Origin of the sequence: Nostoc sp. DedQUE08 (assembly GCF_034530895.1) — a bacterium.
GTDB lineage: Bacteria > Cyanobacteriota > Cyanobacteriia > Cyanobacteriales > Nostocaceae > Nostoc.
On record NZ_JAVRCD010000005.1, the window covers coordinates 57,672 to 115,342 of the forward strand.

A 57,671-nucleotide genomic window follows, 5' to 3' on the forward strand; every position below is an offset into this window, starting at 1 on the left:
GTCCTTATTATCGGGCCCCTGGACAATGTACATACTATGGGTGTTGTGTAATCGCGGGCCTACTCGTTTTGGTGCATTGAAGCGCCAAGTAGAAGGCATATCAACCAAAATGCTGACAGAAAGACTGAGGATGCTTGAGGCAGCAGAAATTATTTATCGCCAGTATGAACCAACTATCCCACCTCAAGTCACTTACGGTCTTACAGAACGCGGACAGGAACTCATTGAAATCCTTCATCAACTCAATAGGCTTGCTGAACGTTGGTATGGCAGCGAACAACGAGAACATAGCAATAGTAATGTTTAAGCTGAAATTACACAAGTTTTATCTCAAACCTAAGTATTTTTAGGGCTATTGTCTAAGATATTTTAATTGTGGGCTTCAAGACAGTTCCATCCATACTGAAAGCTCTTCCATATCAAATAGAGGAAGTTTTTGAATACCAGCTTTTTCGAGGCTGTTGTCTTCCGTTCTTCCGCGCCAGATTACGCAGAGTACAAAGTCCACGATCGCTCCCTGATTACGCAGCGCTTCGGTACTTTTTACAACTTGACCACCTGTTGTAATCACGTCTTCAATGATACACAATTTTTTCCCTTGGATATCAATTCCTTCTGCTATTTTCTCAGTACCATATTCTTTTTTTGTCTTCCGAACAAAGACAACTGGTAATTCAACTTCTAATGAAATTGCTGTTGCTAAAGGAACTCCTCCTAATTCCAGTCCGGCTAAAATTTCCGTGTTTGGTGGAATCTTTTTTACCATTTCTTTAGCTAACTGCTTCAGTAACAAAGGATTAGATTCAAACTGATATTTATCAAAGTAATGAGAAGATATCTGACCAGAACGTAACCGAAACTCGCCTTTCAAATAGGAAACACGAACAATTTCTTTGGCTAATTCGCTATGAATCATTTTTACAAAAAGCTGGGAAAAAGGTAAAAAAGCCGATGGAAAATGCATCGGCTTCGCTAACAATATTTAACAAATAAATAGTTTACTGTTCTTGGATGGCTGCTGCTTTAGGAAGAAACTGAATTCTGGGATCTGGCATGAAATTGTATCTCAAGTACAATCCTCCTGAGACAAACAGGATAATTAACAACCCACCGATACCAAGGGGACTAGGAAGCCAGAAAACAGCTTCTATGTGGTTTAGCTCACCAGGCTGGAGTTTCCACACTAATTGATTGCCATTTTTTTCTGGCTCAATTGCAGTTTCAGTTAGTTGAATATTTTTGGCTCCCCAAGGAGTCTTCAAGCTAAATTCCAAATCGAGAATTGAACCAGCATTAGCTAGGACGTTACCTTTGCTAGCGATTAGAGAGAGCGATCGCAAATCCAAATCATAAATCAACCGATTTCGGACTAAAAGTAAAAAATTATTCTCCTCCAAGAGGACGTTTGATTCAATTTTCGGCAGTCCTGAGTCAGATTCGCTCTGTACAGACTCAGAGGGTTGATTCGCACGGGAGTTAAAGAATTCGTTGAACTTCTCTTGCAATTCCCTACCACTGCTAAAAGGAATTGTGACGATGATTTCTTCTGGGGAAACTCGCTGTGCTTTACCCTCAAGTTCACGGGCGCGGCGTTCTATGCTCTTTAACCACTCGTACACCGAATCGCCGCTAAAACTGGTTAGCCGTTCTCCCAACTTAATATGCTGTACTAGTTCGCCACTATTTGAGTTGTCAAAGTTAAGTCCCACATCGTACTTCACACAGCCAGTCAGTAGGAGAGATGTTAACAGCACTAGCCAAAGAATAGGATTTCGGATGGGAAAGACGCGGTTTATTCGATTTCGGCCATTCACTCGTGAGGGCAATTTCATATTTGCCAACACAAAATTAAACGATCTGACTAACCACAAGAAAATCTTTCCGAAAATTGAAGAATTCATAACTATAAATCTCCCCCAAAGTCAACAGATTTTGGATTTTAAATTTTGGATTTTGGATTGACCCCACCGATAAGCGGATAAAGCTCAAAAATTTTAAATTTTGGATTTTGCTTCATGCCTCAACCCTTCTGGGTGAAGCATAAACCACAAGAATCTAAAATCCAAAATCCAAAATTATTATCAGCCAGGAGTTCCTGAAAAATTCAACCAAACCAAGTACGAGATGGTTAAACCAATGGCAATTAGTGCCACCCAGATAAAGCGATTATCTCTGGTATTGACCTGACTGAGGTCAACGAATTCTGGCTCGGCAGGTTTTGGCTTTTGCTCCCCAGAAGATTTTGAAGACTTAGCAGGTACAGAAATTTTGAGTTCATTATCGGCTAGTGTGCCCAAATCGGGGATTTCGGTCATCCATTCGCTGGGTCTTTTCAGCTTTGGTGCTTTTAAGATATAAAGCATCCGCCGCGCTTGTTTGCTGATTTCAAAATGGGCATGGCGTTTGAGTCTTTCGCAAAGAGCGATCGCATCATCCGTGCGTCCAGCCGCTTCATAAGCTGTCACTAGATGAATTTCTACTTCGCCCCCAAGACGAGAATTACGAGCTAATAAAGCGCTGGCCTTTTCTAAATTTTCTACAGCTTCACGGTATTGCCCATTCTCAAAGGCAACTTTCCCAGCCTGGTAGCGGGTTTTAGCAATTTCTAAACTTTCTGTACTCACGTCTTATACAAAAATTAGCACTATTTTCATTTTGCCAATGCCAGCAATCTTTTTGGAATCTTTTCAAAAGCTGGCAATCTGAAGCAGATAAACTTCTAAAATTTAACTAAGTAGCTGCAACTATTTTCTGATTAAAAATTCTGGTATCAAATGCAGGTGAGCAAAATTATGTTGAAAATCAAGCATTCGCAACTGAATTGGCTCTTAGCAGGTATGACTTTAGCAGTGATGGGTGTAAGCATTGCTCCAGCTTCCGCCCAGCGCGCGTTCGTGATTGATAGTGGTTATGGAGTCAGGCGATCGCATTCCGCCGAGCGTGTGTTCGTAAATGATGGTGGTTATGATTATGGAGTCAGGCGATCGCCTTCTGTGGGTTCCTTTATTTATGGTAGTCCGATTCCCACACCTATGCTTGTAGACCCAACAACAGGACTGATACCACAACGCAATAATTACCGCGATTATTCCTATCCCCAGTTTAGGCAAAACGTGAGAAATTTCACGCCGATCAATCCAACAATTCGAGATTCAACCCTAGTTAATCCAGTAATTATCAATAATTCATGGCCTCGTACACCATTTAGCGGTGGGCGATCGCGGGTTATTATTACCTATCCCCGGTAGAGTAGGGAGATGAGGGGATAATAAGAACTCTTTACTCCTCACTCCTCACTTCTCACTCAGCACTCGGCACTCTAATAGGTAAACTGCGAACCCAAAATCATTGTCCCAATCCCAACGTCAGTAAAGATTTCTAGTAACAGCGCGTGGGGAATGCGACCATCGATGATGTGTGCGGCACGGACTCCTTGAGCAAGCGATCGCACACAACAATTCACTTTGGGAATCATCCCACCGCTAACTATACCATCAGCAATCAACTCGCGGGCTTCACGAATATCTACTTTCGGAATCAAAGTAGATTGGTCTTTGTAATCTTTTAAAATTCCACTGGTGTCAGTCAGTAAAATTAACTTTTCTGCACCTAATGCAGCGGCGATTTCCCCGGCTACGGTATCAGCGTTAATATTATAAGCTTGTCCCGTTTCGTCTGCGGCGACGCTAGAGACTACCGGAATATAGCCATTGCTAGCGAGGGTTTCCAAAATCTTGATATTCACATTGCTGACTTCCCCCACAAAGCCGATGCCTTCTTGACCTTGGGAACGGGCTGTAAATAGATTACCGTCTTTACCGCAAAGTCCTACAGCCAATCCACCAGCTTGGTTAATCAGGGAGACAATTTCTTTATTAACTCGACCAACTAAAACCATTTCCACCACATCCATTGTGGCGGCATCAGTAACTCGCAAACCATTCTTAAATTGTGGTTCGATGCCCAGCTTATCTAACCAACTGTTAATTTCTGGGCCACCGCCGTGGACTACAATCGGACGCAAGCCCACGCAGGATAAGAATACAATATCGCGGATAACTTTGTCTTTGAGTGTGCTATCTTTCATTGCCGCGCCACCATATTTGACAACAACAGTGCGACCGGCGAATTGTTGAATATAAGGTAGTGCTTCGCTGAGTACACGTACACGAGTGGCTTCAGCTTGCCTGATGTATTCAGAATCGTTGACCGTCATGAGGAGCCTAACAGAGAGAGTTAAAACCTATGCAGTCAGTGTAGAAGACTTTGTACCTTGTAACAATATCTCATAGCTGCCAAGAGCAAAATAGGCTTTGACTCCAGTGCAGGTTTTACACTACCCAATGGAGCAATGCGTTCTCCTGATGCTTCTTGGATTGAACTGGAGCGCTGGAAAGCCTTAACAGATGCACAAAAAGCTTCATTTGCACCAATTTGCCCCAGTTTTGTGATTGAGTTACGCTCATCTAGCGTAGGCGTAGCCCGTCGTAGACATCGCCCGATCAAATTACAAGAGAAAATGCAGGAGTACATCGATAACGGTGCATCACTAGGCTGGTTAATCGATCGGCAAAATCGAAAAGTCTACATTTATCGTCCGAATCGAGAAGTTGAAATTTTGGATAATCCCGAAGCAGTTAATGGTAATCCAGAATTACCAGGATTTATCCTACGGATGGGCAAAATTTGGTAATTTGAGTCTTCTTAATGAGAAACTTGTGTTTTGAGAACGCTAGGAATTGCCTCAAGTATTCGCTTGGCAACGTCTTCAGGTGTATCTCCCTCTCGCTCGGTGATGTGCAAATCAGCTTGAGAATAAAGTGGTGTTCGTTGTTCGAGGAGCGATCGCAACTTAGCTTTAGGATCGATATCTTGCAGCAGTGGTCTTGTGGTATCCTCAGCTAAACGACTGTAAATTATCTCCACTGGCGTATCTAGCCACACTATCAAACCGTGGTGCAAGTAACCCCAATTTTCTCGCCGCAATACAATGCCCCCACCGGTTGCGATAGTCAACTTTGTAAAAGCACAAATTTGTGAAAGTACGTCACTTTCTAACTGGCGAAACCTGGCTTCACCAACTTCTGCAAATAATTGATTGATAGATTTACCTGTTGCTTGGACAATGACACCATCGGTATCTACAAACCTATAACCCAGTTCTTTTGCTAGTAAGCGCCCTACTGTCGTCTTACCAACGCCCATAATACCAATTAAGTACAGGTTGACTCCTTGTAATAAGCTGCTCACCAGTTGCTTCGCTCCAATTATAAGTTTTGAGTGCTGAGTCACAGCTTTAAATTATAAACTCAACGATTCAATCTAGGACTTAAAAATACGGAGTTTGATACATAATCGCGCAAACTCTAATAGTTTACTACTACAACTTGATGCCGATATTAGTAATTTCCGCAGGCATACAAAAACAAAATAAACCTCAATAAATTTATTTTCAACAGATATCAAAGTTTTTCACTTTGTTTCTCTCAAATTTACTTATAACTTTTCTAACTTCCAATTATTTTTAAAATCTGCAAATTCATCTTCTATTTTAAGAGGAACGAAATGACATAATTACCGTTATTAATCTATTTAAAGTAACTTAGGCAATAAATTAACGATTCTTCTGTGAAATTACCATCAGTAATAACTAATCAATTTCTTAGGAATGTAGTAATTTACCTGAAGTAACTAGGTAATTGCTGTATAGTAATGCCTATGCTTAACCAAAAAATTAACCTAGCTTGTTTGAAACTTTATTTAAACAATATCTGTCTATCTGAATAATCAGGGTTTTTACTCTGATGGTTAATTTTAAGTATACATAATACTGTGTTTCTAACAGCACAGGGTCGTTATTCTAAAAGTTCAGTTATAACAAGACCCGCTCAATTAAATGTTTCTAATAAAGGTGTAAATAATGACTGATTTACCGCGATCGCCCAAAAAAAACTTGCAAAAAAATTGAAATTTCGACACAAAGACTACTGCATATTCCACCCCGATAAGCCTGAATGAATAAATATTGTATGAATGAGGTGTCAACCATGACTCGAATTCGTGACGTTGTAGAAAGAGCTTTAGCAACTGGTTATTTGACAGTTGAAGCTGAAGATCAACTACGACAACTGTTGACTACCCGATATGACTTGGAAGATTTTAATGCTTTCATGATTTTGCAAGAAGCTGCCATGACTGGTAGGGTCAAGCAGGAATCTAGAGAACGGTGTGGCATTAAATAGAGATGTAGCCTGCTACATCTCACCGACGGGGGCGTTTACCATCATCTTCAAAATCATCATCATCCTCAAAAAATTCCCAATCATCATCATCGGCTTGATTGGTAGTTGGCGGCTGGTAAGGGGGGATAATTACTCGGTAATCAGCATCGTAAATTGATTCAGTTTTTCCCGCAGCCGTATTTTTTGGCTCGCGGTAGCTGTAGGAGTAAACTGAACCAGACCGAGAAGTGCTTTTGGCTTCTGATTGACGTTCGTAAGTTGTTGAGTCTTTAGGTTGTTGAGCTTGAGAATTAGGAATAGGCACTTCTTCTGACTTTTCATCAAAGTTCCAATCATCATCTCTACTGCTATTTGTCTCCCAATCATCAAATCCCTCACTGCTAGACTCTTCTCTTTTACTAGCTGGTGGTGGAGGACTGGCAGGGCGAGATGTCGGTTCTTCTCTTTGGGTTGCCTTCGCACGACTTGAAGGGGTGGTTCTTCTGTTAGGAGTTTGGCGTTGTCCTGCTACAAAATAATTGGATAAATTAAATAAGGTAGCAATCAATATCGATGTGAAAGCACCAGTGGCAGTACTGAACAAAATCCATATCGCTAGTGGTAATGGTTGAGTTCGCACGCCCAAAAATACTAGCGATAGGGCAGGTGAGAAATTTTGGACTAATAACAGCGTTAGTCCTCCCAGTACTGCCACCAATAGAATTAAGCGAATTACAGCCATAGCAATTTTGTCAGTTGTCAATTATCAGCGGTCAGTTGTCAATAGTCAGCGAACAGTCTGGTTATTCTTCACTAATTAACGTTGTCCCCCAACCCCTCTTGGACACCCAGAGGGGAGCCAAAACCCTAATGTTATCGTTGCTCCTCTTTTTCCCCGTGGGAGAGGGAGGTTGTCCGGGAGAGGTTCATCGAACTTACGTTAATTACTATTCGCTGACTACTGATACTATGGTTGAGTCGATGAGGGATATTATTCCCTGCACCTCTCAGTTAGATCCGTGCGTACCCGTTTCCGTGTACACGGCTCCCGATGTTCTTAGCTTGCGCTTTTGCTCATGTGTTTGTAATCGTGGCAACTCTCATGAATTGCTTCCAGATTATTTTTCTTCCAGTTGGCGTGATTTCCGTCGATGTGATGCAGGTGAACCCGTTCTTCATCGATGAATTTTAAACCGCAGGAAGCACATTTATGGTTTTGCTTCTTAAGAGCTTTAGAGGTTTCGCCGTTGTAGAGCTTACTATTACGTTCGCTCCAATAGGCTGTATCTCCGTCGTAAGGTGATTTAGTTCCTTTGACAGAAACGTGTTTGTTTTCGGAGTAAGAAACCTTTGGGAATGCTTTGTCTAGTAATTCTTTGCTAGAATAGCGGTTCTGCTTGGTTTCCTTATTGAATACCGTGTAAGCTCTTTTTTGGATGTGGTATAACGAGTCTCTAGACCCGTCCATCTTGCAGAACTTATGGTAATTTCTCCAACCTCTTACTACCGGAGCTAATTTCTCAGCCTTTGAGGTAGCACCATAATTCGAGTTGTTGACGATGTGTTTTACTTTCTTACGGAATGCTTTGAAGTTGTCCACTGAGGGAGTGCTTCTGAACTTTCCGTTTTTCTGGACTTTAAAGTGCCAGCCGAGGAAATCAAACCCATCTGTCGCGGCGGTAACTTTGGTTTTCTTTTGGCTTACTTGCATTCCGCGTTTGCGGAGAAACTCGCTGATTCTTTCAAGTATCTCTGTTGCATCATCTTCAGGTCGGAGTATAATAACCATGTCGTCCGCGTATCGGATTGATGGCTCGGCAATTTTATCTGCCGATGTTTTAGGTGTAATCCTTCTACCCTCTCTATATTGAGAGTGATATCTGTGTATACTCTCAATCCCGTTGAGTGCAATATTTGCTAGTAATGGGCTGACCACTCCCCCTTGTGGGGTTCCTTGTTCAGGGAATTCTGGGTTAACTCCACTCTGAGGCATCGGAATATTCCGAGTTTTAAGCCTTTGGGGGCAATGAGTTCATCCATTATTGCTGAGTGGTTAATCCTGTCGAAGCACTTTTCAATATCGAGTTCAATTACTCGTTTTTCTATTCCATTGCAAAATGATCTAAGGTTTTCAAAGATGTATTTCTGTGCATCGTGGGCAGAGCGCCCCGTTCTAAACCCGTAACTTCTGGCGTGGAAAGTGGCTTCGTGTGCTGGTTCGAGTGCATATTTTGCAAGGCATTGCCAAGCTCTATCTGCAATGGTTGGTATCTTAAGCATTCTAGTTGTCCCATCCTTTTTAGGTATAGGGATTTCCCGTAATCCTTGATGCTTCCAATTTCCACTATTCATTTTCAGTAGTTCTTCAAGGTTGAAGCGTTCTTCAGATGAGAGGAATTTCTTACCATCAATACCCGCCGTCTTTTTGCCAGCGTTTAGCTGAGATACTTGTCTTATTGCAAGAAATCGAGCCGAGGTGGATTTTAGAATAAGCTTTTGGAGTGACCTAGCTTTCCGCTTGTCACCAACTTGAACAGCTTTGAATACGCGCTTTTGAAGGCGGAAAAGATTTCGGCGGAACTTCTTCCACGGTAAGGCTTTCCAAGATTCACTAGTTTTGTAACTGTGTCTAATCATTTTCTCTTCTAGAGTTTGTATTTTCTGAACACCTCAGACCAATTACGGTCTGTCCTACCCGAATTGTGGGGATTCCTCCGCTCGTCTGGGCTACTTGGGGAACGAAAAGCCCCTAGACCCACAACTCGTTTTTATTCGTTCCCTCGGAGAGATTGATTGTTCCGTTAGATGTAGCCAATTCGACTACTGGATTCCCTGGACTCTTGCCGATCTTTGGCAGATAGTTCGGCGGGAATGATCTCCAGTGCGGTCAGGGGTTTTTGCGTTGCGCCCTGCCGTAGAGTAAGTCGTTTTTCTAGGCTCTGTTTCATCATAGGAACTCCCTATTAGCGCCAGTGTCAACCCGCAACGGTCGTCTGATTGCGCCCTGTTCCCAGCTTCACTCTACAAGAACCGAGCTTGTTCGGTGTGGGCAGGTAAGGAGTCAATTCTGAGTCTGAATGACAGGACTTGCACCTGCATCAATCCGAGAGTTCAGCCTTTTGAGGACAGTAATCTGCTGTCGGGCTGGATTAGTTATTTACGGACTGAGTACCGTGATTCACTAATCAACGAATCGCACCAGCCATCTCTATCATTACCTTTTTAGGACTATTGTGAAATTTACAATAAATCCACTTAGGGCGTTAGCGACGACCTTGCCACCGCTGAATTGGAATACAGTCAATATCTAGTTGATCTAAAGCACGGGCAACTACAAAATCAACTAAATCCTCGATGGTTTGGGGATTGTGATACCAGGCGGGAATAGCGGGGACAACTCTAACTCCAACTTCTGCTAAAGAAGTTAAGTTACGCAGGTGGATGAGGCTAAAAGGCGTTTCACGCGGGACAATAACCAGCTTTCGCCCTTCTTTGAGTTGGACATCCGCTGCCCGTTCTAGTAAATCGGAACTCAAGCCAACCGCTAGCTTTGCTACTGTACTCATGCTGCATGGAATAATCATCATCCCCAGAGTGGCAAAGGAACCGCTGGCAATTCCGGCTCCGACATCGCTCCAAGGATGACACCGGAGTTTACCGGCAAGTGCAACACCAGCTTGCTCTCGCCAGAATTGTTCTTGCCCGGTTGGTTCTGGTGGCATCCGAATTTCCTGTTCTGACTGCCAAACCATGTAAGTTGATTTAGAGGCAACCAATTCAATGCTATACTCCGCTTCTAGCAAAAATTTGATCGCGCGAACAGCGTAAATCAGACCAGATGCGCCCGATACGCCTAAAATTAAAGGTTTGGTGTTATTTGACACGTAAGTTGTAGTTTATTTTACTCGTCCTCAGAGTAAGGATCTAGGTCATCAGGCTCCATATCATTTGGTAAGTAGAGGTCTGAAAGGTCATCACGAGAATCATTGCCAGTTAAACCTTTGGCGACACCATCGCTGCCTACTGTCACCAAATCAATCTGCTGACGGTAATAATCGACACTCTTAACTTGGACGGCGACGCGATCGCCTAGTCGATAAGAAGCGCGATTTTTGCGCCCAAATAGTGCCTGTTGTCTGGCGCGATATTCATACCAATCATCTTTGAGAGAACTGACGTGTACCAATCCCTCTACCCGCAAAGGCACACCATGATTAGTGCTGGACTCCACCTCAGCTGCGGGTACTTCAATTTCCACAAAGAAACCGTAGGATTGAACCCCGGTAATCACGCCTTGAAATACCTGACCGATGCGTTGCTTCATCAGTTGGGCTTTTTGCAGTCCGGCTAAATCGGCTTCGGCTTCTTGGACTTCTTTTTCTCGGTCGTTGATTTGAACAATTACCCTGGTCAAATCGCTTTGCAGTTCTTGTTGCAATTCTGGGGGTAAAACGTTCCAGTTAATTTCCTCGTGGCTGGAGGAGTGGCGTAGGTTAACGCGCTCTCTGACACGGGTATTGCGGCGATCGCGTCCGTTTTCCAGTAGCGTGTAATACACTCTCTGCATGAGCAAATCTGGGAACCGCCGCAAGGGAGCGCTAAAGTGGACATATTGCGGTAGTGCCAGACCAAAGTGAGATCCTTTGGTGGTACTGTATGCAGACGGCTTCAGTGTATCTTGTAATAAGTAAGTAAGAACTTGCTCGGAGGGAGATTCAGCAAAAGCTGTGGTCAAATGTTGGTAATCTAAGGGTTGGATATCAACTTCTGGATCTAATGTGAGGTCAACGCCTAAATTGACTGCCAATTTCAGCATTTCCTGGACATCTTCAACATCAGGAGTACCTTGAACTCGCCAGATAGCCGGAACACCAAGGGCGTTTAAGTGAGTTGCAAACAGTTGATTAACTAATAACACCAACTCCGTGAGTAGCGATCGCACTGGTAAATCATTCACCACCACAGCGCCGAGAATCCCTTCATCATAATAGGCGTTTTGGCTAGGCGGCAGATTCAACTGGAGGCTACCACGAGTCAAGCGTACCTGTTTCACGGCAGTTTGCAAGGCTTGGAGGTCTTGCAGGATTTGGAAAACCTGTGATGATTTATCTTCAACTTCACCTGTGAGAATTGCTTGGGCTTGTTCTGTAGTCAGTGCAGTCTCGACGTTAATTACACTGGGTTGAATTTCCCATTCCAGCACTTCTCCCGATTGGGGATCGATTGTAATTAAAAAAGAGATGGTTAAGCGATCGCTCCCAGGTACTAAAGAACAGCGTTCTGCTACTGCTGGGGGCAATATTGGTAACACCAATTCTCCTAGATATACTGATTTGCCGCGTTTGAGTGCTTCTCTATCTAAGGCTTCATCAGGTTGGACATAGTGAGAAACATCGGTGATATGAACGCCCAAAAGCCAATTTCCAGCTAAGTTTTTTTCTAAACTAAAAGCGTTTTCTATAACTTTGGTATCGCTATTTACTCCTTCAATCGTGAGAGTAAACAAATTACGTAAATCTAGCCGATTTTTCAGGTCTGCTTTCAGGAGCTTTTTGGGCAACCTCGCAGCTGCTTCTAGAACATTATCTGGAAAAGTCCGGGAAAGGTCGTGTTTGCACGTAACTAAATCTATATCAGCAGCGGCTTCGGCATCGCTACCGAGGATTTGCACCACTCGACCAAGGGGAGGATATTGTGCCAACGGGTAACGCAAAACTTCCACATGAACCAGATGATCGATCGCTTCTTCTAACTTCGCCCCGTTAGGTTGAATCTTGAGTTCAAACAGTAAGCGATCGTCTAAAGGCACAGCCCGAAAACCAGTTTCTACCTGCTTGATTCGTGCCAGTAAAGTGTGGTTAGAGCGTTCGAGAATCAGCTTCACCTCACCTTCGGGAGAGCGACGGCGACTGCCTTCTTTGAGAACTCTTACCAAAACGCGATCGCCATTCCAAGCATTACTCAGATGACTTTCGCGGATGTAAATATCCTCGGCTCCTTCCACATCTTGAATAGCAAAGCAAAAACCTTTACTAGAACAACGGAGTTTTGCCTCGATTATTCCCTCTTCTGAGACACGGCGGTACTTGCCCCGTTCCTTCACTAAAATACCGATTTTTTCCAGAACATCTAAGGCAATGTGAAGTTTTTGTAAACTTTTTTCATCTTCACAGCCAAGTTTCTTTTCTAAAACCTTCCGAGCTACCAATTTATCATCGGTGAAATTGGCAAGGAGTGTAGCGATTGAAAATTCCATGCAGTGAACCGACCTTTGGTCAAAACATCATTTGTTGTTTAATCTGGTTCATTTCTGTATACCCTCACGGCTTACAGAAACAAGCTGGAAACTAATTGCTCTGAAGCAAGCTTCCTAAGTTCTAAGGAAAGGAAGCCCGACCCAGTAAGAGGGGGAAACTACTCCCGCAGTTCCTTTGCAAAGAAGCCGACCCACGGACAACTCTGGGCGTTTACAAACTTCTCACTGCACGATGCTCTCAGAATTCGCCTGCGTTCAAGTCCCTTCACCTAACCAAACTTAAGATTGCACACCTGATTAAAATTTAGCCCCGCTAGTTAATTACGCGACGGGTTTTTAAGAAGCTGGGTTTAGAGAATCCATACTGCCCAAAAGCGCTATGCAAGGGAGCCACTGCGGTCTTTTCCAAGGGGAGACGCTAAAAGCCTTAGCGAGTCTGCGAGCGTCTGGGGTCTCCCCAAGACCGCACTGCCGTCAAGTGGCGTGGAAACTACAGGTGTTTGATTGTCTAGAGAGAAGGTAATTTTACGCCATTAAACTCTGATTTTTAACTAGGAGGAACTGCTGGTGAACCCAATTTTCCCACATGTAGAATCGGTAACAATTAGGTAAGCAGCTTAATAAGCAGCGAGGGCGAACCTTATCTCCATTATTGTAGATTTAGAGCGCACTTCCAGAAAATAGTTCTAGATATAGACTTGGGTAATCAGTATAGCATTGCAAGCAAGACTACCCAGATAAGTTAGCACTGACCAAAAATTTCGTCAAAAAAGAGCTACTGCTACAATTGGGACACCAGGCAAAGCAAGAATATCACCTTGACGGCTCAGAGGAGAGAATTATACCTACTCATCGCCTGCCAAGAAACTGATGACAGATAGTAAACAATTAAAAATAAATAAATGCAATATTGACAGGCATCCTGGGTATCGAGTGGATGTAAATTAAAGTAAGGGCAGCTGATAGAGCTTAAACATACAAGCAGTATCAACCCCCTTATTAAAAATATTTAGATTGGTAGCAGTATTATGTTGGCTCAATTCCAGAGCTTGTATCCCAAAGGCAGTTTGATTTCTGAATTAGTGCAAATTTTTCAAGGAAAATATATTGTTCGGGCAAGCGTGCAAATTGAAGGCGTAACCCGTGCTACGGGTATGGCAGCAGCAGAAACAGTCGAAGCAGCAGAAGACCAAGCTAGAACCAGGGCACTGATAGTTTTGGGTATTACAAACGCGCCACTAGAATCAGTGGCGTTGACCTCAAGTCCAGTTTCCCCAGCACAGCTAAATCCTGACTTGAATACTAAAGGTGGATTGAGTGAGCCTGCTGCTTATTCCTCGGCCAAAGATAAGGATTTTGTTAGTAGTCAGTGGCCAGCAGTCAGCGACAAAGAAATCTCTATACCGCCTTCCAAAGAACGGAACATCAAACCAGAAGTAGTAACAAATAGTAAGGAACAATACGGGTACAGCAATGCTGCGCCTCTAAACGATACCTATACCCAGAATTTAGGTCAAAACTTTCCGATGACTGCCAAGCAGGAGCTAGAATTCGATCCGCCAGTTGAGAACTTGGAAATAAATTTTGATAACCAGCCAGAAAATCAAACCTTTCCGGCAATTTCTGCCAACAATGTCACACCATTTACACCCCGGAGTTACAGTCCTCAAGAAAATGTCGCTACCCCGTCAGTGACAGGAAAGAGAAAGAAAAAAGCTGAACCAGTGGATTTATCAGATGTAATTGCTAAAACAGATGTCGAACTTCAGCGTTTAGGCTGGACACCAGAACAGGGACGGGAGCATCTGATTGAAACCTACGGTAAGCGCGGGCGGACTTTGCTGACTGAAGAAGAATTACACGGATTCCTCAAATACTTACAATCTCAGCCAGACCCAATAGCGGGATTTTGATTAGTCATTTGTCATTTGTCATTTGTCATTGGTCATTAGTCATTTGTAAGGGCTAATGACTAATAACATAGGCTCTTGAAACAGTAAGGAAGCTATGACCTGTGAATTTTTCTGAAGTAATTGCTCAAACAGACGTTGAAATGCAGCGACTAGGGTGGACAATAGACCAGGGACGGGAACATCTCATAAAAAATTATGGGAAGCGATCGCGTACTTTACTGACACAATTAGAATTACTAGACTTCCTTCAATACCTTGAATCTCAACCATTAAATCGAGTTGTGAGTGCCAAAATTAATGTTGACATCGAACAGTTATGTTGGATGGAACAGCAGGGACAAATTAATTCTGAAATCGAACGGTTATGTTGGATGAAAGAGGAGGAACAGGAGTATGTTACAACAACTTCTAGCAAGCAAAGTCAGAATTCGCCTACTCAAGAAAAACTATTAGAATTACTCAAATATTTTGAAGCTCAACCTATAGTAGAATACCCCAGCAATCTTGATGCAGAATATGAAGAGTTCCAAAATTTCTCTACATACTCAGAAGAATCAGACAATGTAATTACTAGAATATCTTCTGAGGATTTATCTCAGATATTAGCTAAGACCGATGTCCAAATGCAGCGTTTAGGCTGGACAACAGAACGGGGACGGGAGCATCTGATTAAAACTTATGGTAAGCGATCGCGTACTTTGCTGACAGAAGCAGAATTACTAGACTTCCGGCAATACCTTGCATCCCTTGCATCTCAACCAACACCAGCAGATTTGTCGGATGTAATTGCTAAAACAGATGTCGAAATCCAGCGCTTAGGCTGGACACCAGAACAAGGACGGGAACATCTGATTGAAACCTATGGTAAGCGCGGGCGGACTTTGCTGACTGAAGAAGAATTACATGGATTTCTCAAATACTTACAATCTCAGCCAGACCCAATAGCAGGATTTTGATTAGTCATTTGTGATTTTTCATTTGTAATTAGGAGTTACGCACACTCTACGAATTCTCGGCGCTCTTCTTTTCGATACGCTGCGCCTTGGCGTCAGCCTCTCACAGAGAAGGTGGTTCGATAAATTAAGCTTTTTAGCAATTTTTGCATAACTCCTAGTAATAACTAATACGAATTTGCCAAAGATAGTATTATTTGAGCGGAAATAAAACTGTGATTAACTATGCCTCGTGTGCGAATTGAAATTGTACCGCACCTGGGCTATCCAGAATTGATTCGTCTAGAACTTATGCATTGACAAAGTAGACAATTAGTGGGTTAGGGTTAACGAGGGAAAAATACCCTCTTGAGTTGAGGAAGATCAAAAGCGCGATCGCGCTTTTGATCGGCGAGTTTACAGAACTGACTACACCCGTGCATCTACACTGACTTGATACTGAACTTTGTTTGAGCTAAACTGTCTGCTTCGGATAATGACGAAGTAATTTCCTGCGGCTAGATTCTGGCGTGTAATTTGGTGGGAAAATGAGTCGCGACTTTGACCAATCACTTCGCCTTGATTGCGATCGATTTGACCATTGTTGTTTGAATCCCTAACTAATAACAAATCTGTCCGTCCTCCGTTCGGGGCAACGCCTTCCAGTCTTAAACGTAAATTAGAGCGCCCCGTGAGTAGCACTTTTCTAAAGTCTTCTAAGTCATCGGTGGTGGTGACATCGCCTTTAATCTGAAGAAATCCTTGACCACTATTCAAATTCCCTTCAAAATCGGCTGCAAAAATACTATTGTCGTTATCGGGTGTCGCAAAAGCTGGGGAAACCAATCCACAAGTTAATAAAGTTAGCAACGTTAGCTTAAGACTTGATTTGAAGCAATTCATGATGTTTCTTCCTAAAGATAAATGTATTGATTTTTGATATTACACACTGTACAAAATGACTTAGTGTCTTTGTAATCTAAATCTAAATTAAGCTTTTAATAAAAAAAATACAGTCTGAAAAAGACCTTAATAGTATGAAGTTGAAAATAAAATTCAAATTGCTTGGTATTATTTAGTCACAAAAAGTTTGTTTTGATAACAAGGAGAGAGGCTTTGATTTTCTCCCCAACGCTAGTAGGGAAGGGGCTGGGGTTAGGTCTCATAATTGTGGTCTAAATACATAAAAACTGCTGTAAGTCAAATAACCCCTCTTCAGTTATGAAAAGGGGTTATTTTTAGGGTTTAAGGAAATTAAAAGTGGTAAATCATCATTTACCAATCGTGACTATTAATTAAGAACAGCAACTGCTGGGCGGCTACCAGCGGCGTGACGGTCAATCACTTGGTCAATCAAACCGTAGTCCCTGGCTTCCTCTGGCGACATGAAAAAGTCACGTTCAGTATCTTCAGCAATCCGCTCAATTGGTTGACCTGTATGTTCAGCTAAATAGTCGTTTAGCCGCCGCTTATGGTACAGAATTTCCCGCGCCTGAATTTCAATATCAGTCGCCTGTCCTTGAGCGCCGCCTAAAGGTTGATGAATCATAATCCGAGAATGGGGTAGACTCATCCGCTTACCTTTAGTACCCGCGCTGAGGAGAAAAGCGCCCATACTCGCTGCTAATCCGGTACAAATTGTACAGACATCAGGGCGAATATGCTTCATAGTGTCAAAAATGCCCATACCAGCCGTCACCGAACCACCGGGAGAATTGATGTACATATAAATGTCTTTCTCCGGGTCTTCAGCATCCAAATACAGCAGTTGGGCAACAATCAAGTTGGCAATATTGTTATCAACTTGTTGTCCCAAAAAGATGATGCGCTCACGTAACAGCCGTGAGTAGATGTCAAAGGCGCGTTCACCTCGACCCGATTGTTCAATAACGATAGGAATCATGGAAGCGTGTTTGTGGCTACTTTAAATACATTTTATCGGTGACAGCACGAAACTGGGGCTGATCTCTACTATTGCTAAGTAGATATAAGTAAATCTTGGCTATTCTGTCTGATTCACCAAAGGAGCAAAATCTGCTTTTGCAATAGATTCAACCTCCAAGGGCACTTTTTAGCGACAAAAGCTGTCTAAGAAAATATTCCGGTTTAGGGAAGAATAAATCAAAAAACTTCAATTGTCGCCAATCTTATATCTCGGACTTTGCTGTACAACCTTGGCGATGTATTGATTAAACCGATAACCGAAATCCGATTTGCTTAGGAAATTATGTTAACTACCAGTAACATTTTAAACATTTTTTTAGGATTTCCTTCGGCATTTATCAAGTTATTTTTGTTAGATTCGGTAAATCGGGAGTACGAGGTGTATTTAGAATAACCAGTCACAGTTGAAATGCTATCCATTTACAAGAGACGTGCCATGCTGGAAAAACTTATGCAAGCCGCCATCATCACCTTCTTGCTCCATCTGATAGCAGGACTTAGCCCAAATACTTTAATACAAACAAAGACAGCATCACCTGTGCGAGAAACACCACCAAATATTGTTAGCTTGCTATTGCGATCTTTTCAATAAAAATGTTTCATAAGTTGTAGTGGTGTAAGTAAGTAGGCGTAGATAAACCCAATTATTAGGGACTGAGAAAAAATAAATTATCCAAAATTATTTGTAGATTTGTAGGGGCACAAAGCCTTGCACCCCTACGTTTGCTGAAAGTCCCTTATATAAGGATAATTAATTGCCTTGTAGTTAGTGCTGACTACAAAACTGCATTTTTTTACACCAACTTACTTAGGCGAGATTAAAAAGAAAGGGATAATTCGCTCGTTGAATTTCTTACTTAATGTATATAGCTGTCTAGGCTCACACTCCTAAGAACAGGATAGACTGAGCAAAGAAGGCAACTAATTGCATTTAATCATGACTAATCGCCTTGCTGAAGCTAAGAGCCTCTATCTCCGCAAACACGCCGAAAACCCAATTGATTGGTGGCCTTGGTGTGATGAAGCGCTTGCAACTGCAAGGGCGCAAAATAAACCGATTTTTCTTTCCATTGGCTATTCTAGTTGCCACTGGTGTACTGTCATGGAAGGCGAGGCTTTTTCTGATATTGCGATCGCTGACTACATGAATACCAATTATCTTCCCATCAAAGTAGACCGGGAAGAAAGACCTGACCTCGATAGCATCTATATGCAAGCTTTGCAGATGATGAGCGGTCAAGGGGGTTGGCCTTTAAATATTTTTCTTTCCCCAGAAGATTTAGTGCCCTTTTACGCTGGTACTTATTTTCCTGTAGACCCGCGCTATGGTCGTCCGGGATTTTTGCAGGTGTTGCAAGCCCTTCGCCGTTATTACGACACCGAAAAAGCAGAATTACAGCAACGCAAAGCCTTAATTATTGAGTCTCTGCTCACGTCTGCGGTATTGCAAGACGGTACAACAGATGAGCTTGAAGACCGGGAATTACTCCGCCAAGGTTGGGAAACCAGCACAGGTGTAATTACTCCTAATCAATCTGGCAATAGCTTTCCGATGATTCCCTACACAGAATTAGCGCTGCGGGGAACTCGATTTAATTTTGAATCTCGCTATGATGGCAAGCAAGTTTCTACCCAGCGAGGACTAGACTTAGCGCTAGGGGGCATTTATGACCATGTAGCCGGTGGTTTTCATCGCTATACTGTTGACCCGACTTGGACAGTACCCCACTTTGAAAAGATGCTTTACGACAATGGACAAATTGTCGAGTATCTGGCTTCTTTATGGAGTGCAGGAGTACAAGAGCCAGCCTTTGAGAGGGCGGTTGCTGGAACTGTACAATGGCTGAAGCGGGAAATGACTGCGCCTGAAGGTTACTTCTATGCTGCTCAAGATGCCGACAGCTTCACTGTTCCCACGGCAGTAGAACCAGAAGAAGGAGCCTTTTATGTTTGGAGTTACAGCGAATTACAACAACTGTTAACGCTTGAAGAATTAACAGAATTACAACAACAGTTTACGGTGACGCCTAACGGTAACTTTGAAGGACGTAATGTTTTGCAAAGACGGCATTCAGGTCAACTGAGTGCAACCCTGGAAACAGCACTGAGTAAGCTCTTTAACGCTCGCTATGGCGTTAGTTCTGAGTCTTTAGAAACTTTTCCCCCGGCTCGTAACAACCAAGAAGCAAAAACTACTAACTGGCCAGGTCGCATTCCCTCGGTGACAGATACAAAGATGATTGTCGCCTGGAATAGCTTGATGATTTCTGGGCTGGCTAAGGCTGCTGGGGTTTTTCAAGAACCGTTATATCTGGAATTAGCAGCACGAGCGGCGAATTTTATTTTGGAAAATCAGTTTGTCAATGAACGTTTCCAGAGACTCAACTATCAAGGAGAAGCAACCGTTTTAGCGCAGTCTGAAGATTATGCTTTGTTTGTTAAAGCTCTCTTGGATTTACAAGCTTGCAACCCTGAGCATAAGCAATGGTTAGAAAATGCGATCGCTATCCAAGATGAATTCAACGAATTTCTCTGGAGTGTAGAATTAGGTGGTTACTATAACACATCAAGCGATTCTAGTCAAGATTTAATTGTCAGAGAGCGGAGTTATGCAGATAATGCTACACCATCAGCTAATGGAATTGCGATCGCTAACCTTGTCCGTCTTGCCCTACTCACCGATAATCTAGATTATTTGGATTTAGCGGAACTTGGTTTGAAAGCTTTTAGGAGTATAATGCATCGCGCTCCCCAAGCTTGTCCCAGCTTGTTTACAGCTTTGGATTGGTATCGTAATTCTACCTTGATTCGCAGCACAACTGAGCAAATCAACGCTTTGATTCCCAAGTATTTACCCGCAGCTGTGTTTGCGATAACATCTGATTTACCAGAGAGAAGCGTTGGGTTAGTTTGCCAAGGTTTGAAGTGTCTGGCACCAGCAGAAAGCGTAGAGCATTTATTGCAGCAAGTGGAGAAAAGTCAAAATAGGGCATAGGGCATAGGGCATTGGGCATTGGGCATTGGGCATTGAATATGTATTATTCTCCTCTCTAGTGCCTAATCCTCAGTTACTAGTACCCAGACCCCAATTCGATCTATAACTATGACGACCAGAAGCGAATTAACAGCGATTGTGTTAGCTGGGGGTAAGAGTTCTCGGATGGGTCAAGATAAAGCCTTGATTCCCATTGAAGGAGTGCCGTTGTTGCAGCGAGTTTGTGGGATTGCTCAAAGCTGTGCTGATACAGTTTATGTAGTAACTCCCTGGCCAGAACGCTATCAAGATTTGCTTTTGACTGGTTGTGAGTTTATTTGGGAAGTACCTTTGTCTGGAGAATCTTTAGCCCACGGGCCTTTAGTTGGATTTGCTCAAGGGCTAGCCGAAGTCAAGACAGAATGGGTGCTGCTGCTAGCTTGCGATTTACCGAGGTTGCGGGTTGAGGTGTTGCAAGATTGGATAACTCAACTCGATCGCGTGGGGGATAATGCGATCGCAGCTTTAGCTTATCATCCCAAAGGTTGGGAGCCTCTGTGTGGTTTCTATCGCCGTCGCTGTCTGCCACAACTCCTAGAGTTTATCAACCAAGGCGGGCGATCGTTTCAGCAGTGGCTTCGGCAATATCCGGTAGAAGTTTTGCCCTTAGCAGAACCCGAAATGCTATTTAACTGTAATACACCAGAGGACTTGGCTTTAAATTGAGTTGAAAAGTAGGGACTTAATCGCGAACTGAACCTGCCGAAACTTTGGTAATAAAGTCATTTTTCGGACAATCGAACAGAATTCAAGAGTCCTAAATTCATTCTGAATTCTGTAGAACTGGCGGATAGCGCAGCGTAAAGCCTTCTCTTTTCCCAAAAGGAAATGCACTCGCGTTCGAGAGGCTTCTCTTTCAGAGACGCTACGCACAGCGTCTTGATTCTGAATTCTAAATTCTGACTCCTGAATTCTTGCCTATTCAACGTTTTAGCCCTAACGTGGAACTGCTAACTATATGTATTAAGGATGCTAGGAGGAATCATGGGGCAGACACAGGAGTTAGGACAGATTATCATCCTGAATGGTGTCCCGCGATCGGGGAAGTCGAGCATTGTCGCAGTGATTCAGGAGACATTTGATGGTCTGTGGATGAATTTGGGTGTTGATAGATTTATGCAAATGACTCCCGCACGATACCTGCCTGGGATCGGTTTGCGGCCAGGGGGAGAACGCCAGGACATCGAACCCTTTGTTCCCATTCTTTACAGTGCTATGTATGAGTCTATCGCTGCCCACAGCCGTTTGGGTCTGAATGTCGTGGTTGATGTCGGACACCATGACGCCTACGCAATAAAGCGGGGTATTCTGGCTGATAGTGCCCGACGTTTGAAGGGATTGCCGGTTTTGTTTGTAGGCGTTCACTGCCCCATCGAGATCGTTATGGAACGACGACAAAACACCGGGTGGAATGTGGGAAGTACAGCTGACTCCCCAATACCACATCCGGTTCAGTTATGGCAACGTGAAGTCCACATCCCTGGCATCTATGATCTTGAAGTTGATACCTCTTTGTTAAGCCCAGGTGCGTGTGCTGAGATAATACGCCAGTACCTCGCAGATAGTCCAGCACCCTCGGCATTCCAACGACTCGCTACACACTATACTTAAGCTGTAGTTATGATGTTAACTATATTTAGTATGAATTTGTAAAGTGTGTGATTCTATCAGTTAAAAGTTAAAAGGGAAATTCAATCCCTTTTTACTAATTCTGCAAAAAGTCTACTTAACTCGACAGAATTTGCGATCGCTATCACTCTGAGGATATTGCCAAGAATAGGCAAAGTGGCTAACTCCCTTCAGTTGGGGGGCAAATTGCCGGAGTGCCTGCATTTGCACCTCTAGGGATGGACGATTACTAACAGATTTTCCCCACTGACCGGCTAAAGCTGGGATTATCTGTGTACCCGGTTTTGCCATACTCAAAACCCTTTGCACTTGCGACACGATACAACTGGCATTACCGCAATTCCCATAAGCCATAGGATGCCATTCTAATGTATTGGGGAAACGATCCCAAGGTTGTAAACGGGAATCATACCCTTGTCCAACAGTTTGGTTGCCATCAGGAAAAAACACCACTCCTGTAGAAACACCTTGCTGCTTTGCAGGGTAACTAGCGATGGTGACAAAATCTAGAATTCCTTGCATAGCGTGGGCAACGGCAAGCTGCCACAACTCCCATTGTAAAACTGGTTGTCTATCGGTTGCAGGCAGGATTGACTTTTGCGCTAGTGGGATGCGTCCTTGCCAAAGGGGTTCTCCTTCCTGGGGATAAAGCTTATCAACTTCAGCTACATCTCCACGAGTGACGAATCCCTTACTCAAAAAGCGGCGAATCAAGTCCAGCCCTTTGTAATTCTGTGCCCGTTTAAATAAAGCTTCTTGGGTTGCGGGACTAAATAGCCATAAATCTGAAACTTTAGTGGCGATAGAATCACTTCCAGCTTGGCGAGGATAACGCACGTAATCCAATAGCAAGCCATCTGGACGACGGCGCAAAACTTCTTGTACCAATTTGTAGTAGTCTCGTTTTGCTTGCAGGTTGTAGGGGTCGATAAATAGTTGAGAGCCATTATCTACCACATATAAACTCGTTTGACCTTTGCCATTACGAGCGATCGCACTTTCTCTATCTGGGCGCTGGGCGTAAGTATAGCCGAAATTTGTGGTAAACATCCAGGCATAGACCTTCAAACCACGTTGCCGACCTTTTTTAATTGCCGTAGCGAGTATATCAATATTTTCTGCCCCTGGAGTGCGAATCACAGCAGGCCAAACTGTCGGGTTAGCTCTTGCTGGTAATAGTACCTGTCCATCGTAAAATACTTCTATATAAACTTGGTTATAGCCACCATTAACAATCCGATCCATAACCTGATCGATTATTCCTGGCTGAATATCGCACGGATACAAGCGTAACCAAAGGGCTTGAGTTTGCGGCCAAGTTCGAGAGCGACATTGCTTTAATTTCTGCGCCTGTTCTTGTATTATGCTTTGGTAGCGCGTTTGAGCATCTTGTTTGCCTTTAAGCGCTGACAAACGTAAGCTTTCTTTTTCTTGCGCCGCAGCTGATGATAACTGACAATACTCAGTTACTTGCGCCCTTGCTGGTTCGCTTCCCAAGTTGGGGAGCAAAAAACTACTAGTAAAAACAACAGCAAATAAGCGCCGCCAAAATAATATCGATCTTGCAAAGTTCAAGGGACGGTTAGACATATCTAGCAGTAGATGAACACAATAATCATCGGCCCCAACTTAGATAATTGTGGGCAATGTGTATCAAAATTTATAGTTCAGTAACAAAGATTTTGAAACCTACTTTTTCAAGACTCCTAAACACGTATTTCTGTTGCCATATTTTTTATAAGCTGTTCCACATTGAAATTACATTAAGGAACTGACAAAAAATAAATTATCCAAAATTATTTTTACATTTGTATAAGTTGTAAACATTGTACCCCTACGTTCGCAAAGCGTCCCGCAGGGATGGGATGTTTTTTAAACTGGAAGTCGCTAACTGAGCTGGCTTTCCAGCCCACTACAAAAGTTTGAGAAAATTTAGATATGTAAAATAATAAACTCTCTGACTCAGTAACTAACTTGGATGCACCTTCAGCTTCAGCTATAACTTTAATCGACTAGCCATTGACTAGGCAGAACAGTTGGCTCTGTGGCGATTGGTATAGCACCAATGCATTCACTACTAAGCTCACTGTTGATTAACCCTACCACAAACAGCGGTCTGTTATCGGGATGAATGGCTCTAGGAGCGTGGGTTTCGCCACTTGGGGAACTCCAAATTGTGCAATCAACGCTACTTCTTCCTTCCTTGTCTTTCGGAGGCTTACGCAAAATAGCTCTCAAACTCTATATTCCCCTAGCTCCACCAAAGTACTGAGTGAAGGAAGCTGCCACTCAGACTTCTCTGTACCTTGGAGCAGTTATTTCTCAAAAATAAGATGCAGCCGAAAGTTAACCATTCAATCTCCACTCACATCAATCAATACAGTTCAGAATGAGCAAGAAAACCCAGATGTAGAGACGCAATAAATCGCGTCTTGAAAGACCAATTATCTACACCAATAACCTTTAAGCCAAGCATATTGTACTATCAATACTGCTTAGGCTAAAGCATTTTTAACTTGGAATTGAGTTTAGGTTAAAACTTTTTTATTTTTCCTTTCACTTTTTCTCAAAACCTACACAGTATTGACCCGCTATGTTTAGAAGTCTTAAGTATTTTGTTAAATAGAATAAACTCTGGACACAATAAATACATAATTATTTTTTTCTGATTTAATGAAATATGACATAGTGTCATACTTAATATCAATGTATATTCCCCATTTAAAAACTCTGATAAATTAGTAGTTTTTTGTTGTGAGAGGAATATTAGCATTTTGCCTAAGTAGCAGCTGGAATAAAATACTTATTTTTTCTAGCTGAATCAACCAAAAAATATTTAAAATGCGGAATATCTTAGATTATATCCGTATATTGCTGTGCTACTCAAACTCTCAATAAAATTATGAAGAAATTATTGATCGCTTTGATTTTAGCAATATTTACTACTGTCAGCATCCTGCTAGGGCCAAGTAAAGCCTATGCCCAATCTTTCCAGCCAAATGTCCAAGGTGTGCAAATGAAGCAGATAAAATATACTCGCAGTAGTGTTTTCTCTGAAAAAGGTAAAAAGGATTTAAACTCATTGGCAAATGCCTTGGCACAAATGCGAGCTTTGGCTTGTCAAGATTCTAAAAGTTGGTATTACCAAGGTGCAATCCATTGGACTCCAGGTTTGAGTAATTTTCCCCAGAGTAACTCACTCTGTAACAAATATACTGAAGCTGCATTCAACGATCCACAGCAGCAACAAGAGGTACAAAAACTGTTAGAGGCTTGGCAACATTGCACTCATGGAAGACGCGATCAAAATTTAAACTTACCCATCGCTCAAATTGCTGGCAAGAACTTTTTACCTTGGCATCGACTTTACCTAGTTTACTTTGAAAAAATTGTTCGTAAACTCTCTAAAGATCCTCAATTTGCAATTCCATACTGGGACTACACTAGGGCAGACAAAAGAACCATGCCACCGGAATTTATCACATCTAGCTCTCTATATACAGATTTGAGAAATAGTGTCCTCAATTTTGTCGGTGGAGCGGTTGAACAAATCGAACAACAACAGATTAAGAAGGATAAAAACAAAGCATACAAAACTAATATTTTTAATCAATCGCCTCTCAATTTTAGTAATCAAATTGAGAACTCACCTCATGGTGAAATGCATGGTTACATAGGTGGTGATGTTGGTGATGCAGCCAATCCTATCTGGAATAATCAGCCTGCTCCCGCTCAAATCGGGCTAATGGGAGATGTTGGTACTGCTGGATTCGATACTATCTTTTGGATACATCATTCTAGCATCGATCGCTATTGGGAGTCTTGGCAAAAAGCACCAACAAACCCAGAACAAAAAGAAGCTAGACAAGCGAAACCGGAGGATTTGCCCCTACCATCGAATTTAGCCCCAATCTATACCTTTGCTGATGAAGATGGTAATCTAGTGAGTCACAACACTCCTCAATCAGTCATTGATGCAGTTTATAGTGTGGACTATAAATACGATCGCCTAGATCCAGATGCAAAAGTAGCACTTGTTAAAAGCGTTGTCATAAAACCAACAGAATTGAGGGCTAGACTAGCCTCACCCGTTTCTGTTCTGGCTGATGGGCAACAACTTCATCAGAGCTTAAATAAATTGACAGATGTGACTGTGCCATTATCTACTCCTCTGCAAAAAATTCCAGTATTCTTAGACGCTCGGACTGCAAACAAATCTGTGGGACAGGAATTATATTTGTTGGAAGTTAAATTGTCTTTCACAGAAAAACCAATCGGCAACTATAACGTCTATGTCAATTTGCCCCGTACCAAGTCGATCTCTAGCATAATCAGCGATATAGATCGCTACTATGTTGGTTCTGTTAACTTCTTTGATGTGCATGGCGAAGATGCAAACAGTAAAACCTTTGTTTTTGATATCACTAAAGAAGTGAATGCACAGTTATCTGAATTGAAAGAGCCTCAAACAGAAAATATAGAGGTAAAGTTTGTCTCAGATAGTACTGCTCGTTCGCAGGAAATTTACATTGAGAATATTACGCTACGCAAATTAGCGTAACTAAAATCTGACTTATATAAGCAGTTTGAAAGACTTTAAGTGAATTCAAGGCGATCGCGTTTATCTCGCTTCAATTATATGAGGTACGCGATCGCTTTCATCTATTTGTCACTAAGCTACTGAATTTGCCAACAACACCATTCTGTTATCTTTGCAGTAAAATTTAATAAACAGTAAGTAACTATTGACAAAGAACTTACATTATGAATAGTTAAATTATGACCAAGCTGATTTTTACTCTGTTTTTAATCATATTTACTATTTTGAATATACTTAATTTAAATAATACATACGTACAGGTATCTCAAAATAATATTCGCCAAATTAATTGGAAAGATGAGGTTTTAGTGAATACCCAATCATCCTTTAATCTTGCAACTCAAGAGCAGCAGCAAGCAAAGTTTATTTCCTCTCAACAGGTTAAAACAAAGTTGACAGATAATCCATTGGCACCAACGCAAGTAACTTTTCCCTTATCTACCCCTCTGGAAATTGGTACGGCTAGGTCTGAGGAAGTTTATCTGTTGGAAATTCAAGTCGCTTATCAGGGTGAGCCAATAGGAAACTACAGCGTTTATCTTAATTTACCAAGCCTCAAAGCGATCGCTGATATCGATACTTACTATATCGGTTCAGCTAATTTCTTTGATGTACCAAGTCCAAACCAAGGTATAAAAAAGTTTAATTTTGATATTACACCTGAGTTAATTAAGCAGGTGCAAAAGCGCGTAAAACCGTCAAAAATTCCAAATTTAACATTGACTTTCATTCGCGACCAAGGTCATTCAAGCACAGAGCTTGTTATCGATCGGGTTGCACTATCAAAATTATGAGTCGCTTGAGCCTGTGTGCAGCTGTGGCTACATAAACAAAATTGAAAATTTTCAACTTTGACTCAGATCAACTTAACAAAGTGGTAAAACTAATTCGTAATTCATATTTATAATCAGTGTTAGCTCTGTAGCCATTTTAATTACGAATTACGAATTACGAACTAGTAATTAAATAGTTAACCGCCACGCTTTAGCGCTGTCTCTACCTGCTGCAACTCTTTTTCTAGACGATTTTTGAGTTTTTCGGGTACAGGACGATTTGGGTAAGAACTGTAATGTCCAGCTAGGGAATTGAGGGCTGTTCGTATGGTTGTAAACGAGCCAAGACCAGAAACAGAGTTAACCCGCTGGTAGCGAGCTGAAAAGTCATTAATTTTTTGACGCGCTTCTGCTTGAATTGCTGCTTTGTCTGGTGAATCTTGTGAAAGATCCAGAGCTTGTCTCATAATATTGACCACAGCTAAGGTGTCTTGACGATAATCCCCAGTCAAACTATCTGGACTGCCAGAACAACCCATTAAGCCGATAGCTACAACCAAAACCAGCGCAAGCAAACGCGACCAATAGCGCTTCATATGCATTAAGTAAAAGAATACGTAAATCAACGTCCATCCTATCTTGGATTGGTAACTTGGGGATCAATTGAGTGAAGAGTGTGGAGTGCAGGGGAGGGGAGGCAGAGGGGCAGGGGAGGCAGGGGAGGCAGGGGAGCAGGGGAGCAGGGGAGCAGAGGAGAAGTTGTAGTAAATCTTTCCCCTCTGCCTCTTTCCCATGCCCAATGCCCAATTCCCAATTTCTAACGACTAATAACTTTTTGATAAAGAGTATCTCGTTGTTGGTAAGGTCTTCCTAAAGAAGCGATCGCATTTTCCAAGGTTTCCACTTCCATACACGTACCGCCTAAAGCACCTGCCATTGTGGTAATATGTTCCTCCATCAATGTGCCGCCGATATCGTTGCAACCCCAAGCTAAGGCTTCTGTCGCGCCTGCAAGCCCTAGTTTTACCCAACTCTGCTGATGGTTAGGAATCCAATTACCTAAGTAAATTCGCGCTACAGCCCCTAATAGCAGAGCATCACTTAAAACTGGTTGATCGCGTCCGACACGGCGACGTAAGGATTTAGGCGCTTCTTGACCAACGAAGGGTAATAAAATAAACTCTGTAATCTTGGCTGGATATCCCCGATTGATGGCGGTTTTTTGGAGCGATCGCAATTTTTCTAAATGTCCGATTTGCTGTTCGTGGGTTTCAATATGCCCAGATAACATGGTGCTAGTGGTATGCAAGCCTAATTTGTGAGCAGTGCTAACAATTTCTAGCCAAGTGGCTGTGTCAATCTTCTCTGGACACAATATCCGCCTTACTTCATCGTCCAACACTTCCGCTGCTGTTCCTGGCATTGAGCCAACACCAGCATCGCGCAAAGCAGTAATCACCTCAGCATATTCCAGTCCATCAAGTCTGGCGATAAATTGCACTTCTTGGGGAGAGAAAGCATGTAAATGTATGTGGGGAAATTCCTGTTTAATGGTTTCTACGACTTTGAGGTAGTAGGGCAAAGATTTACCATTTATCAGTGCTTGTGGATTTAATCCCCCCTGCATACAGATTTCTGTTGCACCCCGTTTTACTGCATCTGTCGCCTTTTCCAAAATTTGCGCCGAATCTAACCAGTATGCATCGGCATCACCATCATCTCGACGGAATGCACAAAAACTACAGTGCTGCTCACAAATATTAGTAAAGTTAATATTACGGTTAATTATGTAGGTGACAGTATCGCCTGCTTGTGTGTGGCGGAGTGTATCGGATGTAGTACGTATTGCTGCGATCGCCTCTGGCTCTGTTTGTTGTAACAATACCACTCCCTCTTCGGGAGATAAGCCGTATCCCATCAAAGCACGTTCCAGAATTGTTTCAAACGCAATTTTTGTCAGCATTACTTTCTTAATTTCTCGGTAAATCTTGATTTTATGAGCTTGTAAATAATAAAATTTTACTTAATAAATATACCAATTTATCGAAAATCCAAGCTTGAACATAGGTTTTACTTTGAAAGCTATTTTAATAGCTTATCTTGGCTATTACACTACCTTTTTATACTTTATACAACCCATTAACAAAAAAATAGTTGTGGTTCAACACAACTATTTTAATTGATTCATCTACATCTTTGTATTAGCAGGAATCTTTAATACAACTCTGATATTACTAATTTGTCCTTGTTTGTGGTTTTCGTCGATGTTGTATTAACAATCCAATCGCCATACCAATGCCGACAAAGGTTGTAAAGTAAAATAAACCAATTAATCGGATGTAAATTGGTGGTGCGATCGCTTCAACTTCAACTTCCTGCGCTACCTTCACTGGTGTAAATTGACGGCTAGATCCTGGTAAAGGAGTTGCTTCTACCTCGATTTTGTGGGGTGAACCATCAAAAAATTGTTCAAGCCATGTTAATTTACCTTGTTCGTCGGGAATACCTTTGTAGTCAAAGACTGTCAAATTGTGTTCTGTGGCGATCGCTTTTATTTGCAAAGCTACATCTGTTACAGGCTGTCCGGTTGCGGTATCTTTCACTTGTAACGCTAAATTCGCAAGTTTTCCGACAGTTGCGTTTTTATCTCCCTCTAGATTGATTTCTAATCCCTGAGATTTTTGAGATGATGGTGGAATAGCTTCGGTACTAGTTGAGTGATGTTCGCTGCCATGAGCTTCTGCAACTTCTGCACTAATATTGATAACTAATAGGGTTACTATAGCCACTACAGTTAATGCACTTAATAAAAGGCGAACTGACTGTGGTGCAATTTCTCCTTGTTGTAGTTCTTCTTGACCGCCAATAATCCAACCACCCAACAATCCAAGTGACAGTAAAATAGCTGCAATTACAGCAAAATATTTATATTTGATGGGATTTTCGTGGACATTAATATTTAAACTTTGTTCATAAGCAGCAAAAGTGTTTGCTACTAAAGGTGACACTTTAACTAACAGTTGGTAATTACCACGGATGGGTAACATCTGCTGAATTTCTAACTTTCCATCAGGTGCATTAGCATTCATTTCCAACAATTTTGTCCCCTCAACAATGGGAAAATCTGTTGTTAACCAAGGATTACGCGGCGGTGTCAGAATTTGTAAATTAATTTTGGCATTTGTTAAAGATTTACCCGCAGCATCAACAGCTTGTAAAGTCAAATTAACAGGAGATTGTGGTTTTTCTGCTTCTGCTTCAAAGGGGAGAATACGTTCTAAAGGTGGGTTGGTAGAAAGTAGGACTCTGGACGTAGGAACTTGGGAGTTTCCCACAAAGGAATAAAGAACTGACAAAACAATGCAAACAGCGCTGATAACTCCAAAAAGTCGATATTTTTTCATACAAACTTACGGTAAATGTGAAACTTATGTAATTTCTGCAAGTTAAGCATTGATAGGAGTGGATGAAAGTTACTCCAGATTATTACTAGGTAAAAAAATTCCAGTCAAAGAATTAGTCAAAAATCAGACATCATCTTAAATCAGTTAAGGTGATGTAGAGATGATAAAGCATCTCTACAAAACCTAAAAGTTATTTCCCAACAAAAGACTGGCGCGAAATTTGCACTATTTTAGCGTCGTAACTTTGTTATGTGATGTAGCAAAGCTTGATGCACCTAAAAATCTTGTGATTATGATAATTTAGTGACATGCAACGCCTAATGTGTGGTGACGCGCTGAGTGTGCTGTGTTATGAACCGCAGGATAGGTGGAGAATAAAACAGTCCAGATAACTAAAGAAGATAAGAGCATATAAAGCGTTACCTGAACAGGTTTGGATAAGGTAATACCTGCGGTCTTCTGCAATAGTGAAATATGAGAAAAACTAGTCATTTTTGACCTCCTAATAATAAATTTGGGTAATTCATCAATCAAAGGGCATAACGCCGCTTGATTGCAAAAAGATATACCATCAACTTTGTATTTGACAAGTGTGTATCAAATGTATTGTGTAATTCGACTTTAGTGAATACTATACTATCCTTTGACATCGAGCGATCGCGATGCAGAAATCTACACATAAAGTCCATACAAATAACAAAAGAATGACACATGATTTTGAGTGACGGCATTTTCAGCGTTGCTAACACGAAGGTAACAGATAAAAATTAAAAATTAAAAGTTCTTACATTGCCAAGCATTCAAAAATCCTTGAATAAAGGTAACTTATGTTATCTCTAAACCAATTCAATACACTAAAGACTAGCAATAGTTTCTTGCTTGTGTCTATATTCAAGCTGCTATTATACTCATTGTTTATACTGTAAGTATTGCTGAAGCAATAAGCATATCAGGAATATGTATGAAATAGCTAGGTTTGTGTAAATGTCATTTATACATAACTAAGCGTATAAATACAGTTAAAACCACAAAAATATTGCGATAGTTTTTAGAGTTTGATCTAGATTTAACAACTTAACTGGCAATTTAGAAGCACTGAAAAATTATTGACAATAATTATTAATTCCTCTAATATCTAAAAGCAATTGCAAATCTTTTGCAATTCTTTTTTGGCGCTAACCGTAACGAAATGTCATGCCCAACAACTTCGCTCTAAGTAACGGAAAACCTTGGAGCCGCCGTCAATTATTGCAGCTGGGCCTAGCAGGTGCTGGAATAACTGGTGCAGCTGGACTTTGGCAAATGCTAAATCTACCAAGTAAGTCAATCGTTAAAGTGCCACCATTCGATAGGTCAGCACCAGACGACGTTACTAACCCAATGAAGATGTTGAGAGATTTTGATTATGGGACAGTGAAGCAAGAAAATGGGCGGACTATCCGAGAATTTCAGTTAACTGCTGGTTCTTCCATCATAAAACTCAATAGTGCTGTCTCTTACAACATCTGGGATTTAAACGGTCGCATACCAGGGCCAACGCTACGGGCAAAACAGGGCGATCGCATCCGGGTACTATTTCTCAACAACGCTGGACATTCTCACTCTTTACATTTTCATGGCGTTCATCCAGCAGAAATGGATGGTGTTCGCCCAATCAGCAATGGTAATGCCACAATCTACGAATTTGATGCTGAACCTTATGGCGTTCATTTATACCACTGCCATATTGAACCAGTGACCCGTCACATTGCCAAGGGACTATACGGAATGTTTATCATAGATCCACCAACTCCCCGTCCCCCAGCTGATGAAATCGTACTAGTGATGGGTGGATATGACGTGAATGATGATAGCCATAACGATTATTACGCCTTCAACGGTCTGCCCCACTATTACATGCATAACCCGATTCACATTTACAAAGATCAGTTGATTCGGCTGTATGTGCTCAACATCATTGAATACGATCCAGCAGTGACGTTTCATCTCCACGCCAACTTTTTTGATGTCTATCGCTACGGCATGACTATGACTGCTAGTGAGAAAGCAGATGTGATTACGATGGGTATCGCAGAAAGGCACATCTTAGAATTTGCTTTTCGTTATCCAGGTAAGTATATGTTCCATCCTCATCAGGATGCGATCGCAGAAAACGGTTGCATGGGTCAATTTGAAGTACTTGCTGATAGTAACTCTCAAAATAATGTTAAACATTCTTGACAATATTCTTAGTAATTTGTAATTAATTTATTAAAATTTTAGCAAACTAGTTGATAAAAAATCTCATTATATGCAACAGTAAAATCTATGACAATCTGTCAAACAAACTACTTTCTAGTAATAGTTTGAAATGTTTCAATTAATACCTCTTTTAGTTGTGCGAGGAGCAAAGATGATAAAACTTCGTTATATATGTTTAGCAGCAGCAACAGCGGTAATAGTTACCTTGAGTTCCTGTAGTAGTACGCCAACCGCAGAAAATCCATCAGCGCCAGTTGCTAGCACTCCCGCTACAGAGGCAGTAAGTAATAACAGTCATAGCGGTCACGGTAGCAAAGAAAAAATTAACATTAACAGCGCTATATTGTCAGAATTGGATAAGTTTGAAGCCAAACTAGGTATCCCGGCTTTATCAAACAAAATCCAGGCAGGTCGTCCTTATGGAAAACCAGAAGATTTAGTTACTAAAAAAATAATTACTCAAGAGCAGTTCGACCAAATTAAAGACCAGGTTGGCGTTCAAGAAGTCGTACTTACAGGTGAGGCAAAAGATCTTGATTATATGTCTAAATTAGGCTTAATGAAAGGACATCTGTTGGTAGCCAAAGAACTGCTCGATCAGAATCAGCCAAAACAGGCAGAACCTCATATTGGACATCCAGTTGAGGAGATTTACGTTGATGTAGAAGATCAACTTAATGAACGCAAAGTCAAAGAATTTAAGACAACTTTAGTAAGTTTGCAAGATTTAGTCAAATCTAGTCCGAAAGATAGCAAAGTTAAAACTAATTTTACTTCTTCAATGCAAGCAGTTGATGGAGCGATCGCAGCTTTGCCAGCAGATCAACGCTCAAAACCAGGATTTGCGCTCCAAGTAATTAACGAACTACTAGATTCGGCTAACTCCGAATATGGTGCGGCGATCGCAAATGGTAAAGTAACTGCGCCAATTGAGTATCAAGACTCCCGTGGTTTTGTCTTTTACGCCAATGAATTATACAAAGGAATTTCTAGTCAAGTAGCTCAAGCAGATCCCGAAGCACACAAAGCGATCGACACTAGTTTTGCTGAACTAATAAAAGTTTGGCCCGCCGCCATCCCACCAGCAAAAGCAGTAAAAATTCCTAATGATGTTACCAAACTGGTGAAAACCATTGAGGAAAACTCTCAAAAAGTGGTTGACAAATCCAATACCCAAGCACAGCGATAACACTTTAATTTAATGGGAAGTATAGGTTAAGGAGTTTAAAATAGTTAGGAGTTAGGAGTTAAGAGTTATGAATTATGAATTATGAGTTATGAATCCCAAATTACTAACTCCTAACTTCCAACTCCTCACTTCTAACTCCTAACTAATTACACTCTCTTCGTTACTTTAACTAACAACTGATGCAAGAACTTGACCAGAAAAAGACTATTGACCTGCTGAACGCCATCATGGAATTTGAACTAGCAGGAGTAGTGCGCTACACACATTATTCTTTGATGGTAACTGGCCCTAACCGTATTCCAATTGTGGCATTTTTCAAAGCACAGGCAAGTGAATCTTTACTTCATGCCGAACAAGTGGGAGAAATTCTTACCGGTTTAGATGGGCATCCCTCCCTGAAAATCGCCCCAATGGAAGAAACCTACCAGCATAAAGTCAAGGATATCTTGGAAGAAAGTTTATCCCATGAAAAAAAGGCATTGGATCTGTATAAAAAATTGCTCGAAACTGTCACCAATGCCAGCATTTACCTTGAAGAATTCGCTCGCGGTATGATTGGACAAGAAGAGATGCATAATCTCGAACTGAAAAAGATGCTACGCGATTTTGGTTCATAGTCATTAGTCATTAGTCATTAGTCCTTAGTCATTAGTCACTTGTACTGAGCGAAGTCGAAGTATTGGTCATTAGTCAAAAAGAAATTCAAAGGACTAATGACAAAGGACAAAGGACAAAGGACTAATGACAAAAGACAAAAGACAAAGGACAAAAGATGAATTTTAGTACTGCTCTACCTACTTTTGTAATAACACTTCGAGAAGGAGTGGAAGCTGCCCTTGTTGTTGGTATTGTGCTAGCTTTGCTAAAAAAAGCTAAACAATCCCGACTCAATTCATGGGTATATGCTGGTGTCGGCGTTGGCATTGTCGTCAGTGCCTTAATAGGTGTGCTATTCAGTTGGATAATTCAAGTACTGGGAGCCGCGAATCCTCAATACACCACTGTTGTTGAGCCAGCGCTAGAAGGTGTATTTAGTGTATTGGCGATCGCAATGCTCAGTTGGATGCTAATCTGGATGACTAAACAAGCCAGATTCATGAAAGCTACAGTTGAGGGAGCAGTAACAGAAGCGCTGACACAAAACTCAAATGCTGGCTGGGGTGTTTTTACTTTAATTTTAATTGCCGTTGTCCGCGAAGGCTTTGAAACTGTTCTCTTCGTTGCAGCTAATTTTCAACAGGGATTAATGCCAGCCTTAGGCGCTATTGCTGGTTTGGTAGCCGCATCTGCCATTGGGGTGCTGCTATTTAAATGGGGTGTCAAAATTAACATCCGCCAGTTTTTCCAGGTAATGGGCATTTTATTAGTGCTGATTGTCGCTGGATTGGTAGTTTCAGCGTTGAAACATTTTGACGAAGCTGTGGCTAATCTTGCCCTTAGCAGTCGTGCCACAGAAAGCCTTTGTTTCTATTACGAACGTTTTACAAAAGTCCACTCCTGTATTTTGGGGCCTATGGTTTCCAATACTTCCACAATCTTACCTGACGAACAGTTTCCTGGGATTATTCTCAAATCTTTATTTGGCTATAGAGATAATCTCTATCTTGTGCAAGCAGTGGGATATGTGGTATTTTTACTCACCATTGGAGGGCTGTATTTCCGCAGCCTTGGGGGTGCTTCTCCTGAAGGTAAAAAGAGTGTCCCTTTTGGTCAAAAACCAATTAGTTCTGCAAAAGATTAAAAGCACAGTCAGTTACCTCGTTTGCAGTCTTCCTTATTCCCAGTCATAGACTGGGAATCAACTTTGCGATCGCTACGCTAATGTCGATTCAGAAGTAGCTGCCGTAGTTAAAGCCACAGTTAATATTTTTGCCATTGTAATTGAATACAAATGTTTTCAAGTAATATCGATTTGAAAAAATAATGCAACAAATCAACTATTTGTAGAGACGCGATGAATCGCGTCTTTAGCCAAGGATGTGTTGCAATTATTAATTGAATTGGTATATCAAAAAAGGAAATGAGCAAAATTTTTATATTAAATTTCTTACTGTTACTTTCTCAAATACCCAATCAAGAAACAAAATTTTTAGATTTAAAAAATCAACTAGAAAAAAAAGGGTTTCAGGTAATCATTGCACTACCACCAAAGCGAGGAGCTTATGGTTTACTAAGAGAAGCTGACAAAAAAATCTGGATTAATCCTGTAGTGTTTGAGTTACATATTGGTATTCAAACACTAATCCATGAAACTGTTCATGCAGCCCAAGTATGTGCCGGAAAAGGAAAAATAAAAACTTTAGGTTTAGACATTCAACCAAGCAATTATGCTCGACCATTTTTTAGACGCTATACCGATGTCAAACGACAAGATTTAGAAAAAGAAGCCTATGCAGTGCAAACTCAACCTAACAGTTTTGAATTAGCTATATCTCTTCTTCAACAATACTGTAAATAGTTAGTTTAACAGATCCAAAAGCTGAAGCGCCCTGATTTAACTGTTTTGTAATACAAAGTCTTGTTGAGTAATAATATTGAGTGCAAAGAATGCTTGAAAACACGAATTTATTAATAATTTTTTAGTTCCAAAATAACAATAAAGATGCTTTGTAGCAGTTTCAAAGTAATTTGAATGTTGAATTAATCATAGTAATTGTCAAATTCATCTTATTTTACTATCGGGTACACGTATTTGTAAGACGGTTTTGAAAACTAGGTTCTCTAGTATTAACTTGACACTCCTTTAAATGTATTCTTTATTGACTGCGATGTTTTGCCATTATTGAGTTAACTCTGTGGTGCAAACAACGCTTGCTTAAGCTGCTGACAAGCCTTTTCTATTGCATCTATACTACCCGGATTCACTAGACCAAAATAATCAAACACATAGACTCGGTTATTTTTAGTTGCTTGTAGTTGCTGCCAAAAAGCTTCCTTTTTCAACGAATCTAAAAGCGTCGCTTCCGAATTTCCTTGTGGAGGATTAACTAAAATTATCACCTCTGGATTTGCTTCTAAAACTTTCTCAGCCGAAAGTGTCACATAGCCACCAATTAGACTTTTACCTTGTAAATCTGCTGCGATATTTTTCGCCTGGAATTTTGCCAGCAAATCTCCTGCCCAACTGTTTTTATTCGGCGCTAAAATTGGTTGACGACTAACCAGCGCTAAAGTAGACGGACTCTGAGTTGGCTTATCTGGTAAGAAAGTTTTATAACGATTTAACAAAGGCTGAGGATCGGCATTAATTAACTCAGCGAGCTTTTTAGTAAGTCCTTCTAGAGATTCCCAGCTATTCACCTTAGTGAGCAAAGTTTGAATACCAAGCTGCTGAATTTTTTGAATTGGAATGTTAGAAAAACCTTCAGCACCAATAACTAAATCTGGTTTGAGTGCTACTACTTTCTCTAAATTTGGTGGACTTTGACCTTCACTAACACGCGGAACATCTTTAAATTTTGAGTCATTCTTAAATAGTTTACTCCCAGTAATTCCGACAACTTTTGTTTGATCGAGTCGGGAGAGAATGTCAGCAGAAAGTGAAGAAAGAGCAACAACTCTTTTTGCTGAACCTTTTAGTAATTGCTGAGAGTTTGTGTTAGTCGCCTCAGTGGTATTTTCCACTTTGGTTTCTGGTTGCTGAGTAGTTACAGTGGTGCAAGCAACTAAAACTATACTCAACAAAATTGCAAAAGCAGATAGCTGCCAACGACGATGCATATTAAAATTCCTTATATGACTTAACGGGTGACAACATAGCTATATCGCCTGCTGAATAAGGTATAAAGCATGAAAACCACGCTGAAGATAGAGTCGTTTTTGAGGGTTGACCGTCATCTCGCCATCTATTTATTAATGTAATTTTTTCAATCCCCAGTTGAACTTACTTCGTCTCCATCCAATTTTCACCAACACGCGCCTCCACAAGCAAAGGAACACTCAACTGCACTGCATTTTCCATCACTGACTTAATTTGTAGTTGTAATTCTTCCCACTCATTAGGGGGAATTTCAAACACTAATTCATCGTGAACTTGCAACAACAAACGCGCCTGATAGTTCTTCAAAACCTCATGCAATCTCACCATTGCGATTTTGATAATATCAGCGTTAGAACCTTGAATTGGTGCATTAGCCGCAGAGCGTAATAAACCTGCATCAAAAGCACCCAAATTCTTTAATTTACTCAGCTCGATATCTTCTGGGTTGCTGCCTTTTAATTTGCGTAAACTGTTATTAGTAAAGTCAAAATAGCGACGGCGACCGAAAATAGTTTCTACATAACCAAGAGCGATCGCTTCTTTTTTCACTCGCTCCAAATATGCAAATACTTTCGGATATCGTTCATTAAACCGCTTAATGAACTCGTTGGCAATGGTCTTATCTATCCCAGTTGAGCGCGAAAACCTGAGAGAACCCATTCCATAAATCACGCCAAAATTGATAGTTTTTGCCATCCCTCGTTCTTCTGAGGTTATATTTTCTTTTTCAAACACTAACCGCGCCGTCACAGTGTGAACATCTTCATTTTGCTGATATGCTTGCACTAATATCGGCTCTTGACTTAAATGAGCCAAAATCCGCAATTCAATTTGTGAGTAATCAGCAGCCACCATTAACCAGCCAGATTCAGGCAAAAATGCCTTCCGAATTTGGCGACTAAAAGCTGTACGAATGGGGATATTTTGTAAATTCGGATTAGAAGAAGATAACCTACCAGTTGATGTTGCTGCTTGGTTAAAATCAGTATGCACTCGCTGGGTATCTGGACGCACTAATGCAGGTAATGCATCAACATAAGTAGACTTTAATTTAGATAGGGTGCGATACTCAACGATCGCTTTAACAAATCCAGTGTTATCATCTTCTTGAAGTCTTTCTAGTGTTGCTGCATCTGTAGAGTAGCCCGTTTGAATTTTACGAGAATGTCTGGTGCTTAACCCCAATTTTTCAAATATAATTTGGCTCAATTGCTTAGGAGAACCCAAGTTAAAATTTTCTCCAGCTATTTCAGTTGCTTCCTCTTTTAATCTGGCTAACTCAGTTTCTAAATGCTGCGAAAGTTCTTGTAAATAAGCTGAATTAATGCGAACGCCTGTATATTCCATTTGGGCTAAAACAGCTTCTAGTGGCTGTTCCACCTCCAAAAATAGCTTAGATAAAGCTGGAATTTTATCCAGATCCTCGCGCAGTTTCGACACTAAACCAAAGGTAGAATAAGCATCCATCCCACAGTAATCTGCGACGGCGGGAATATCTATATCAGCGATATTTTTGCCTTTAGGAACTAAATCTAAGTAACTTTTAGCTATCAATCCCAAATATCGCTGCGATAAATCCATCAAATTATGACTTGAATCTGGATTTAGAATATAACTCGCTAGCATGGGATCAAACACTACTCCCGCCAAGTTAATTCCTTGACACTTGAGAACTAAGCGGTCAAATTTAGCATTTTGTAAAGCTTTGGGATAATCGGTACTTTCGAGAATTGGGCGTAATGCTTCTAATACCAAATCTTTATTTAAATTTTCCCCAGTTTTGTGCCCCAAAGGAATATAGGCTACTTCATCTGCTTGTATTCCCCAACAGCAACCAATTCCTACTAATTCAGCATCTCTTGGTTCTAAATCGGTAGTTTCAGTATCCCAAGCAACGGGTGTTTCTGGATTAGTGAATTTTTGCAAAATTTTCACTAACTCAGTTAATTTAGCTTCGGTGTTAATGATGCGTGGTGTAATTGGAGAGGTAGATTGTTGTGGAACTGCGGCTGTATCACTAGCACTGAAAAACCACAAATCATTATCTTCATCAGCGTTGAATTCTAAGTTAGTAGAGTTAGAATTACTTGCGTCTATTTTGGCTTCTTGCTTTTCTTCAACTTGTCCACCAAAACGTTGCTGAAGGTCATTTATCCTGCCTAAAAAAGACTTAAATTCTAACTTTTCTAAAATTGGTGATAAGACGCTTGTATCAAACCCTTTTAATTTGCAATCTTCTAAATCAAATTCTATAGGAACATCTAAAACTATGGTTGCTAAATAGCGAGACTTCTCGGCATCTTCTTTACCTGCTGCCAGTTTTTTCTGAGTTGCGCCTTTAATTTCATCTAACGCAGCATAAACATTCTCAAGTGAACCATAGGTATTCAGCAGTTGCACTGCTGTTTTTTCGCCAATTCCCTTGACACCAGGAATATTATCTGATTTATCACCACAAAGAGCTTTAAAATCAACAATTTGTGAAGGTAAAACGCCCATCTTCTCTTTGACTTGTTCTGCTTTAAATTCCGTGATGCTATTTGTAGAGCGCTTTAGGGCATCTGGACTAAAATTTAGAACAGTGATTTCTTTGTCAGAGTCGATTAGTTGAAATAAATCGCGATCGCCAGTCAGAATCTTCACTTTATACCCAGCCGCAGTTACTCGCTGTGCTAAGGTTCCCAAAACATCATCAGCCTCAAAACCAGGGGCAGTGAAAAAGGGTAGATTGAAGCCATTCAGCAACTCATGCAGGTTTTCTAAGTCGGGAATGAAATCTTCTGGTGTTTCCGGGCGATCGGCTTTATAAGTATCGTCCGCTTCGTGGCGAAAAGTTGCCTCAGCCAAATCAAAAGCGATCGCCATTGCTTGAGGCTGTTGTGTTGCCATTACCTCCAACAGGCACTTCACAAAACCAAAACATATACTGGTGGGAATCCCCGTTTTGGTACGCAGTCCTCCATCTCGCCCTTTGGCGAAAGCAAAGTATGAACGATAAGCCAAGGAGTGTCCATCTACGAGGATGAACGTGGGGCGTGTTGCGGTTGCAGAAGTAAAAGTTTCAGACATAGCCCTATTTTAGCCAGAAGCTTTGTCACATAGTTAGCAATTTCAAAGCTTTGGCTATCTTTATTGTTATTCCTTGATGTCAAGAAGCGGGTAAGCCCTCAGTTAACTGGTATCTTAAATTAAAGAACTTGAGTCAGACAACTAATTTATAGGTAGATAAGCCACCTTCGCAAGCAATCAGGTCATCAAAATAAGAGTGCTGAAATCAGTTATGTATCAATCGATCGAGTAGCAATTTATCGATAAGTTGGCGATCGCGAATGCAGTTATCTTTACGATCCGAACCAGATACAGATTGGAAAACGCTCACAATTTACATAGGAGGCACATGAGTACAATCACGACTAAGGATGGTACGCAAATCTATTACAAGGACTGGGGCACAGGACAGCCTATTGTCTTCAGCCACGGCTGGCCACTGAGCGCGGATGCTTGGGAATCGCAGATGTTTTTTCTCGCCTCACACGGCTACCGCTGCATCGCCCACGATCGTCGCGGTCATGGTCGGTCGAGCCAACCGTGGCACGGTAATGACATGGACACCTACGCTGACGATCTGGCGGAGCTTTTCGAGGCGCTGGATATTAAGGATGCGGTGACGATCGGACACTCTACCGGCGGCGGTGAAGTGGCGCGCTTCATTGGACGGCACGGCACCAAGCGCGTTTCCAAGGCAGTGCTGATGGGCGCGGTGCCGCCACTCATGCTCAAGACGGAGGCGAATCCGGGTGGGCTACCCATTGAGGTCTTTGATGGATTTCGGGCGGCGTTGTTGGCTGACCGATCGCAATTCTTCCTAGATGTACCCACTGGCCCGTTCTTTGGCTTCAATCGGCCCGGTGCCAAAGTCTCCCAAGGGCTAATCTATTCGTGGTGGATGCAGGGGATGATGGCTGGACATAAAAACACCTATGACTGCATTAAGGCGTTTTCGGAAACAGATTTCACCGAGGATTTGAAGAAGTTTGATGTGCCGACGTTGATTATTCATGGTGATGACGATCAGATCGTGCCGATTGGTGCTTCTGCCCTCCTGTCTGCAAAGCTCGTCAAGAATTCGACTTTGAAGATATATCCTGGGGGAGCGCACGCTCTGGGCGATACGAGCAAGGAACAGATCAACGCCGACCTGCTGGAATTTATCAAATCCTGATGCGGGCAAGGGATGTGAGACATCACTGTTAAAAATCTCAATGGGTGCATCTAAAGGCATCGGGGCCGCGATCGCTAAACATCTGGTAGCTGAAGGTGCAAGCGTTGTAGTTATCGCGGGTGGACTTCGCTAGCTTTAGATGTCATAACTCAATCCACACCTACCTCAATAACCAGAGAGTTTTTAACTTTGAGTGTAAGAATCTGATGAAAGCAAACTATCTCCAAGGAGTTTTGCACTGATGGAAACAGCAGATGTCATTGTCATCGGCAGTGGTCAAGGAGGCATTCCACTGGCGGCTGATTTTGCCAATGAGGGACGTAAAGTTGTCTTGTTTGAGCGGGATGCTTTAGGTGGCAGTTGCATCAACTATGGCTGCACTCCGTCCAAAGCGTTCTTAGCAGCGGCTCATGCAGCAGGGCGATCGCGTCAGGCTAAGAAGTTAGGCATCCACACAAAAGTAGAGGTGGATTTTCCCGCTGTCATGGAGCGAGTTCGGGGAATCCGCAGCAGCTTTAATCAAGGGATTCGCCAGCGATTGGAGAGTGCGGGTGTGAAAGTCATTTGTGCCGAAGCTGCTTTTGTGGGTGAACGGACGGTCAAAGGTGGGGATGTTACCCTTCAGGCTCCTCTGGTAATCATCAACACGGGTACGTCATCGCTAATTCCTGACATTCCCGGACTTGCAGGAACTCCTTACCTGACCAATCGCAACTTCTTTGACTTGAACACCTTACCACCCCGTTTATTGGCGATCGGAGGCGGCTATATTGGCTTGGAATTGGGACAAGGACTAGCGCGTTTAGGCAGTCAGACCCACTTAATTGTCCGGGGCGATCGCGTCCTCGGACAGGAAGAGTCTGATGTCAGCGAGGTCTTAGCAGAAGCATTAAAGCAGGATGGGATTAAGCTTCATTTTGGAGTTAATGTAAATCACGTTGCCCATGAAAATAATCTGTTTAGGCTGACTCTGAGCAGTGGCGAACAACTCCAAGGAGAAGCGTTGCTGGTTGCGATTGGACGGAAACCGAATACAAGTGCATTAAATACAGCCGCCAGCAAAATTGAGCTAGACGATCGAGGATTTATTAAAATTGACGACCAGTTCCATACCACCTGTTCTGGAGTCTATGCCATCGGGGATGCTGCCAAACAGCCTGCCTTTACGCATGTGTCGTGGGAGGACTATCGCCGCTTAAAAGCAATTTTGTGTGGAGAAAACCGGACACGGAGCGATCGCGTTCTTGGCTATGCGGTCTACACAGAACCCCAGGTGGGGCGAGTGGGTATGACCTTAGAACAGGCTCAGAAACAAGGTATCAACGCGCGTGCTGTCACGTTACCTATGAACCAAATTGCGCGTGCGATCGAGTGGGGGCATGACCTCGGATTTTATCGCATGGCGATCGACAGCGACACAGACAAAATTCTGGGAGCAACCCTGGTGGGCTACGAAACTGCTGAACTGGTGCATGTTTTTTTATCCCTGATAGAAGCAGGAGCCACCTGGCAATTGTTAGAGCGATCGGTTCACATCCATCCCACCTATGGTGAAGCTTTACCCAGTCTGGCACGGTTGCTGCTTGGAGATAATATGCCAGGGTGTCCGAATATGTGAAGAGGTTTTATTGATGCACAACATCAATTGGCATTAATAAGTAGATGCCTTAGCCAGGAAGACATCTTCCTGACTCGGCTACAAAACTGTTCTCTGTTTCCATTGCTCATTTACCCCTGGTACTAATGAGCTTTTTTGTGCTTTTTATACAGCTTAACGTCTACATATTTGCACCTTTAGTACGGAAGCCAAGTAGAACCAACTTTTGGCAGGTATACCAGCCCAATTAAGTACGTGAGTATAAGCATAGTAAACAGATAGTAACTAGATCCCTAACTTATTACCAGAATTCGAGGATCTATCTCCTGAGCCTTTTATGTTTAATTAGGTTGACCTAGCTTACATCTCAGGAACCAACAAAAACTAGCTTAATATTTCGACATCAGATTACCACTATCAAAACTACTTTACCTTAACAAAACTTTATATATACCGTTGAAAAAGTCCATTTGTTGAAGGAATTTAAACATAATAACTTTACATAAAGTTACGTGTATTTATCAAGACTACAAGCAAAGTTTCAGAGTTAGAAATAGGTTAGTAATCCCGTGATGATTCGTTTCAGAAAGGCATCTTTTATCCATGACAACAAAACTATTCAACACTCTAGCTGCTGCCACAACTTTGGCAGGAATTGTTGCAACATCTGGAGCAGCTAATGCAGCTTCTCTTTCCTACAGTAGTTCCACTAATTACGATTTCACAAACATCATTGATGCACCTCTGAGCGTCCAAAAATTTGACTCATCTTTGGGCACACTCAAGGGTGTAACGATAAGTTTTACTGGCGACATACTTGGAAATGCAGGTTTTGAAAACAGGAGTCCAACCCCGACTCAGGTGACAGTAAATCTTGCTAGTCAACTCAACTTAAAATTAAATAATCAGTCTCTGTTTGCACTCAATCCACAAGATATATCGAGTTATCAAGCTGCTAAATATGACGGCATCACTGATTATAGTGGCACCTCTGGAAAGACTATTTCTAATTTAACTGCCACACAATCTGCTACTCAGTCTTTCACCAATACCCAATTCTTGCAGTCTTTCACTGGTAATGGCGACATAGACTTTTTGTTCTCAGCTTTAGCTAACTCAGTAGTTACGGGTTCGGGCAACATGAGATCCTATATTGATACTTATGCCAAAGCAGGTATCAATGTAACTTATGACTACGATGAGGTGAAATCAGTACCTGAGTCTTCTGCCACACTGGGAATTGGTTTAATTGCTGGGCTTTGTTTGTTGTCACAACGCAAAAAAAGCTGGATCAAGATGTTTAATTAATAGACTTTCTTGAATAGGTAGATTTTTTCTATCCTATCTATCAAGCAAACTCTCTAATTTAAATTAAAAAACCCGATTTTTTCGAGAATCGGGTTTTTTATTGTGCCTATTAGGCTGAATTTTTCATAAGATTTAAAAAATTCTATCCTTGGCGATCGCCATAAATAATTATTCATATGAAGTGGTTGATTAGAGAACCTAATTTTTTATCTGACTCCCCACTGGTCGCCAGAGCCTGTTAACCTCTTACTGGAACTTAAAATTTAGAAAATTATGCAGAAAGCATCTACCGATCGTCAGGCTGCTGCAAAAGACATTAAACTACTAGTTTTGGATATAGATGGCACGATCGCTGGACACTCTAACACTATCAGCGAACCTGTAAAGCAAGCAATCTTTGCAGCGCAAGCACTAGGAATTCAAGTAGCGATCGCCACAGGTCGAATGTATCGTTCAGCCTTGCGCTTCCACCAAGATATCGGCTCTACCCTACCATTAATGGCCTATCAAGGAGCCTGGATTCAAGACCCGATCACCCAAAAAATTCATCGCCATTGGGTTGTTTCCAGAGAAATCGCCCACCAGTTACTCGACTATTTTGAAAAGCCTGAGTTGCGATCGCTTCTATCTGTTCACTTTTACATCAACGATCAACTATACGTCCGTGAGTTAACCAGAGAAACCAAAATTTATGCAGAACGTTCTGGTATTACTGCGATTCCTGTGGGTGATTTGCGTCAAGCCTTAACGAATGAACCGACAAAAATTCTTGCTTTATCTGATGACACTGACGTAATCGATAAGTTATTAGGAAATTTGCGCCGCCAATACACACCCGCTGAACTTTATATGACAACCTCTGTTGCTACCTTTTTTGAAGCAACTAACGCTTCTGTAAATAAGGGAACTGCTGTACGTTACCTAGCCGAAGAATTGCTGGGATTACAATTAGCCAACGTTATGGCGATTGGTGATAACTTCAATGATGTGGAAATGCTGGAGTATGCCGGACTTGGTGTAGCTATGGGCAACGCACCAGCAGGAGTGCAAGCGATCGCTAATTGGGTAGCTCCTAGCGTAGAGGAACATGGGGCAGCAGTAGCAATTGAAAAGTTTTTGCTGTAGTGAAATGAAAGCATTTTTTCAAATCTAACCCATACAAATCAGAAAGGACACCGACGACTGGCCGTGTTTCGTCTCGGTGCCCCTGCTGGTTCGCTCCTCACACAAGAGCTAATGTATCCGAGGTGGTGCATTGAGTCAATAGCTATATAAAAAGTTTTTATTTTTACCTAAGCGACATTACCGATTTATAGCTCCAAAGGCGCAAAAACCCCCAGATTTTCCTCTAGAACAAATTTTAATACTGACTGAGTAGCCATGAGCAATCCGAGTCTAGCTTGGGCTAGCTCTGGTGAAGTAATTTTCACCTCACCCCAAATCCGGCAATTAGACCAAAACTTTTCAAAAGCTTGGCTCAAATTCAGCGCTAGTTTTTCCCATTTCACAGAATCGCTAACATCAGGGCACTCTATGTTGTCTACCACTTGTATTAATTCGCCAATTAAACGGCGCTCATCTGGGTGATTGAGTTGTAGTGTTCCGTCGCAATTAAGCCAAGGTAGAGGGTTAGGAAAAATAACATCCCAAAAAGCTGGACTAGTATTTGGAATCGGTTCTCTAAGTTTAATCAACCCCTCTCGATGAGCCAGCAGCACTAGCGAACAGCAGCGTGCATGAGCATATTCAATAGCAAACAATGAATTGGGCACTGGGCATTGGGGAGCCACTGCGGTCTTGGGGTCTCCCCAAGTGGAGCAAGTGGCGTCATTGGGCATTGGGCATTGGGCATGAGTTATTATCCTTGTTCCTTCATCTCTGTCAATGTTTTTCTTCTCTATGAGACGCTGCGCGTAGCTTGCTTCCCTGTAAGGGTACAATTTTGAATTTTGAATTTTGAATTTTGAATTGATTTCTCCCTGCTCCCCTGCTCCCCAACAACTCCCAACTACGAGACTTTGTAACCAAGTCGCTAAGGCTGAGTGAGTTAATTCAAAATTTATCCGACCTGGGGGAACTATTTGGATGCTAAAAACGTCCTCACAAATCCCTGATAAATCTGAAGCGATCGCACTGGCAAGCTCCATCGCTTTTCGATTCTGAGATTTTGATAGTCGCAGAGACACACTTGAGGTATAGAAAACTCTATTGTCATCTCTATCTTTATATAGAGGAATTTTTTCGTCTTTTATGCATTCACTTTCTGTTTTATAAGTATCAATGCTTATCGATTTTATTATATAACTATATAATAGCTGTTTGATTGACGTATATTTGCTAACTGGTAATTTATAATGCACGTAATAATATTTAAATAGTCATGTAAGATATATTTGTTACATTTCTGCCATCTATCTTGCGGTATAAATTTAATTTAGATGAAGAAAAATGAGAAGAGGATAAAATTTGATGAATAATCGATGAATAGTAAGTAAACTTTACTACCACCATTGTACAGTAGGAAGTATAACAAAAGAGTAGAGAGTAATTTGCTTTCTATTCTTTGGATTGGCTGGCGCTGTTAGGCGTTAAGCCTGCCTCGTCAACACAAAGACACTCCTTGCACCCTTTTATTTACGTCTTTGTCTTCAGCCGAACGCTCTTTGTTACCTATGCAATCTCCATCCTCCTTTTCTGAGGCATCACGGCCTTTTTTGACTTGGCAACGCATTCTTGACTGGGCTCAAGAACACTATCGCTGCCGCACCTTTAGCAAAGATGAGCGCATTCCAGCCCGGCCTGGATTGCTGTATTTGGTGCAAAGGGGTGCGATCCGCATGGTAGGAACCGCCCAAGTTAGTGCGACTGCTAGTCAGTTAACGTCTCGACGAATCAACAGAACTCCAGAAGAAGCGTTCTTGGGTTTTGTGGGAGCGGGACAGCCATTTGAAATTGTTGCTCAGTCACCATTCACACTCCAGGCTTACGCCCATGTCGATCAAACTGCGGTGTTGTGGATGTACTGGCATGATTTAGACAATTGGCCTCACTTCCGTCGCGAAGTTATGGATGCCTTTAGGTATCAGCACCAGCGTAAGCTGCTGTGGCTGAGTGCCTTGGGACAACGCCGCACAATTGACCGACTCTTAGGATTTCTCACATTGTTAATTGAGGAATATGGAGAGCCAGCAATGAGCGACACCGATCCTGATGTGATTCGCGGTTATTGTCTGCCTTTTCCCCTCACTCATGCCCAAATTGGTAGCGCGATTGGTTCCACTCGTGTCACCGTCACCCGCTTGATGGGTAAGCTGCGTCAACGTGGTTTAATCTTGACTCAAGGGGATAATCTCATTTGCTTGCCAGCAGAATCGATTAATAGAGCTGGTTAAGGTACAGTTCAGAGCGGCGATTTCCGCCACTCTGTCTTGAGTGCAATTCGCTCTTGTCAGCGAATTTTGACAAATCCCGCTTGGGTAATCAGTTGCTGTCCCTGCTCAGTCAGCAGTAAGTTGGCGTAAGCGACACCTGCTTGCTGCTCAGTCTGACCATTCTGTTTGACCACCACAAACAGATTGCGGGTAATCGGGTATTTTCCTGATTGAAATGCCTCAATGTTCAACTTGTTCCGTTTACCAGGACATTCAGACGGGAGGACAGAAGGTTCTTGGTATGGAGCAATGTATTGCCCTTGCGTGCGCCCCAACGGCAAGGCCTTGATTGAGCATTGAGGAATCACCTCTGGGGCAGAAGCGTAGTAGATGCTACCAGGACTATCAGCCAATTTTTGCAAGGCTTGGGTGGTTGTGGAGATAAATTCTACATTGGAGCTGAAAGCTTGACCACCCAAGATGTCTTGGACAAAAAGTTCGACAGTACCGCCATCAGTAATGCGGCGGGAATAGGGCTTGATCGGGATATTGGGGCCGCCCACCTGGCTCCAATTATTGATTTTGCCTGTGTAAATTGACTTTAACTGTTCTACTGTTAGTCCTGGAATATTCAAGTTGGGGTTAACTGCAACCGCTAAACCATCAATTGCCACAGGAATTTGTTTCAAACTGAACCCACGCTGCTGGGCACGGCTTAATTCCGGATCTAGAACTGGTCGGGAGGACTGAGCAAAGGCTAGTTGACCGTCTATCAAGGACTGAATGCCAGTACCAGAACCAGGCGATGCATTGCTGGGTTCTACATAGCGCAGCCGTAACTCTGGCCGCGCGGCTTGAATTGCCGGATCGACTACTAGTCGAATCGGTGCCCAAGATGTACTACCTCCATAATTGAATAATCCTGTAGGAACATCCTTTACTGAAGTGAAAGTATTGCCACTAGGTTGTTCCGATCCGGTTTGGGGCGTTTTGGTGCTACCAGAATTAATTGTATTTAGATCGACACCAGATTTTCTAGTAAACCACCAAAAACCGCCAGCTATTAGCCCGACGGTGATTAGGATGGATAATACAAGAATAGTTGTTTCATTTTTTTGGGACATAGTATAATTACCCGCGCGTCCAATCAATACAAGTGCTTGACTTGACAAGTCCTTGCTACTTGAGATTGTATTTGGAGGACGGATGTTTTGTTAAAAATGCTGACAAATCCTCACTTATGACTACAATAGATCCCAAGGTATAATAAATTTTCCCTGGATTAATCGTCTCTCTTCTCAAGGCTTGAGTGTTGGTGAGGATAAGTTGTTAGTTGATACTAAGAATTTTCCCCATAAAACTCAATTTCTCATCTTGAGGGTTTTACCAGGTTAACAATTGGTTAATTTTTAATTTTTTATGGCTGATTAACGCACTGGTTCAAAGTCATAACCAGTGCGAGAGCGAGAACCAGGAACAATTTTTACAAGTTGTACTGGCGCATTGCGATCGCCTGATGCTAAAAACCGAATTGTACCAGAAGCACCAGTGGCAGAAAAGTCAGAGGATAAGAGTGCTTGTTGGACTCCAGAACGTGTAGGATTGCGTTTTAATGCCTCAATCAGAGCTACAGTGGCATCATAGCTAAGGGCACTTCGCCAACTTACGTCACCGCCCCATAACTGCCGGGATTTTTGAGGAAAATCTGATTTGGGAGCGCCATCAATATGCCAAGGAACTGCCAATACCATCCCCACAGCTTGTTCTCTGCCAATTTCTAAAGTTTTAGCGGTGTAAACATCATCTCCCGCCAGCAGAGTTAACTTTTTCTGGTTAATCTGAATTACTTGCAGCGCTTTATCCAGAGTTTCAGTGTTAGCAGCTAACATCAAGACTTCTGCACCTTGCTTAGTTGCTTGGTCTAGACTTTTAACCGCACTAAAACCCACCTGAGACAAATCAAATTCGCTGGATACTTGTCCACCCTCTAGGGAAACAGATGAGACAAACTCGGACTTTAAAGACTGGCTATAGTTACTCTGAGAATTAAAGAAAACCACTGCATTTTTTTTTTGCAAAGTTCTCACCATGTAGTTGGCTAAAGTTCTAGCAGCCATAAAATCACTAGGAACCGTGCGAAAAACGTAGCGACTAAAGTTAGAAATTTTTACAGATGTACTGGTAGGGGAAATTGCTACAAGTTGTCCTGAAGTATAAATAGTACCTGCGGCTAAGGTAGAATCGCTAGTATTCGGCCCAACTACACCTAATACTTCTGAATTACTGACTAGGTTAGAAGCGATTTGCTTGGCTATTTCTGGATTGTCATCGTCGTTAGCTATCCCTACCCTTAACGGTACTCCCTTGACTCCTCCAGAGGTATTAATTTCATTTTGGGCTTGGGCGATGCCACGCAAAATTTCTAAAGCAGCATTAGGGTCAGTGCCAAATGGTACAGAAGCCATAATGGTGTAGCTCTTGGAAGAACCAATTCGGGCATTGTTCAGAAAAATTAGTGTTTCTGGATCGTTACGGTTGAGTTTTAGGGCATCTGTGAAATTAGCGATCGCTTTATCATAACTTTTAGCTGCGATCGCCTGTACTCCTTCTTTTTTCACAGCAGAAATGTCACCCGGAGTAAAAGATTTTTCTCCAAAACTAATGCGCTCTTGCAAGGATGAATTGTTGCCTGGTTGTTGATTTTGAATGTTGGTATTACCAATTTTGACCCCGTTGTTAGTAAACCACCAAAAACCACCGCCAACTATGCCAACTGTCAGCAGCAGAGTCAAAGCTAAAATTTTGGTTTCATTTTTTTGTGACATGAACAAATTTGAATAAAGAAAAAATATTTATTATTTAATTATTTGGTTTTGGCTAAATCTAAGCATTTCTATCATTTAATTCTGACAAATCCAGCTTTTTCGATCAGTTCTTGACCTTGAGGTGTCAGCAGCCAATTTGCATAAGCTTCGCCAGCTTGCTGGTCTGTTTGACCATTCTGTTTAATGATTACAAATAAATTGCGAGTAATTGCATAGTCTCCACTACGAAATGCTTGACTATTCAACTGGTTACGTTTACTGGGACATTCAGATGGAGATACAACAGGTTGTTGGTAAGGAGGCACAAATTGACCGCTGATTCGCCCTAATGGTAGCGACTTAATCGTACATTGAGGTACAATCTCTGGGGCAGAAGCATAATAAATTGCGCCAGGATTCGCCGCTACTTTTCGTACTGCTTCTGTGGTAGTGCCAACATAACTAACATTTGCACCAAAATTCTCTTTATTTAAAACATTTTCGATAAAGAATTCCACTGTACCTCCAGCTTCTTTGCTGCGAGAGTAGACTTTAATTGGTAAATTTGGCCCGCCTACTTGTTGCCAATTAGTACTTTTTCCAGTGTAGATGTCTTTAAGTTGGGCGACAGTTAAACCAGGGATATTAAGATTTTGGTTAACTGCGATCGCAATACCATCAATCGCCACTGGAATTTCTTTTAAACTAAATTCTTTTTGTTTGGCTTCGGCATTTTCTTCAGCTTTAACTGAGCGAGAAGATTGAGAAAAAGCTAGTTGATTATCTATCAACATCCGAATCCCAGTTCCAGATCCTGCTTGACCTGAAGCAGGTTGAGTATAGCGTAAAGTAAATTGAGGACAAACGCTTTCTAGTACGGAGTCTACGTCTTTACGGATGGGTGCCCAGCTTGTACTACCACCATAGTTGAATATCCCTTCTGGGAGGTTTGGGACGTTACATCTGTTGTTGGCAAACTGGTTTATGGGATTACCTGTGTTACCATTCCCGGAAGTTTTAGGAACAGTTCCAGTTAATTGCGCCCACCGTTCCATAAGAAACCATAGACCACCAAAGATTAAACCAATAGTGATGATAACGGCTAAAAAAAGACTAAGCGTTTCGTTTTTCTGAGACATTTATGTAGCTGTTAGCACCAGAAGTTTTTTAAAGTAAGAGAGATAATAATTTATAAATAAGTCGAAATACGGCTGTAAATGAAATAGCTACTAAGCCTGCTCCAACTGCTAAAATCACCACTGACGGCACGTCAAGACCTCCCCGTAAAAAGGGGACAAAAAAAATAATTGCAAAAGTAATTGTGGGAATAATTAATAAATCGAACTTTTCAATCCACCGCCTGGTTTGGGCAAAAATTAGTATACCTAAAATCAGGGCAGAAGTAGTCAAAGTAACTATTGGTGATTTTACTAGACTGAAGAGAGCGATCGCGATCAATGCACCCTGAAATCCACTAAATGCCGCCCCACCCAATAATTCCAATGTGGAAAATGTTGGTTGAGTTGGCGGACGGCGGGGAACGACGGGATTAGAACCTTTTGACGGTTGTGGCGGAAGTGTTACAGAGGGCGAATTAATTTGTGTAGGGGCTTGAACCACCTGTGAGTTAAGTGCATCTATAACCTCCTGGGCTGACTGGAAACGCTGATTAGCAGCAGGTAGCAGCATTTTGTCTAATATGTCAGCAAGGCGAGGGCTGACAGTCACTTGCGATCGCCATTTCCACTGGTTGCTATAGGCATCAAATAGTTTAACTGCTTCCTGATTTGTCAACAAGGTAATAAGAGTTACAGCTAATGCGTATAAATCTGTAGATGGGAATACTTGACCCCCAGCCATCTGCTCAGGTGGTGCAAATCCCATCGAATAAATTCCTGTGGAAGAAGCGGCAGAACCCAGTGCAACATTTGTTACTTGCTTAACTGCGCCAAAATCTAGTAAAAAAAGTCTACCATCGCGACGGCGCATGATGTTAGAGGGTTTAATATCTCTGTGGATAATGCCTCTATGATGGACAAACTTTAGTACCTTCAGAATTTCTTGCAGCACCTCCAACACTTGCTGTTCAGAAAATTTGCCTTGTTGAACTAATTCTTCCTCTAAGTTTTGCCCATCAATGTATTCTTGCACCAAGTAAAAAAATTGGTCTTGCTGTCCTGGTTGCAAACTATTAACTATCACTGGAAAGAAAGCAAATAAATCAGGTATTTGCTCGTGATCGTTACCAAGTTGTGCTAAAACTTCTGCCTCTCTCTCAAACATCAACTGTGCTTGTTGCAGTTGATTTAAAGTTAAATTTCCCGATGGTTGAAACTGTTTAACCACGCATTGACGCATTCCTGGTATTCGGCGATCGCGTGCCAAAAATGCTGCTCCAAACCCGCCTCTTCCCAGCAGTTTAGTTGGCACGTATCGACCATCTAGCATCAATGGCATACCACAGGTAGTGCAATACTTTTGCTGGGTTGTTTTCAGTGTCGTAACATCATCTAAATCGGCAAAATAGTTTTGTGGGCGTGGACAACGCAAACGAGTGCAGTAAACTTCCATTTTCGTGATTAGTCATTAGTCATTGGTCATTGGTCTATTGGTCATTGGTCATTGGTCATTGGTCATTGGTGAGCCAGCGACGGGTACATAGAGAGTTTTCCCATGAGCTACTGGCTGTCTTCGCAGCGCTAGCGAGGCACGAGCGTCACCCGAAAGGTCATTCGTATTTACAAAGAACAAAGGACAAAGGACAAATGACAAAGGACTAATTACTAGATTTTAGTCTTCACCTAATGAGGTGGGTGTTGCTACCTCCAATGTAGTTAACACTAGACTTTTTTGTGTTAATTTTAACACATCTTGATTCCATCCTGGGTTAGCAAACTGGGGCAAAATTTCTTGACTAAAGGCTTCTGCGGCCTTTGATCTATAGCGATTGGGATTACAAATCAGCCACAGCGTCCGTTTGACGACAACGCCTTCAATGGGAGTACGATGCAAAACGCCCATTTGTAACTCTTTAGCGATCGCACTAGTTGAAACAAAGGCAGCCCCTAGACCAGATTGCACAGCATTTTTAATCGCTTCAATGGAATTCAATTCCATTTCAACTTTAAAACGTCTGGTATCGATTTCACAGCGTGCTAGCACTTGGTCAATTACTTTGCGGATAGTTGATTGGGAATCTAAAGCAATAAATTGTAATTTATATAGGTCTTCTTTCTGGATTTTTTCAAGTTTGGTAAAAGGATGAAAGACAGGTAAAATTAGCGCTAGTTCATCCTCAGCGTAAGGAATCACTTCTAAAGATTCTGACAGTTCACCAGGAATTTCACCACCGATAATTGCCAGATCGACTTGTCCGTTAGCAACACTCCAAGCAGTTCGCCTAGTTGAGTGGACGTGTAATTGCACTGCCACATCTGGATATTTTTGTCGGAACATACCGATCATTCTGGGCAAAAGATAAGTGCCAGTGGTTTGAGAAGCACCGACAATTAAAGTACCACCTTGGAGATTTTGTAAATCCTCGATCGCGCGGCAGGTTTCCTGACAGAGACTGAGGATTTTTTCACCGTAATTTAAGAGTAGATGCCCAGCTTCGGTTAATTGGGCACGTCGTCCTCCACGATCGAATAAGGGGACATCGAGTTGCCGTTCGAGATTTTGGACTTGTAAACTAACGGCAGGCTGGGAGACGTAAAGACTATCAGCGGCACGCTTGAAGCTTCCTTCTTGGGCGATCGCTTTCAGGATACGTAACTGATCTAAAGTGAAAGGAAGGTCAGACATAAGGCTCAACCCACAAACTTTTAAAGGAGCAGATGCACGTAATAAATCCGGTTTGGCAGCAATCAGTTGGACACGATTTGTTGCATATTAAACTTGAAGGATTGACTCGAAAAAGACAGTAGCACAACATCTTGACTAAAGTCCCCTTTTGAATACTTTGTGGTATTGGTTGTACTGAATTCAGTTTTCTTTAAATTACTTCACCTGTGTATATGCTGCTGATTTCTTGGTTGACACCCAGTCATTTTGTCATACTGGGGTTACAAATAGTTTTTGCGATCGCTCACAGTGGAGGCGCTGCTTTACGCCCTTGGGCAGAAAAATATATTGGCCCAAGGTTTTATCGCATTCTCTTTGCATTAGTCAGCCTACCGTTGGCTGTGATATTAATTATTTACTTTTTTGGGCACCGTTATGATGGTTTGCAAATTTGGCAGGTACAAGCGGTGCCAGGAGTGCGAGAATTTGTTTGGCTGCTATCAGCAATCTCGTTTTTGTTTTTATATCCTGCTACCTTCAATCTACTAGAAATTGCTGCTATTCAAAAGCCCCAAGTTCATCTCTACGAAACAGGAATTATTCGGATTACCCGTCATCCCCAGATGGTAGGACAAATAATTTGGTGTGTTGCCCACACTCTCTGGCTGGGTACTACTTTTACCCTTGTGACTTCCATTGGATTGATATTGCATCACTTGTTTGGGGTTTGGCACGGGGATCGCCGCCTGAGCGATCGTTATGGAGAAGCTTTTGAAATTGCCAAACAGCGGACTTCAATTATTCCCTTTAAAGCAATTATCGACGGGCGTCAATCTCTCAAATGGCAGGAATTTCTCCGCCCTGCATATTTGGGAGTTGCCATTTTTATAGCTTTGCTTTGGTGGTCACACCCTCTGTTATTGGAAGCAACGAGTAGTATAGGATGGTAACTTTAGACGATCCCCAGTGTCAGCATAAAATCAGAAAGAGATGGAAATTTCACCTTATCAAGCTGATCAATTGCTCCAAATCAATGTAGGATAAATTCAAATATCTAACAGTGGGGGTGCGTTCAGTCAGCTTGAGATTTTATTATTGGTAGTCGTTGGTCAGTTGCCTTTCTTTGAAAGAAAGTGGCAGATTCAATCAAATCCCCAGGCGGTCACGGCAATCAGGAGTTTAACATCCAAAAAAGCCAACGCGACTTCTAAGGTCGCTTTTCTGTCAGAGACACATTAACGCGCTCAATTTTTGCCAATGATTCTGTGTCCTGAAATTTCTGTACTGAAAGCATCGATCGGCAGTTAGTGACTTGCCAATCCTCCACTGAAGCAGTGCTGAGTCCTGAGTTCTGAGTAAAAGCAAGCAACTTAGTATTCATTGCTTGGCAAGTAATCCCAATCCCCGCTTTACTCTAAAAAAAAAGAAACGAGTTCCTCATTCAATCCCCTAACTTTTTGTTATGGACTTCTACTCAGCAACCAGAACTCGGAACTCAGCACTACTCAATTCAGTACTGATAGCTAGTTTGATATAAAAACCTTATAATCCAAGAGGCGTCATGGTGTTGTCGGTTAGTGAGCGGACATTTACTCAAGAAGTTTTAGAATCTCCTATTCCTGTTTTAGTTAACTTTGAAGCACCTTGGTGTGGCTTGTGTCGAGTTATCCACCCGCTGTTGTTGCAATTTCAGTCCCAGTGCGGCGATGAAATTAAATTAGTTGGGGTTAACGCCGATCAAAATTTTAAATTGTCTACTACCTATAGGCTAAAATCACTACCCACTTTACTATTGATTGAAAATGGCACTATTCGCCATCGCTTGGAATGCTTTCGCGGCAAAGAAGATTTACGTCTAGCTTTAGAAGAGATTAAAGCCAGCTACAGCAATTACCCCAAAATCTACAAAAGTTCAAAAACAGTGGACTTAGAATGCCGATCGGCCTGATGGATATTGGGTATGGGGCATAGGGCATAGGGCATAGGGCATAGGGCATAGGGCATAGGGCTAATGACCAATGACCAATGACTAATGACCAATGACCAATGACCAATGACCAAATCTAAAACCATGCTTAATACCCCACCCAATCAGTCTTGGGTGGGTTATTTTATCCTAAAGGGTGTAGTCACAATTATTAACAGTTTCGACACGCTAATCAAGAATTTTAAAAGTAGGCGTCAGTGATGGAAGTAATCTATCAGTATGCCTGGCTGATTCCGGTGTTCCCTCTTCTTGGGGCAATGCTGGTCGGTCTAGGGTTAATCTCGTTGAATCAGGTGACAAACCGCCTCCGCCAGCTTAACGCTGTGGTGATTATCTCCATGATGGGAGCAGCTATGGGGCTGTCGCTTGCCTTGTTATGGAGTCAAATTCAAGGACACCCGTCTTATATTCGCACCTTTGAGTGGGCGGCGGCAGGTAATTTCCACCTGAGCATGGGCTACACTATTGACCACCTGACAGCCCTAATGCTGGTGATTGTAACAACGGTAGCGTTGTTAGTCATGGTTTACACCGATGGCTACATGGCTCACGATCCCGGTTACGTAAGGTTTTACGCCTATCTCAGTTTGTTTGGCTCTTCAATGTTAGGTCTGGTGGTCAGCCCCAACCTAGTACAGATTTACATATTCTGGGAACTGGTCGGGATGTGTTCTTATTTGCTGGTCGGCTTTTGGTTCGATCG

Annotated in this window: 50 protein-coding genes and 2 pseudogenes (2 of these 52 cut by a window edge); 25 read left to right on the forward strand and 27 right to left on the reverse strand. The window is 42.0% G+C overall.

What is annotated here, in order from left to right:
* A protein-coding gene (locus RMY64_RS04910; RefSeq protein WP_322699457.1) for a helix-turn-helix domain-containing protein crosses the window boundary here: on the forward strand, window positions 1-307 show its 3' portion. Its footprint begins 47 nt before the window's first position; only the last 307 of its 354 coding nucleotides appear in the window; the start codon falls outside the window, past its left edge; its stop codon occupies window positions 305-307.
* A gap of 75 nt (window positions 308-382) precedes the next feature.
* On the opposite strand, the gene pyrE is transcribed toward RMY64_RS04910, so the two are convergent.
* The 3 genes from pyrE to RMY64_RS04925 all read right to left on the reverse strand — a co-directional run bounded on the left by pyrE (window position 383) and on the right by RMY64_RS04925 (window position 2,624).
* Window positions 383-916 carry an orotate phosphoribosyltransferase gene (pyrE, locus tag RMY64_RS04915; RefSeq protein WP_322699458.1) on the reverse strand — a complete coding sequence of 178 codons (534 nt, stop codon included), beginning with the start codon at window positions 914-916 and terminating at the stop codon, window positions 383-385.
* Between the two features lie 82 nt (window positions 917-998).
* Complete coding sequence (locus tag RMY64_RS04920) at window positions 999-1,901, reverse strand: DUF3153 domain-containing protein (RefSeq protein ID WP_322699459.1); 903 nt, start codon at window positions 1,899-1,901, stop codon at window positions 999-1,001.
* A 180-nt stretch (window positions 1,902-2,081) separates the two neighbouring features.
* The gene (locus RMY64_RS04925) at window positions 2,082-2,624 is read right to left on the reverse strand and encodes a tetratricopeptide repeat protein (RefSeq protein WP_322699460.1); all 543 of its coding nucleotides are present in this window, start codon (window positions 2,622-2,624) and stop codon (window positions 2,082-2,084) included.
* A gap of 168 nt (window positions 2,625-2,792) precedes the next feature.
* On the opposite strand from RMY64_RS04925, the gene RMY64_RS04930 reads away from it, so the two are divergent.
* The gene (locus RMY64_RS04930) at window positions 2,793-3,248 is read left to right on the forward strand and encodes a hypothetical protein (RefSeq protein WP_322687857.1); all 456 of its coding nucleotides are present in this window, start codon (window positions 2,793-2,795) and stop codon (window positions 3,246-3,248) included.
* Between the two features lie 71 nt (window positions 3,249-3,319).
* Here the strand turns inward: RMY64_RS04930 and argB are convergent, their stop codons facing one another.
* Window positions 3,320-4,216, reverse strand: a complete 897-nt coding sequence (gene argB / locus RMY64_RS04935) for an acetylglutamate kinase (protein ID WP_322687856.1) — start codon at window positions 4,214-4,216, stop codon at window positions 3,320-3,322.
* 93 nt (window positions 4,217-4,309) lie between these two features.
* On the opposite strand from argB, the pseudogene RMY64_RS04940 reads away from it, so the two are divergent.
* A pseudogene (locus tag RMY64_RS04940) lies at window positions 4,310-4,693 on the forward strand (Uma2 family endonuclease); the annotation flags it as partial.
* Window positions 4,694-4,704: 11 nt separating this feature from the next.
* Here RMY64_RS04940 and RMY64_RS04945 read toward each other — a convergent pair.
* Window positions 4,705-5,250, reverse strand: a complete 546-nt coding sequence (locus tag RMY64_RS04945; protein WP_322670754.1) for a shikimate kinase — start codon at window positions 5,248-5,250, stop codon at window positions 4,705-4,707.
* 797 nt (window positions 5,251-6,047) lie between these two features.
* Here RMY64_RS04945 and RMY64_RS04950 point away from each other — a divergent pair.
* A complete protein-coding gene (locus tag RMY64_RS04950) occupies window positions 6,048-6,242 on the forward strand; it encodes a hypothetical protein (RefSeq protein WP_322670753.1) in 195 nt (64 codons plus the stop codon).
* A gap of 19 nt (window positions 6,243-6,261) precedes the next feature.
* On the opposite strand, the gene RMY64_RS04955 is transcribed toward RMY64_RS04950, so the two are convergent.
* The 5 genes and pseudogenes from RMY64_RS04955 to RMY64_RS04975 all read right to left on the reverse strand — a co-directional run bounded on the left by RMY64_RS04955 (window position 6,262) and on the right by RMY64_RS04975 (window position 12,477).
* Complete coding sequence (locus RMY64_RS04955; protein WP_322670752.1) at window positions 6,262-6,963, reverse strand: LapA family protein; 702 nt, start codon at window positions 6,961-6,963, stop codon at window positions 6,262-6,264.
* 315 nt (window positions 6,964-7,278) lie between these two features.
* Window positions 7,279-8,858: pseudogene (locus RMY64_RS04960) on the reverse strand (group II intron reverse transcriptase/maturase).
* 164 nt (window positions 8,859-9,022) lie between these two features.
* Entirely contained in the window at window positions 9,023-9,172 is a 150-nt protein-coding gene (locus tag RMY64_RS04965) for a hypothetical protein (RefSeq protein WP_322699461.1), read from the reverse strand.
* Window positions 9,173-9,484: 312 nt separating this feature from the next.
* Window positions 9,485-10,105 (reverse strand): flavin prenyltransferase UbiX, encoded by a 621-nt coding sequence (locus RMY64_RS04970; RefSeq protein ID WP_179065018.1) that lies wholly within the window; start codon window positions 10,103-10,105, stop codon window positions 9,485-9,487.
* Between the two features lie 17 nt (window positions 10,106-10,122).
* Window positions 10,123-12,477 (reverse strand): ribonuclease R family protein, encoded by a 2,355-nt coding sequence (locus RMY64_RS04975; protein ID WP_322670750.1) that lies wholly within the window; start codon window positions 12,475-12,477, stop codon window positions 10,123-10,125.
* 1,028 nt (window positions 12,478-13,505) lie between these two features.
* On the opposite strand from RMY64_RS04975, the gene RMY64_RS04980 reads away from it, so the two are divergent.
* On the forward strand, window positions 13,506-14,390 hold the full coding sequence (locus RMY64_RS04980; protein ID WP_322699462.1) for a hypothetical protein: 885 nt from the start codon (window positions 13,506-13,508) through the stop codon (window positions 14,388-14,390).
* 101 nt (window positions 14,391-14,491) lie between these two features.
* Complete coding sequence (locus tag RMY64_RS04985; RefSeq protein ID WP_322699463.1) at window positions 14,492-15,346, forward strand: hypothetical protein; 855 nt, start codon at window positions 14,492-14,494, stop codon at window positions 15,344-15,346.
* A 405-nt stretch (window positions 15,347-15,751) separates the two neighbouring features.
* Here the strand turns inward: RMY64_RS04985 and RMY64_RS04990 are convergent, their stop codons facing one another.
* Together RMY64_RS04990 and clpP are read right to left on the reverse strand one after the other, a co-directional pair.
* Window positions 15,752-16,225: a hypothetical protein gene (locus RMY64_RS04990; RefSeq protein WP_322670747.1), complete on the reverse strand. Its 474-nt coding sequence runs from the start codon at window positions 16,223-16,225 to the stop codon at window positions 15,752-15,754.
* A 388-nt stretch (window positions 16,226-16,613) separates the two neighbouring features.
* Window positions 16,614-17,225, reverse strand: a complete 612-nt coding sequence (gene clpP, locus RMY64_RS04995; RefSeq protein ID WP_322670746.1) for an ATP-dependent Clp endopeptidase proteolytic subunit ClpP — start codon at window positions 17,223-17,225, stop codon at window positions 16,614-16,616.
* A gap of 450 nt (window positions 17,226-17,675) precedes the next feature.
* Between clpP and RMY64_RS05000 the strand changes: the two genes are divergently transcribed.
* From RMY64_RS05000 to RMY64_RS05015, 4 genes are all read left to right on the forward strand, one after another.
* Entirely contained in the window at window positions 17,676-17,858 is a 183-nt protein-coding gene (locus tag RMY64_RS05000; RefSeq protein WP_322699535.1) for a hypothetical protein, read from the forward strand.
* A 345-nt stretch (window positions 17,859-18,203) separates the two neighbouring features.
* A complete protein-coding gene (locus tag RMY64_RS05005; RefSeq protein ID WP_322699464.1) occupies window positions 18,204-20,261 on the forward strand; it encodes a thioredoxin domain-containing protein in 2,058 nt (685 codons plus the stop codon).
* Window positions 20,262-20,369: 108 nt separating this feature from the next.
* On the forward strand, window positions 20,370-20,966 hold the full coding sequence (locus RMY64_RS05010) for a molybdenum cofactor guanylyltransferase (RefSeq protein WP_322699465.1): 597 nt from the start codon (window positions 20,370-20,372) through the stop codon (window positions 20,964-20,966).
* A gap of 318 nt (window positions 20,967-21,284) precedes the next feature.
* The gene (locus tag RMY64_RS05015) at window positions 21,285-21,911 is read left to right on the forward strand and encodes a chloramphenicol phosphotransferase CPT family protein (RefSeq protein WP_322670742.1); all 627 of its coding nucleotides are present in this window, start codon (window positions 21,285-21,287) and stop codon (window positions 21,909-21,911) included.
* Between the two features lie 111 nt (window positions 21,912-22,022).
* Here the strand turns inward: RMY64_RS05015 and RMY64_RS05020 are convergent, their stop codons facing one another.
* Window positions 22,023-23,519: a family 10 glycosylhydrolase gene (locus RMY64_RS05020; RefSeq protein WP_322699466.1), complete on the reverse strand. Its 1,497-nt coding sequence runs from the start codon at window positions 23,517-23,519 to the stop codon at window positions 22,023-22,025.
* 414 nt (window positions 23,520-23,933) lie between these two features.
* The gene (locus RMY64_RS05025; RefSeq protein WP_322670740.1) at window positions 23,934-24,155 is read right to left on the reverse strand and encodes a hypothetical protein; all 222 of its coding nucleotides are present in this window, start codon (window positions 24,153-24,155) and stop codon (window positions 23,934-23,936) included.
* A 676-nt stretch (window positions 24,156-24,831) separates the two neighbouring features.
* Between RMY64_RS05025 and RMY64_RS05030 the strand changes: the two genes are divergently transcribed.
* Together RMY64_RS05030 and RMY64_RS05035 are read left to right on the forward strand one after the other, a co-directional pair.
* Window positions 24,832-26,490 (forward strand): tyrosinase family protein, encoded by a 1,659-nt coding sequence (locus tag RMY64_RS05030; RefSeq protein ID WP_322699467.1) that lies wholly within the window; start codon window positions 24,832-24,834, stop codon window positions 26,488-26,490.
* A gap of 218 nt (window positions 26,491-26,708) precedes the next feature.
* Entirely contained in the window at window positions 26,709-27,323 is a 615-nt protein-coding gene (locus RMY64_RS05035) for a hypothetical protein (protein ID WP_322699468.1), read from the forward strand.
* A 176-nt stretch (window positions 27,324-27,499) separates the two neighbouring features.
* Here the strand turns inward: RMY64_RS05035 and psb27 are convergent, their stop codons facing one another.
* The 4 genes from psb27 to RMY64_RS05055 all read right to left on the reverse strand — a co-directional run bounded on the left by psb27 (window position 27,500) and on the right by RMY64_RS05055 (window position 31,198).
* Window positions 27,500-27,904, reverse strand: a complete 405-nt coding sequence (gene psb27 / locus RMY64_RS05040; protein ID WP_190240755.1) for a photosystem II protein Psb27 — start codon at window positions 27,902-27,904, stop codon at window positions 27,500-27,502.
* 215 nt (window positions 27,905-28,119) lie between these two features.
* Complete coding sequence (cofH, locus tag RMY64_RS05045; RefSeq protein ID WP_322699469.1) at window positions 28,120-29,265, reverse strand: 7,8-didemethyl-8-hydroxy-5-deazariboflavin synthase subunit CofH; 1,146 nt, start codon at window positions 29,263-29,265, stop codon at window positions 28,120-28,122.
* Between the two features lie 271 nt (window positions 29,266-29,536).
* Window positions 29,537-30,706 (reverse strand): hypothetical protein, encoded by a 1,170-nt coding sequence (locus RMY64_RS05050; RefSeq protein ID WP_322699470.1) that lies wholly within the window; start codon window positions 30,704-30,706, stop codon window positions 29,537-29,539.
* Window positions 30,707-31,006: 300 nt separating this feature from the next.
* Window positions 31,007-31,198: a CbtB domain-containing protein gene (locus tag RMY64_RS05055; protein ID WP_322670735.1), complete on the reverse strand. Its 192-nt coding sequence runs from the start codon at window positions 31,196-31,198 to the stop codon at window positions 31,007-31,009.
* 702 nt (window positions 31,199-31,900) lie between these two features.
* On the opposite strand from RMY64_RS05055, the gene RMY64_RS05060 reads away from it, so the two are divergent.
* The 5 genes from RMY64_RS05060 (at window position 31,901) to RMY64_RS05080 (ending at window position 36,594) form a co-directional block, all read left to right on the forward strand.
* Window positions 31,901-32,926: a multicopper oxidase domain-containing protein gene (locus RMY64_RS05060; protein WP_322685296.1), complete on the forward strand. Its 1,026-nt coding sequence runs from the start codon at window positions 31,901-31,903 to the stop codon at window positions 32,924-32,926.
* A 172-nt stretch (window positions 32,927-33,098) separates the two neighbouring features.
* Entirely contained in the window at window positions 33,099-34,136 is a 1,038-nt protein-coding gene (locus tag RMY64_RS05065; protein WP_322699471.1) for a helix-hairpin-helix domain-containing protein, read from the forward strand.
* Window positions 34,137-34,315: 179 nt separating this feature from the next.
* Entirely contained in the window at window positions 34,316-34,753 is a 438-nt protein-coding gene (locus tag RMY64_RS05070) for a ferritin-like domain-containing protein (RefSeq protein ID WP_322670732.1), read from the forward strand.
* A gap of 155 nt (window positions 34,754-34,908) precedes the next feature.
* Window positions 34,909-35,877: an FTR1 family protein gene (locus RMY64_RS05075; protein WP_322687841.1), complete on the forward strand. Its 969-nt coding sequence runs from the start codon at window positions 34,909-34,911 to the stop codon at window positions 35,875-35,877.
* A gap of 279 nt (window positions 35,878-36,156) precedes the next feature.
* Complete coding sequence (locus RMY64_RS05080) at window positions 36,157-36,594, forward strand: hypothetical protein (RefSeq protein ID WP_322699472.1); 438 nt, start codon at window positions 36,157-36,159, stop codon at window positions 36,592-36,594.
* Between the two features lie 329 nt (window positions 36,595-36,923).
* Here RMY64_RS05080 and RMY64_RS05085 read toward each other — a convergent pair whose 3' ends face one another.
* The gene (locus RMY64_RS05085) at window positions 36,924-37,856 is read right to left on the reverse strand and encodes an ABC transporter substrate-binding protein (RefSeq protein ID WP_322670729.1); all 933 of its coding nucleotides are present in this window, start codon (window positions 37,854-37,856) and stop codon (window positions 36,924-36,926) included.
* Window positions 37,857-38,019: 163 nt separating this feature from the next.
* The gene (polA, locus tag RMY64_RS05090) at window positions 38,020-40,965 is read right to left on the reverse strand and encodes a DNA polymerase I (protein WP_322699473.1); all 2,946 of its coding nucleotides are present in this window, start codon (window positions 40,963-40,965) and stop codon (window positions 38,020-38,022) included.
* A 328-nt stretch (window positions 40,966-41,293) separates the two neighbouring features.
* Here polA and RMY64_RS05095 point away from each other — a divergent pair, with 328 nt between their 5' ends.
* From RMY64_RS05095 to RMY64_RS05110, 4 genes are all read left to right on the forward strand, one after another.
* Window positions 41,294-42,118 (forward strand): alpha/beta hydrolase, encoded by an 825-nt coding sequence (locus RMY64_RS05095; RefSeq protein WP_322699474.1) that lies wholly within the window; start codon window positions 41,294-41,296, stop codon window positions 42,116-42,118.
* Between the two features lie 241 nt (window positions 42,119-42,359).
* Window positions 42,360-43,736 (forward strand): dihydrolipoyl dehydrogenase family protein, encoded by a 1,377-nt coding sequence (locus tag RMY64_RS05100; protein WP_322670725.1) that lies wholly within the window; start codon window positions 42,360-42,362, stop codon window positions 43,734-43,736.
* A gap of 582 nt (window positions 43,737-44,318) precedes the next feature.
* Entirely contained in the window at window positions 44,319-45,023 is a 705-nt protein-coding gene (locus RMY64_RS05105; RefSeq protein WP_322670724.1) for a choice-of-anchor E domain-containing protein, read from the forward strand.
* A 273-nt stretch (window positions 45,024-45,296) separates the two neighbouring features.
* Complete coding sequence (locus RMY64_RS05110) at window positions 45,297-46,148, forward strand: Cof-type HAD-IIB family hydrolase (protein WP_322687830.1); 852 nt, start codon at window positions 45,297-45,299, stop codon at window positions 46,146-46,148.
* A gap of 185 nt (window positions 46,149-46,333) precedes the next feature.
* Here RMY64_RS05110 and RMY64_RS05115 read toward each other — a convergent pair whose 3' ends face one another.
* On the reverse strand, window positions 46,334-47,170 hold the full coding sequence (locus RMY64_RS05115; RefSeq protein WP_322670722.1) for a DALR anticodon-binding domain-containing protein: 837 nt from the start codon (window positions 47,168-47,170) through the stop codon (window positions 46,334-46,336).
* Window positions 47,171-47,695: 525 nt separating this feature from the next.
* On the opposite strand from RMY64_RS05115, the gene RMY64_RS05120 reads away from it, so the two are divergent.
* Window positions 47,696-48,415, forward strand: coding sequence for a Crp/Fnr family transcriptional regulator (locus RMY64_RS05120; RefSeq protein ID WP_012412419.1), 720 nt, complete (start codon window positions 47,696-47,698; stop codon window positions 48,413-48,415).
* A gap of 56 nt (window positions 48,416-48,471) precedes the next feature.
* Here the strand turns inward: RMY64_RS05120 and RMY64_RS05125 are convergent, their stop codons facing one another.
* From RMY64_RS05125 to RMY64_RS05145, 5 genes are all read right to left on the reverse strand, one after another.
* A complete protein-coding gene (locus tag RMY64_RS05125) occupies window positions 48,472-49,518 on the reverse strand; it encodes a PstS family phosphate ABC transporter substrate-binding protein (protein WP_322699475.1) in 1,047 nt (348 codons plus the stop codon).
* 303 nt (window positions 49,519-49,821) lie between these two features.
* A complete protein-coding gene (locus RMY64_RS05130) occupies window positions 49,822-51,219 on the reverse strand; it encodes an ABC transporter substrate-binding protein (RefSeq protein WP_322670720.1) in 1,398 nt (465 codons plus the stop codon).
* Between the two features lie 71 nt (window positions 51,220-51,290).
* Window positions 51,291-52,337 (reverse strand): PstS family phosphate ABC transporter substrate-binding protein, encoded by a 1,047-nt coding sequence (locus tag RMY64_RS05135; protein WP_322699476.1) that lies wholly within the window; start codon window positions 52,335-52,337, stop codon window positions 51,291-51,293.
* A 28-nt stretch (window positions 52,338-52,365) separates the two neighbouring features.
* The gene (locus RMY64_RS05140) at window positions 52,366-53,769 is read right to left on the reverse strand and encodes a serine/threonine-protein kinase (protein WP_322699477.1); all 1,404 of its coding nucleotides are present in this window, start codon (window positions 53,767-53,769) and stop codon (window positions 52,366-52,368) included.
* Between the two features lie 219 nt (window positions 53,770-53,988).
* The gene (locus tag RMY64_RS05145) at window positions 53,989-55,002 is read right to left on the reverse strand and encodes a LysR family transcriptional regulator (RefSeq protein ID WP_322670717.1); all 1,014 of its coding nucleotides are present in this window, start codon (window positions 55,000-55,002) and stop codon (window positions 53,989-53,991) included.
* Window positions 55,003-55,214: 212 nt separating this feature from the next.
* On the opposite strand from RMY64_RS05145, the gene RMY64_RS05150 reads away from it, so the two are divergent.
* Window positions 55,215-55,931, forward strand: coding sequence for an NnrU family protein (locus RMY64_RS05150; protein WP_322685313.1), 717 nt, complete (start codon window positions 55,215-55,217; stop codon window positions 55,929-55,931).
* A gap of 257 nt (window positions 55,932-56,188) precedes the next feature.
* On the opposite strand, the gene RMY64_RS05155 is transcribed toward RMY64_RS05150, so the two are convergent.
* Complete coding sequence (locus tag RMY64_RS05155) at window positions 56,189-56,362, reverse strand: hypothetical protein (RefSeq protein WP_322685314.1); 174 nt, start codon at window positions 56,360-56,362, stop codon at window positions 56,189-56,191.
* Between the two features lie 180 nt (window positions 56,363-56,542).
* On the opposite strand from RMY64_RS05155, the gene RMY64_RS05160 reads away from it, so the two are divergent.
* Window positions 56,543-56,929, forward strand: coding sequence for a thioredoxin family protein (locus RMY64_RS05160; protein ID WP_322670715.1), 387 nt, complete (start codon window positions 56,543-56,545; stop codon window positions 56,927-56,929).
* A 239-nt stretch (window positions 56,930-57,168) separates the two neighbouring features.
* On the forward strand, window positions 57,169-57,671 hold the start of the coding sequence (locus RMY64_RS05165; RefSeq protein ID WP_322699532.1) for an NAD(P)H-quinone oxidoreductase subunit 5. Its footprint extends 1,600 nt past the window's final position; 503 of the gene's 2,103 nt are visible here — the first part of the coding sequence; the start codon lies at window positions 57,169-57,171; the stop codon falls past the right edge of the window.

What these genes read in the sequence shown, in the direction of transcription:
- RMY64_RS05055 (WP_322670735.1), bottom strand. Translation starts at nt 31,198, where the DNA reads ATGACTAGTTTTTCTCATATTTCACTATTGCAGAAGACCGCAGGTATT.
- RMY64_RS04990 (WP_322670747.1), bottom strand. Translation starts at nt 16,225, where the DNA reads ATGAATTGCTTCAAATCAAGTCTTAAGCTAACGTTGCTAACTTTATTA.
- RMY64_RS05140 (WP_322699477.1), bottom strand. Translation starts at nt 53,769, where the DNA reads ATGGAAGTTTACTGCACTCGTTTGCGTTGTCCACGCCCACAAAACTAT.
- RMY64_RS05160 (WP_322670715.1), top strand. Translation starts at nt 56,543, where the DNA reads ATGGTGTTGTCGGTTAGTGAGCGGACATTTACTCAAGAAGTTTTAGAA.
- RMY64_RS05145 (WP_322670717.1), bottom strand. Translation starts at nt 55,002, where the DNA reads ATGTCTGACCTTCCTTTCACTTTAGATCAGTTACGTATCCTGAAAGCG.
- RMY64_RS05035 (WP_322699468.1), top strand. Translation starts at nt 26,709, where the DNA reads ATGACCAAGCTGATTTTTACTCTGTTTTTAATCATATTTACTATTTTG.
- RMY64_RS05130 (WP_322670720.1), bottom strand. Translation starts at nt 51,219, where the DNA reads ATGTCACAAAAAAATGAAACCAAAATTTTAGCTTTGACTCTGCTGCTG.
- polA (WP_322699473.1), bottom strand. Translation starts at nt 40,965, where the DNA reads ATGTCTGAAACTTTTACTTCTGCAACCGCAACACGCCCCACGTTCATC.
- RMY64_RS05155 (WP_322685314.1), bottom strand. Translation starts at nt 56,362, where the DNA reads ATGAATACTAAGTTGCTTGCTTTTACTCAGAACTCAGGACTCAGCACT.
- RMY64_RS04930 (WP_322687857.1), top strand. Translation starts at nt 2,793, where the DNA reads ATGTTGAAAATCAAGCATTCGCAACTGAATTGGCTCTTAGCAGGTATG.
- RMY64_RS04980 (WP_322699462.1), top strand. Translation starts at nt 13,506, where the DNA reads ATGTTGGCTCAATTCCAGAGCTTGTATCCCAAAGGCAGTTTGATTTCT.
- RMY64_RS04975 (WP_322670750.1), bottom strand. Translation starts at nt 12,477, where the DNA reads ATGGAATTTTCAATCGCTACACTCCTTGCCAATTTCACCGATGATAAA.
- RMY64_RS05085 (WP_322670729.1), bottom strand. Translation starts at nt 37,856, where the DNA reads ATGCATCGTCGTTGGCAGCTATCTGCTTTTGCAATTTTGTTGAGTATA.
- RMY64_RS05105 (WP_322670724.1), top strand. Translation starts at nt 44,319, where the DNA reads ATGACAACAAAACTATTCAACACTCTAGCTGCTGCCACAACTTTGGCA.
- RMY64_RS05075 (WP_322687841.1), top strand. Translation starts at nt 34,909, where the DNA reads ATGAATTTTAGTACTGCTCTACCTACTTTTGTAATAACACTTCGAGAA.
- cofH (WP_322699469.1), bottom strand. Translation starts at nt 29,265, where the DNA reads ATGCTGACAAAAATTGCGTTTGAAACAATTCTGGAACGTGCTTTGATG.
- RMY64_RS05010 (WP_322699465.1), top strand. Translation starts at nt 20,370, where the DNA reads ATGACGACCAGAAGCGAATTAACAGCGATTGTGTTAGCTGGGGGTAAG.
- RMY64_RS04955 (WP_322670752.1), bottom strand. Translation starts at nt 6,963, where the DNA reads ATGGCTGTAATTCGCTTAATTCTATTGGTGGCAGTACTGGGAGGACTA.
- RMY64_RS05070 (WP_322670732.1), top strand. Translation starts at nt 34,316, where the DNA reads ATGCAAGAACTTGACCAGAAAAAGACTATTGACCTGCTGAACGCCATC.
- RMY64_RS04965 (WP_322699461.1), bottom strand. Translation starts at nt 9,172, where the DNA reads ATGATGAAACAGAGCCTAGAAAAACGACTTACTCTACGGCAGGGCGCA.
- RMY64_RS05065 (WP_322699471.1), top strand. Translation starts at nt 33,099, where the DNA reads ATGATAAAACTTCGTTATATATGTTTAGCAGCAGCAACAGCGGTAATA.
- RMY64_RS05125 (WP_322699475.1), bottom strand. Translation starts at nt 49,518, where the DNA reads ATGTCCCAAAAAAATGAAACAACTATTCTTGTATTATCCATCCTAATC.
- RMY64_RS05135 (WP_322699476.1), bottom strand. Translation starts at nt 52,337, where the DNA reads ATGTCTCAGAAAAACGAAACGCTTAGTCTTTTTTTAGCCGTTATCATC.
- RMY64_RS05015 (WP_322670742.1), top strand. Translation starts at nt 21,285, where the DNA reads ATGGGGCAGACACAGGAGTTAGGACAGATTATCATCCTGAATGGTGTC.
- RMY64_RS05060 (WP_322685296.1), top strand. Translation starts at nt 31,901, where the DNA reads ATGCCCAACAACTTCGCTCTAAGTAACGGAAAACCTTGGAGCCGCCGT.
- RMY64_RS05150 (WP_322685313.1), top strand. Translation starts at nt 55,215, where the DNA reads ATGCTGCTGATTTCTTGGTTGACACCCAGTCATTTTGTCATACTGGGG.
- RMY64_RS04920 (WP_322699459.1), bottom strand. Translation starts at nt 1,901, where the DNA reads ATGAATTCTTCAATTTTCGGAAAGATTTTCTTGTGGTTAGTCAGATCG.
- clpP (WP_322670746.1), bottom strand. Translation starts at nt 17,225, where the DNA reads ATGATTCCTATCGTTATTGAACAATCGGGTCGAGGTGAACGCGCCTTT.
- RMY64_RS05000 (WP_322699535.1), top strand. Translation starts at nt 17,676, where the DNA reads ATGCTATCCATTTACAAGAGACGTGCCATGCTGGAAAAACTTATGCAA.
- RMY64_RS05080 (WP_322699472.1), top strand. Translation starts at nt 36,157, where the DNA reads ATGAGCAAAATTTTTATATTAAATTTCTTACTGTTACTTTCTCAAATA.
- argB (WP_322687856.1), bottom strand. Translation starts at nt 4,216, where the DNA reads ATGACGGTCAACGATTCTGAATACATCAGGCAAGCTGAAGCCACTCGT.
- RMY64_RS05050 (WP_322699470.1), bottom strand. Translation starts at nt 30,706, where the DNA reads ATGAAAAAATATCGACTTTTTGGAGTTATCAGCGCTGTTTGCATTGTT.
- RMY64_RS04950 (WP_322670753.1), top strand. Translation starts at nt 6,048, where the DNA reads ATGACTCGAATTCGTGACGTTGTAGAAAGAGCTTTAGCAACTGGTTAT.
- RMY64_RS05115 (WP_322670722.1), bottom strand. Translation starts at nt 47,170, where the DNA reads ATGGAGCTTGCCAGTGCGATCGCTTCAGATTTATCAGGGATTTGTGAG.
- RMY64_RS05110 (WP_322687830.1), top strand. Translation starts at nt 45,297, where the DNA reads ATGCAGAAAGCATCTACCGATCGTCAGGCTGCTGCAAAAGACATTAAA.
- RMY64_RS05095 (WP_322699474.1), top strand. Translation starts at nt 41,294, where the DNA reads ATGAGTACAATCACGACTAAGGATGGTACGCAAATCTATTACAAGGAC.
- psb27 (WP_190240755.1), bottom strand. Translation starts at nt 27,904, where the DNA reads ATGCATATGAAGCGCTATTGGTCGCGTTTGCTTGCGCTGGTTTTGGTT.
- RMY64_RS05120 (WP_012412419.1), top strand. Translation starts at nt 47,696, where the DNA reads ATGCAATCTCCATCCTCCTTTTCTGAGGCATCACGGCCTTTTTTGACT.
- pyrE (WP_322699458.1), bottom strand. Translation starts at nt 916, where the DNA reads ATGATTCATAGCGAATTAGCCAAAGAAATTGTTCGTGTTTCCTATTTG.
- RMY64_RS05005 (WP_322699464.1), top strand. Translation starts at nt 18,204, where the DNA reads ATGACTAATCGCCTTGCTGAAGCTAAGAGCCTCTATCTCCGCAAACAC.
- RMY64_RS05020 (WP_322699466.1), bottom strand. Translation starts at nt 23,519, where the DNA reads ATGTCTAACCGTCCCTTGAACTTTGCAAGATCGATATTATTTTGGCGG.
- RMY64_RS05100 (WP_322670725.1), top strand. Translation starts at nt 42,360, where the DNA reads ATGGAAACAGCAGATGTCATTGTCATCGGCAGTGGTCAAGGAGGCATT.
- RMY64_RS05030 (WP_322699467.1), top strand. Translation starts at nt 24,832, where the DNA reads ATGAAGAAATTATTGATCGCTTTGATTTTAGCAATATTTACTACTGTC.